Below are 56,569 nucleotides of genomic sequence, written 5' to 3'. Positions count from 1 at the left end.
CGCGATGGCCCTGGGCCTGTTTACGTTGGGGGTGGCACTGGAGAATCGCCCATGGGCATTGAAGGCCGAGCTGGCGCGCCTGGCGCTGAACCTGCCGTTGGTATGGCTGGCGCCGCTGGTCGGCTTGTGGCCTGCCAGCCCTCTCGCCTGGCTGGGCCTGGCGAGCTACAGCCTGCTCAGCGTGATTGGTCTCTACTGTTGCAGAGGCCGTTTTACTCGGTTGGCGTCTTAGGCGTTTCGACCGAGGCTTGCTCGACAGCCTGTCGCGCCTTGGCCTCGGCACACGCTTGGCGGGCGATGCGAGCATTCTTGAAGCGACGTCGCAGCCACAGGCCAAAACCCAGCACCAGCAAGGCGCCCAGTACCCATAGCTCGTACTTCTTGACGCTGCCGAGCATACCTTCCAGCACCGCACCGAAATGATAGGCCGCAGCCCCCAGTGCAGCGGCCCAGATCGCCGCACCAATACCGTTGAGGATCAGGTAGCGCATCGGCGGGTAACCGGACAGGCCGATCGCCACGGGCATCACCGTGCGCAACCCGTAGACGAAGCGAAAGCTCAGTACCCAGATATCCGGGTGCTTGCGGATATGCTCCAGTGCCTTGTCGCCCATCAACTGCCAGCGCGGCTTGCGTGCCAGCAGCTTGCGGCCGTGCTTGCGCCCCATGTAGTACCAAAGCTGGTCGCCGGCATAGCTGCCAAAAAAGGCAACGACCACCACCAGGTTGATATCCATGTAGCCACGAAACGCCAGGAAGCCTGCGAGTACGAGGATGGTCTCGCCTTCGAAAAATGTGCCGAGAAAGAGGGCAAAGTAGCCGAAGTCATGCAGAAATTGTTGAAGCATGGTCTGGGGTGCTGGCGAAATGAACGCGCAGCCTACGCCTTCACGAAGATTCATGAAAGTATCGAGATGTGTCACGAAGTGAACAATTCCTACATAAATGACGAATGCGACTACAGGTCGCATCGATAAGCACAACTGTCATTCCTTCGTCATAATGGCCGCTTATAACTGCAACGCTCGCCCGTAAACGCGGGCTCAGGAGTCTGTCGTGAGCTTTACCCCTGCCAATCGCCTGTCCCCCGCCACTCGTCTGCGTCGCAATCGTCGTGATGATTTTTCTCGCCGCCTGGTACGTGAAAATGTACTGACGACGAACGATCTCATCCTGCCGGTCTTTGTGCTCGACGGTGAAAATCGTCGGGAAGCAGTCGCCTCGATGCCGGGTGTGGAGCGTTTGACCATTGATCAGTTGCTGATCGAGGCGGCCGGTTGGGTCGAACTGGGGATCCCGGCACTGGCGCTGTTTCCGGTGACCCCACCGCAGCTCAAGTCTCTGGACGCCGCCGAAGCCTGGAACCCGCAAGGGATCGCGCAGCGCGCCACCCGTGCCCTGCGCGAGCGCTTCCCGGAGCTTGGGGTGATCACTGACGTGGCGTTGGACCCGTTCACCACGCACGGCCAGGATGGCATTCTTGACGAAGAGGGTTATGTTCAGAACGACAGCACCGTCGATGCACTGGTCAAGCAGGCTTTGTCGCACGCAGCGGCGGGCGCCCAGGTGGTTGCGCCGTCGGACATGATGGACGGCCGTATCCAGGCGATTCGCGAAGCCCTTGAGCTGGCCGGTCACGTCAATGTACGAATCATGGCCTACTCGGCCAAATACGCCAGCGCCTATTACGGCCCCTTTCGCGATGCGGTGGGGTCGGCGCTGAACCTGGGCAAGGCCAACAAGGCTTCGTACCAGATGGACCCGGCCAATAGCCAGGAAGCGCTGCACGAAGTGGCGGCCGACCTGGCCGAAGGCGCCGATATGGTGATGGTCAAGCCCGGGATGCCGTACCTGGACATCCTTTATCGGGTCAAAGAGGAATTCAAAGTGCCGACCTTTGTCTATCAGGTCAGCGGTGAATACGCCATGCACATGGCGGCGATCCAGAATGGTTGGTTGAGTGAAGGGGTGATCCTCGAATCCCTGACTGCCTTTAAACGTGCCGGCGCTGATGGCATTCTGACCTACTTCGCCGCCCGCGCTGCCCAATTGCTTAGAGAGCAACAATAGCCCTCACAGGAACACTCGATGAATACCGAAGGACTCTCCGAAGTTGCCGTAAAAGACGCTCACCCGGTGGTTGAACAAGTTTCCCAGACCCCGCCGGAGCTGGAGCCTGCCCCGCCAGCGGTGGTTGCCGAAGCACCTGCGCCGGCACCGGTGGCCGTGGTCACCAACCTGGATGACAGCAGCCTGTACATCCATCGCGAGTTGTCACAACTGCAATTCAACATCCGCGTGCTGGAGCAGGCGCTGGATGAGTCCTACCCGTTGCTGGAGCGGCTGAAATTCCTGCTGATCTTCTCCAGCAACCTGGATGAGTTCTTCGAGATTCGCGTTGCCGGCCTCAAGAAGCAGATCACCTTCGCCCGTGAACAAGCCGGGGCCGACGGCCTGCAACCGCACCAGGCGTTGGCGCGCATCAGTGAGCTGGTACATGGTCATGTGGACCGCCAGTACGCAATCCTCAACGACATCCTGCTGCCGGAACTGGAAAAGCATCAGGTCCGCTTCATTCGTCGTCGTCACTGGACCGCCAAGATCAAGACCTGGGTGCGCCGTTACTTCCGGGACGAGATTTCGCCGATCATTACCCCCATCGGCCTGGACCCTACGCACCCGTTCCCACTGCTGGTGAACAAGAGCCTCAACTTCATCGTCGAGCTTGAAGGTATCGATGCCTTCGGTCGCGATTCGGGTCTGGCGATTATCCCGGCCCCGCGTCTGTTGCCACGCATCATCAAGGTACCGGAAGAGGTAGGGGGCGCTGGCGACAACTATGTATTCCTGTCGTCGATGATCCATGCTCACGCCGATGACCTGTTCCAGGGCATGAAGGTCAAGGGCTGCTACCAGTTCCGCCTGACCCGTAACGCCGACCTGGCACTGGATTCCGAAGACGTCGAAGACTTGGCTCGCGCCCTGCGTGGCGAGCTGTTCTCGCGGCGTTATGGCGATGCGGTGCGTCTGGAAGTGGCGGATACCTGCCCTAAACACCTGTCGGACTACCTGCTCAAGCAGTTCAACCTCGCCGAATCCGAGTTGTATCAGGTCAACGGCCCGGTGAACCTGACGCGCCTGTTCAGCATTACCGGCCTGGACAGCCATCCGGAGCTGCAATACAAGCCGTTCACGCCACAGATCCCGAAACTGCTGCAAAACAGCGAGAACATCTTCAGTGTTGTGAGCAAGCAGGACATTCTATTGCTGCACCCCTTCGAGTCGTTCACCCCAGTGGTCGACCTGCTGCGCCAGGCCGCCAAGGACCCGCATGTTCTGGCCGTGCGCCAGACCCTCTACCGCAGTGGCGCCAACTCGGAAATCGTCGATGCGTTGGTGGATGCTGCGCGTAACGGCAAGGAAGTCACCGCGGTGATCGAGTTGCGTGCGCGTTTCGACGAAGAGTCCAACCTGCAACTGGCCAGCCGTCTGCAAGCGGCCGGTGCGGTGGTGATCTACGGCGTGGTCGGCTTCAAGACCCACGCCAAGATGATGCTGATCCTGCGCCGTGAAGCCGGTGAGATCGTGCGCTACGCCCACTTGGGTACCGGCAACTATCACGCCGGCAACGCCAAGCTCTACACCGACTACAGCTTGCTGACGTCCGACGACGCGCTGTGCGAAGACGTCGGTAAGTTGTTCAGCCAGTTGATCGGCATGGGCAAGACCCTGCGCATGAAGAAACTGCTGCACGCGCCATTCACGCTCAAGAAGGGCATGCTCGACATGATTGCCCGCGAGACCCAGTTTGCCCTCGACGGCAAACCGGCGCACATCATCGCCAAGTTCAACTCGCTGACCGATCCGAAGATCATCCGCGCGCTGTACAAGGCCAGCCAGTCGGGCGTGCGCATTGATTTGGTGGTGCGTGGCATGTGCTGCCTGCGCCCGGGTATTGTCGGCGTGTCGCATAACATCCACGTGCGCTCGATCATCGGCCGCTTCCTGGAGCACACCCGTGTGTTCTACTTCCTCAACGGTGGTGAAGAGCAGATGTTCCTCTCCAGCGCCGACTGGATGGAACGCAACCTCGATAAGCGTGTGGAGACCTGCTTCCCGGTGGAAGGCAAGAAGCTGATCATGCGGGTCAAGAAGGAGCTGGAAAGCTACCTTACCGACAACACCCACAGCTGGAGCCTGCAGTCGGACGGGCGTTATGTACGCAACACCCCGACCGGCAACCAGAACCCGCGCAGCGCGCAGGCGACGTTGCTGGAGAAGTTGGGTAGCCCGATTCTTGCGGTGAACTAAAACCCAGCACCAGCAAGGTCTAAAAAATGTGGGAGGGGGCTTGCTCCCTCCCACATTTGTTTTGCAGTGTGCTTTAGCGCAGGTTCAGGCTGAACCCCACCCGCGTCAGCCATTCCGCTTCCTGGGCGAAGTCCGCCTGGGTCAGCTGGTTTTCATCCAGCCAGCCCTTGGGGAAGATCACTTCCAGGCTGTCATCAGCAGCGCGCAGTTTTACCTGGGGCATTTCCTGGGTGCCACGAATGTGGTGGAACAGGATTGCAAAGCGCAACAGCGCGCACAGGCGAATCAGCTTGATGCCGTCTTTGCCGAATTCGGCAAATTTGTCCTTGGGAATATTGCGGCGATGGCCGCGCACCAGCAGCGCGAGCATCTGTTGGTCTTCGCGGGAGAACCCAGCCAGGTCCGAGTGCTCGATCAGGTAGGCGCCGTGCTTGTGGTAATGGTAGTGGGCGATGTCCAGGCCCACTTCATGCACCTTGGCGGCCCAGCCCAGCAGCTCGCGCCAGACGCCGTCTTCCAGGTCCCAATCGGCGGCCACCTGGTCGAAAGCGTGCAAGGCTTTGCGCTCCACACGGGCGGCTTGTTCCAGATCGACGTGGTAGCGCTCCATCAGCGAGCTGAGGGTGCGCTCGCGCACGTCTTCATGGTGATGACGGCCCAGCAGGTCATAGAGCACGCCTTCGCGCAGGGCGCCGTCACAGTGGTCCATGCGTTGCAGTTCGAGGGCGTCGAAGATGGCTTCGAGAATCGCCAGGCCCGCAGGGAAAATGGCGCGTCGATCAGGTTTGATGCCGTCGAAGTCGATTTTCTCCGCATCCCCCAGCTTGAACAGCTTGCGCTTGAGCCACGCCAGACCTTCGGCATTCACCTCGCCAGTGCCATGGCCGCCAGCCTTCAAGGCCAGGCCGATGGCGCGGATGGTGCCGGACGAGCCGATGGCTTCATCCCAGGTCAGGCGGTGCAGGGCATGTTCAATGCTCATGATCTCCAGCCGCGCCGCCGTGTAAGCCTGGGCATAGCGCGCCGGCGTGATCTTGCCGTCCTTGAAGTAACGTTGAGTGAAACTCACGCATCCCATCTGCAGACTTTCACGCAGCAGTGGCTCGAAACGCTGGCCGATGATGAACTCGGTACTGCCGCCACCAATGTCCGCCACCAGGCGTTTGCCGGGCGTGTCGGCCAGTGTGTGGGAAACGCCGAGGTAGATCAGGCGCGCCTCTTCACGGCCAGAGATAACTTCCACCGGGTGCCCGAGGATTTCCTCGGCACGATGGATAAACTCATTGCGGTTTCGGGCTTCGCGCAACGCGTTGGTGCCGACGATGCGTACGGCGCCAGGCGGCATGCCATTGATCAATTGCGCAAATCGCTTGAGGCAGTCGAGCCCGCGCTGCATGGATTCTTCATTGAGCTTGCGCTCGTCGTCGATCCCGGCGGCCAGTTGCACTTTTTCGCCGAGCCGCTCAAGGATGCGGATCTCACCGTTCTGGGCCTTGGCCACGACCATGTGAAAGCTGTTGGAGCCCAGGTCGATGGCGGCGATCAAGGACAGATTCTTGGCTTGGGATTGCGGCATGGTTTGGGGATCTCGGTCGATAACCTTGCCATCGTGCCACGATCGACCGCTGGAGCCAACGCGTTGTGCTTCGGTAATTTTCCCGATGTGGTCTGTAGGAAAATTTTGGAAAGTTCAGGGCTGGTTCGCAAGTTTCCAGCAAACAAACTTTCCGACGATGTAAGACGTTTTAACCGGATGCAGTTGTAAGTGTTTAGATAATTTCTCCTGCAGTGAGTGGGACTATATGCTGTTCTATATCTTGCTCAAGACTACAAGGTCGATAGGTTAAAGTAATTTTTATGCTGGCTGGAGCCTACAATAAATACCGTGCTGTCTGATTTTTTATCCGGGCATCTACGCGCCAGACTGTCACTCGGCAATTCTGCCGGGGTGTTATTTATTTATAGTTTTTGTATCAGGGACAATAAGCTGTTGGGCGAAGGAGTCGCCAAAACCAAAATAAAGAGCGCCTGCTAACTTCAAGTGACAGGACGAACATGAAAAAAATTATTGGATTGACTTTCGGCATCGCATGTCTGGCTGCGACCCTGCAGGTTCAGGCAAACACGAGCGCCCAGTTAGTCGTCAGGGGGACGATCACGCCTGCGGCGTGCAACCTCAGCCTGGCGGGCAGTGGCATCATCGACTACGGCACTATTCGCTCCGGCGAATTGTCTCGCACGGCATTCAACCCCCGTGAAGAGAGGACCACGTCTCTGGTTATCAACTGCGGCACTACGCCTGCCAGGTTCGGGCTCACCTTTACCGATCTGCAAGCGGGGAGCAAGGTGGCAGGCATCTTGGGGGCGGGCTTTTCCGAAGCGCAGAATTTCGGTCTGGGGATGGCAGCGTCCCGGCGCACTGGTGGCTATTCGGTCACCCTCAGGGACCTCCGCTCTACCGGAACAACGTTGTTTCCGATCATGCGCACCGGGCTCGGTGCCTGGCAGAACAGCGACGGCAGGGTTGCCCAATCGCCCAGCCAGTACTCCTGGCGTAATAGCGTGACCGTCACCCCTGCCGCTATTAGCCAGCTGACCGCCACGGTGGCGGTGAAAGCAGTGATCAACAAGGCCCAGGACTTGGACCTGAGCCGCGACATCTCCATAGATGGGCGCGCCACGCTTGTATTGAGTTACATCTAAACAACCGAAAGCAGCCGATCAAGAAAGCCAACCCTTTCTTGTTGGCTGTTTTTCTTTGGGCGTTGGATGGCCAAACGTCAACTTCATAAGTTGTGGGGAATATTGAGTGCGTGTTTTTTTAATAAGTCTTACGTGGCTATGGAGTGTGTTTTTCAGTGTGGTTGCTACGGCGGACGGGATGTTGCCGGAAACAACTGTGGTCGTGCTTTACGAAGAAGTTGGCGAAGCCTCGATCAATATCAAGAACACCGATGCAGGGCCGGCGTTGCTTCATTCTGTTATTGAAAACGTGCCTGAAGATCTGGAGCCGCTACTGATTGTCACGCCTCCCATTACCCGTGTGGAAGCGGGGGATACGCAACTGGTGCGTTTCATCAGCACGTTGAAGCAGCCGCTCAAGACCCAACGGCTCAAGCGCGTATCTTTTGAGGGCATTCCCCAGGCGCGTGCCGCGGACGGTGCGACCATCGGTATCACTCTTCGGCAGAATCTGCCGTTGATCCTGCATCCCAAAGACTTGCCACGCCACCAAACGCCGTGGGAGCTGCTGAGGTGGGAACGGGTCGCAGAGCGACTCACCGTCCACAACGACAGCGCTTACGTCGTACGCCTGGCGACGCATGTGCAGCTGCTTCCACAAGGCGTTCAAGCCACACTGCCGCGCACCTATGTCTTGCCGGGTGAGGCATTGGCGTTGAAGGTTGACGGTGCTTTGAGCGATGTGGCGCAGGTTGAGATTCAACCCGCCACGGTCTATGGATTTTCGGTAGATAGCTACCGTGCACCGGTCAACACAGATGCGCGTTGATCGGTTCATGATCGTTTCTTCGGCGCGCGGTATTGCTGGCCCGTTCCGGCCCTGCAAATCCAGATTGTTCATTGGGCTCACGGCGCTATGGGGTTTGCCTGGCATGACGGCTGCGCTGGAGCTTGGTGAGGGATTTGACCTGGCTGCGCTGACGACCCACGGCATAGACCCCCAGGTCTCCGATTACTTTCGCAGTGCGGCGCGCTTTCGTGAAGGTATTCAAATGGTGGGATTGCGCGTCAATGGCAACCCCCTTGGGCTGGTTGATGCTCGGTTCGATTCGCAGGGAGGGCTGTGTTTCACTCCCGGGTTGCTGGAGAAGGCGGGGTTGGTAAAGCCTCGGGAGATCATTCGAGAAGGCGCCACACCCGACCAGGCGTGTCATGACTTCCTCGGTGCGTTCCCGGCGACCATGGTGCGCTTGCGCCCCGGTACTGACGAAGTGGCGCTGGTGGTGCCGACCCAGGCTTTGCGTGAACCCGAATGGGAGAGCGGGCGTTCTTCCCGGGGCGGCGCGGCCGCGTTGTTCAACTATGACGTACTGGGTTATGACAGCCACTCGCGTAGCGGCCCGACCCGGTTCGTGTCGGCCTATACCGAAGCGGGCTTCAACCTGGATGACTGGATTGTTCGCAGTCGCCAGTTCTATGTGTCCGACAACGGCCATACCCGTACCGAGCACCTGCATGCCTATGCCCAACGGGATATCGCCGCGTTGCAGTCGACCTTCCAGGTGGGCCAGCTCTCCAGTAATAACCCGCTGTTTGGCGGGATCCAGCTGTCCGGCTTGCAGTTCTCCCCTGATGGGCAGTCCAGGGCCCCGGCGGGCGGCAATAATGCGGTGGTCGAAGGCTTGGCCCAAAGCCAGTCGCGAGTTGAAGTGCGCCAGTCCGGGGTGTTGATCCACAGTACATTGGTGCCCGAAGGGCCGTTTCGGTTGACTGGGGTACCGCTGCTCAATGGCACCAGTGACCTTGATGTCAGTGTGATTGACGTGCGTGGCGCCAGGCGCAGTTTTGTCGTGCTGGCGGCTTCGTTCGCGGGTGCTGCCCCATCGGCGCCGGGCTATTACTTTTCGATTGGCCAGCTGCGCAAAACTGCAGGTGAAGAGGGGCCATCACCGGTGGTCGCCATGGGCAGTGGCACCTGGGGGCTGGGGCGCGATGCGTCTGCGGGTTTTGGGTTGTTGAGTACCGATGACTATTGGGCCGCAGGTGGCACTCTGAGCAGTGTATTTTTCCAGCGGGTCTCTGTGAGCGCACGACATAACCTGTCCCGAGACAGCCACAACGCGGTGTCCGGGTCACGCAGCAGCGTCTCCGTGAGTAGCCCACTGGTTGCCGATCTAGATGTCAACTTAAGTGCAACCACCCAGACGCGCGGTTATCGCGAGGTCACTGAGGCAGGTCGGTCGCTCAGGGGCGATGAGCTGAACTCGCACTTCAAGAACCAATACACCGCGGGCATGAGCTGGGCCGACCCCACACTGGGCATATTTTCGCTGAACTACACTCGCAGTGCTCAATTTGGCGGGCAGACGAGCGAGCACGTATTCGCCTCCTGGAATAAGTCGTTCGGTCGCGTCGATGTCGCATTTATCGCGGACTCGCAAGTGGGCGGTACGCGGGCCCGCCGAGACGCCCCACTGGATGGCAGCCGGCGTGACAGTGCCTTGGATCACGACTTGTCCTTGCGGTTGCAGGTCAGCGTGCCGCTGGGCGGGGATCGGCGTGTGAGCAGCTTCACGAGCCGCCGTGGGGACCACTTCATTGCGGGTACCGCGCTCAGCGAAAGGGTCAACGAGTATGTGAATTACGAAGTCGGCATCGAGCGTGACATGCGGGCCCGGGAGCAGTCAGTGCGCGGGCGGGTGGACCTGTTGCCGCGCTATACCCAAGTGGGCCTGGGCGTCAGCCGCGATTCCCTGGGCACCAGCTATACCGGGCAGTTGCGGGGCGGTGCAGTGGCGCATGAAGGCGGGGTGACCTTGTCGCCTTATAGCGTGCAAGACACGTTCGGCATCGTCTCGGTCGGCGATATCGGCTCCGCAAAAATCCAGACGCCGCAAGGCCCTGTCTGGACCGACTTCAAAGGCCAAGCGGTGATCGCGGGCTTGCCGGCCTACACCAACAGCCGAGTCGAAGTGCAGACTCAATCCTTGCCCAAACGAGTGGACCTGAAAAACGGCACCCAAGTGCTTACGGCGGGCCGAGGTTCGTTCAATACCGTGGATTTTGACGTAGTGAAAGTACGCCGAATGCTGGTGACTGCGAGCGATCAGCACGGCCGACCGTTACCTCAGGGCGCCTCGGTATTGGGCAAGGGCAACCGCTTTCTCACCAGCGTAGTAGGTGAGGGCATGATTTTCCTCAACGACGTTACGGAGTCGCAAAGCTTGCGGGTTTCATTGCCGGACTCTTCCACTTGCCTACTGCACATTGACTCTGAGGCCAAGCCTGACAATGACAAATTTTATGAAGCCGCGTCGGCGGTATGCCGAGGTGATTAAAAAGGCCCTGAGCCCGCCCTTGGCGCTGTTTTGCACACTGCTGGCGCCGCTTGATGCGATGGCTGAAAACTGCCACCTGTCGCTGGGCCAGCCGCGTATCGACTATGGCCAGATACGCAGGGATGGCCTGGTTGAAACCACTTCCGTGGTACTGGCAACCCGCTCGTTGAGTGTCAATGTACTCTGCGCCGAGCCTGCGGCCATGGCGTTGCGTTTTGTTGGCGCGGCAGCCGATGGGCAGGGATTTCGGTTCGGTCGCGAGGGGCATTTGCGGCTGAGTATCAAGCATGCCCAGGTAGATGGGCGTACCGTCGGGTGGTCGGCCGCCCACGTGCCAGGTGAGGCGGACGGAGGCCAGTTGTTGCCCGGCCAGGTTTTGGTGGCTCGAGCAGCAGGGATGCCGGTGGTAGGGCGGCGACTCACCGCCCAGGTCGATATCGATACCCAATTGCCCTTCGATGCCTTGTCGGTGCGCAGGGAGACGCACCTGGAGGCACGGGGCATTTTTGAACTGGTCAGCCCGGCTGTTCAACCGAGCCAATGAAGTTGGCGAGCTCTACGGTACCAGGGTTGGCAAACAACACCTTCGGGTCGCCGGTTTCATGCACTTTGCCTTGGTGCATGAACACCACTTTGTCGCCAACTTCCCGGGCAAAGCGCATTTCATGGGTGACCATGATCAGCGTCATGCCGTCCTGGGCCAGTTGACGCACCACGCTGAGCACCTCATTGACCAACTCCGGGTCCAGGGCCGAGGTAATCTCATCGCACAACAGCACCTTGGGTGACATGGCCAGCGCGCGGGCAATGGCGACCCGTTGCTGCTGACCACCGGACAGCCGATCGGGGAAGGCGTCGAACTTCTCGCCCAGCCCAACGCGTTCGAGCATTTGCCTGGCCAACTGTACCGCTTTGGCCTTGGGCACTTTTTGCACCACTTGCGGTGCCAGCATCACGTTTTCGCCGACGCTCAGGTGCGGGAACAGGTTGAACTGCTGGAACACCATGCCGACTTTCTGCCTCAGGCTGCGCAGGTCGGCGCGGGCGGCATCAAGGTATTCGCCATCGACTTCGATCACACCGTCATTGATCGACTCCAGGCCATTGAGGGTACGCAGCAAGGTGGACTTGCCCGAGCCGCTGCGGCCGATGATCGCCACAACCTGGCCTTCTTCCACCGTCAGGTCGATGCCCTTGAGGACGTGATGATCGCCGTAATACTTATGCAGGGCGGAAATTCTAAGCAGAGGCATGCAGTCTCCTTTCCAGGTAGCGCGCACTGAGGGACAAGGGGTAGCAGAGCAGGAAATAACCGAGGGCCACCAAGCCGTAGACCATAAACGGCTCGAAGGTGGCGTTGGCGAGCATGCCGCCGGTCTTGGTCAGTTCGGTGAAGCCGATGATCGAGGTCACGGCGGTGCCTTTGACCACCTGCACCGAGAAACCCACCGTTGGCGCGACGGCAATGCGCAGCGCTTGGGGCAGGATCACAAAACGCAGTTGCTCAAAAGGGTTCAGGGCCAGACTGGCCGAGGCTTCCCATTGGCCATGGGCGATGGAGTCCACGCAACCGCGCCAGATTTCGGCCAGGTAAGCGCTGGTGAACAGGGTCAATGCGATTGCAGCTGCCAGCCAGGGCGATATGTCCACGCCAAGCAGGGCAACGCCGAAAAACACCAGGAACAACTGCATCAGCAAGGGCGTGCCCTGGAACAGTTCGATATAGGTGCGGGCAATATTGCGTGGGAAAGCTTTGCGGCTGATGCGCATCGTCATCACCAGCAGGCCGATCAGGCCACCGCCCACAAATGCTACCAGTGACAGCAGCAGGGTCCACTGCAGGCCAGTGAGCAGGTTGCGCACGATGTCCCAGAGGGTGAACTCACTCATCGACTGTTCCTCATCACAAACCGCCGGCCGATCCAGTTGAGCAGTTGGCGAATCATCAGCGCCATGCACAGGTACACCAGGGTGGTCAGGGCATAGGTTTCAAAGGCACGGAAATTACGCGACTGGATAAAGTTGGCGGCAAAGCTCAATTCTTCGGTGGCGATCTGCGAACACACCGCCGAACCGAGCATCACAATGATGATCTGGCTGCTCAGGGCCGGCCACACCTTGCCCAGCGCCGGTAGCAGTACCACGTGACGGAACGCTTCGAAGCGCGTCATCGCCAGCGCGGCGGCGGCTTCCAATTGCCCGCGCGGGATGGCCTGGATCCCGGCGCGGATGATCTCGGTGGAGTACGCCCCCAGGTTGATCACCATTGCCAGCACAGCGGCTTGCCACTCGGTGATTTTCAACCCCAGGGACGGCAGGCCGAAGAAAATAAAGAACAACTGCACCAGAAACGGCGTGTTGCGGATCAATTCGACATACACACCAAAGATCCATGCAAACGGCTGGATCTTCCAGGCCCGCACCACTGCACCGACGGTGCCCAGTGCAACCCCAAGGAGGGCGCCGATGGCCGTCAGTTCAAGGGTAAACAACGCGCCGCGCAGCAGCAGGTCGGTATTGGCCAGCACCGGCACAAAGTCGAATTGATAGGCCATCGTTCAACTCCGCTTCAGAGGTCAGCAGGCAGCGGTTCTTTGAGCCACTGCAGCGCGTTTTTTTCCAGGCTGCCGTCCGCCTTGGCCGCAACCAGGATCTGGTTGACCTTCTCCAGCAGCGCCGGCTCGTTCTTGTTCACGCCTACGTACACCGGCGAATCCTTGAGCTTCACCTTCAGCGCGGGGACGCGTTTGGGGTTGCGTTCGCTGATTGCGACCATGACCACGTTGCCGCTGGCGATCAGGTCGACCTGGCCGGCCAGGTAAGCGGCGATGGTTGAATTGTTGTCCTCAAAGCGCTTGATCGTGGCTTCCTTGGGCGCCACGGCGGTCAGCTCGATATCCTCGATGGCGCCGCGGGTCACGCTGATAGTCTTGCCCTTGAGGTCGTCGGTGGTGCTGATTGCCGCCTCGGGTGGACCGAACACCGCGAGGTAGAAAGGCGCGTAAGCCTTGGAGAAATCAATGACCTTTTCGCGCTCGGGGTTTTTGCCCAGGCTGGAGATCACCAGGTCCACCTTGCCGGTGGTAAGGAACGGAATGCGGTTGGTGCTGTTGACCGGGGTCAGTTCCAGCTTGACCTTGAGCTGGTCGGCCAGCAGCTTGGCGGTGTCGATGTCCAGGCCACGTGGCTGCATGTTGGGGCCGACCGAACCAAACGGCGGGAAGTCCTGGGGCACGGCGACCTTGAGGGTGCCACGGGCGACGATATCGTCCAGACCATTAGCCTGGGCAGGTGCCTGGCTCAGCATCAGGCTGGCAAACAGGGCAGTGAGCAGGGCGCTGTAGCGCTTGGTCATGGCAACTCTCCGAAAAAGGCGAAGGAATTTTCTGAGTTTGCTCAGTGCACAGCCCATGCCAGCTCTCTCGGAATGGTCTGTAAGGCACGGATTCGTTGAAGTGTCATGGTCTTACTGGTCTGAACAGTTGCGAGATTTTTCGCACCCTTTTCGAGCGCCGTAAAAAACGCACGGGCCCCTTTGGGGCGTGGCTTGCCGACAGACTTCAATAGCTTTACAACTAGCTCTTCAGCTGACGGGAACCTTGAGTTTTTTATGAATTCCATTGCCCAAGCCGTACCGGAAGCGGCCTTGCAAGCCATCCGCAAACTGATCAAGGAGCAAGGCTTTGGGCCGGGCGAGGCATTGCCTTCGCAACGCGATTTGGCGATGCGGTTGGGCGTGAGCCGGGCGTCGTTGCGCGAGGCCTTATCGTCCTTGAGCGCATTGGGTGTGGTCAGTGTACAGCCGGGCAAGGGCGTGTTCGTGCTGGCGCCGGACCCGCCATCCGAGCTCGCCTGGCCGTTTGCGGCGCAGGCCACACCGCTGGACATCTTCCAGCTGCGTTACGCGCTTGAAGGGTTCGCTGCGGGTTTGGCGGCAGTCACATTGACCACGAACGAGCTCGACAGCCTGGAAGACAATGTCGAGGCGATGCGCAAGGTCCTCAAAGCGGGTGACTTCGAAGCCGCCGCCCGGCTGGACTTTGAATTTCACCAGCGCATCCTGTTGGCCAGCGGCAACCAGGCCATGGTGAGTATTCTCAGTGCCAGCGCCGAGGTGTTTCTGGAGAGCCAGAAACTACCGTTCATCCGGCCGGAGCGAGCCATGGAGACCTGGCAGGAGCATCGCAAAATCCTGCGCGCCTTGGCCCGGCGCAGCAGTGCGGCAGCGCAGAAAACCATGCAGGAACACGTTCGCAATGCGGCGTTGCGAACAGGCATCGTGTTTGTGACTGCCGTGACGCCATGAGTTGGCTATATCCCCACTCATGCAACGCCATAGCAAGACTCAATCAGAGGCGGCTTCCTGAACGAGGGAAGGGCAGCTATGATGGGCAACGTTTTTTTTGCTTACAATCCGGAGACATCCATGAGCAACGATCTTATCAAGCACGTCACCGACGCGACCTTTGAGGCCGAAGTACTCAAGGCTGCTGGCCCGGTGCTGGTTGACTACTGGGCTGAATGGTGCGGCCCTTGCAAAATGATCGCTCCGGTTCTGGACGACATTGCAACTACCTACGAAGGCAAACTGACCATTGCCAAACTGAACATCGACGAAAACCAGGAAACCCCGGCCAAGCACGGCGTGCGTGGTATTCCGACCCTGATGCTGTTCAAGAACGGCAACGTCGAGGCCACCAAGGTTGGCGCGCTGTCCAAGTCGCAACTGGCTGCATTCCTCGACGCGAACATCTAAGCGTCGTCAAAAAAGCCCCGAAAATCTCGGGGCTTTTTCGTAAAGCAGGGCTAGACGCTCCGAAACTCAGGTGGTACATTCGGCCCCGCACTGGTTTCTCCACTGCCCCCTGCAAGCCGTCGCCGACGCATTCCTTTTCGATTAGTACGCGATCCTGTCGCCTTCTCTGCGGCGCGGCCTCATTAAGCCAAAAGCTTAATTTCCCCCCTCCATAAATGATTACGTCATTCCTATATGAATCTGACTGAACTCAAGCAAAAGCCGATTACCGACCTGCTCCAACTGGCCGAAGAAATGGGCATAGAAAATATGGCCCGTTCGCGCAAGCAGGACGTGATTTTCTCCCTGCTCAAGAAGCACGCGAAAAGCGGCGAGGAAATCTCCGGTGATGGCGTGCTGGAGATTCTCCAGGACGGCTTCGGCTTCCTCCGCTCCGCAGACGCTTCCTATCTCGCCGGCCCAGACGATATCTATGTCTCGCCGAGCCAGATCCGTCGCTTCAACTTGCGCACCGGTGACACCATCGTTGGCAAGATCCGTCCTCCGAAGGAGGGCGAGCGGTATTTCGCCCTGCTCAAGGTCGACACGATCAACTTCGATCGCCCCGAGAACGCGAAAAACAAGATTCTCTTCGAGAACCTGACCCCGCTGTTCCCGACCGTGCGCATGAAGATGGAAGCCGGTAACGGTTCCACCGAAGACTTGACCGGTCGTGTGATCGACCTGTGCGCCCCGATCGGCAAAGGCCAGCGTGGCCTGATCGTCGCACCGCCGAAAGCCGGTAAAACGATCATGCTGCAGAACATTGCAGCGAACATCGCCCGTAACAATCCTGAAGTTCACCTGATCGTACTGTTGATCGATGAGCGTCCGGAAGAAGTGACCGAGATGCAGCGCACCGTGCGCGGCGAAGTGGTTGCCTCGACGTTCGATGAGCCGCCAACCCGCCACGTGCAGGTAGCCGAAATGGTGATCGAAAAGGCCAAGCGCCTGGTCGAACACAAGAAGGACGTGGTGATCCTGCTCGACTCCATCACCCGTCTGGCCCGTGCCTACAACACTGTGATCCCGAGCTCCGGCAAGGTATTGACCGGTGGTGTCGATGCCCACGCCCTGGAGAAACCGAAACGTTTCTTCGGCGCCGCGCGCAACATCGAAGAAGGCGGCTCGCTGACCATTATCGCCACCGCGCTGGTTGAAACCGGCTCGAAGATGGACGAAGTGATCTACGAAGAGTTCAAGGGTACCGGCAACATGGAGCTGCCCCTGGACCGTCGCATTGCTGAAAAGCGTGTGTTCCCGGCGATCAACATCAACCGCTCCGGCACTCGCCGCGAAGAGTTGCTGACCGCTGACGACGAGCTGCAGCGTATGTGGATCCTGCGCAAGCTGCTGCATCCGATGGACGAAGTGGCTGCCATCGAGTTTCTGATCGACAAGCTGAAAACCACCAAGACCAACGACGAGTTCTTCCTGTCGATGAAACGCAAGTAATACAGCGTTTCAGGTCCAAAAAAATGGCGCCCTTAATGGGGCGCCATTTTTTTTGCGTCGAGATTCTGCGATTTTTGTGGCATAAGTATCCGTTAAGTAACAAAAATTGACGCGTGACTTCGCTCATCCCTTTCGTCGCAGACTGACCACATTCTTATGACCACCCTTGCTTACCGCAGAGACATCGATGGCCTGCGTGCCATCGCTGTCCTTGCAGTCGTGTTGTTCCACTTTGGTGTCCCTGGCATTACTGGCGGTTTTGTTGGCGTTGACGTCTTCTTCGTCATCTCGGGCTTTCTAATCACGTCAATTATCTGGCGAGAGCGTCAAGCTGGACGCTTCAGTTTCATCGACTTCTGGGCTCGCCGTGCCCGACGTATCTTGCCCGCGCTGTTTGTGATGATCGCCGCGACACTGGCAGTGGGTTGGTTTCTGTTGGCGCCCAAGGACTATGAAGAGTTGGGGCGGTCTGCGCATTATCAGGTGACCTTTACCTCGAACCTGTTGTTCTCGCGCCAGCACGGCTATTTCGATGCCTCATCGGACATCAAGCCCTTGCTGCATACCTGGTCATTGGCGGTAGAAGAGCAGTTCTATATTTTCTTCCCATTGCTGCTGACCTTGCTTTCCAGCCGTTTGAAGCACTGGCGCCTGGCATTGTTCGCGGTGCTGCTGGCGTCGTTTGGCATGAGCGTCTGGGCGGTTCAGCATGAGCCACAGAAAGCTTTCTTCCTGTTGCATCTGCGGGCCTGGGAGCTACTGGCCGGTGCGATGCTGGCGGTGCAGCCCAAGCGTGAATGGCGCGCCTCGCCGGCCTTGGCGCAAGGAATCAGCCTGGCTTCCCTGGCATTGATCCTCATCGCTGTATTGGGTTACGACGCGAAAACGCCGTTCCCAGGCGCGACTGCGTTGTTGCCTGTGCTGGGTGTGGTCGGGTTGATCTGGGCCAACGGCCAGCAACAGACTTGGGTCGCTCGCCTGTTGGGCACGCGGATCATGGTGGGTATCGGGCTGATCTCTTATTCCTGGTACCTCTGGCACTGGCCGGTATTCGTGTACGCCAACTACGCCGCGGTGGATGGCTTGAGCGCGCTGGAACTGGCGGGGCTGATGCTGCTTTCGCTGGTGCTGGGCTATCTGTCCTGGCGCTTCGTGGAAACGCCGTTCCGGGAAAAACGTTTGCTGGCTTCGCGTAAGGCGATTCTGGCGTCAGCCATGGTCGGCATTCTGGGGCTGGGCTTCACTGGCCTTGCGATACGCGAAGCTGACGGCGTGCCTTCGCGCTTGTCCGAGCAGGCGTTGCGCTTTGCCCAAGCCAAGAAGTGGAGCCCGGACCTGCTGGCGTGCATGGCCGACAAAGATACGCCCGATGAACGCTTGTTCTGCCATTTCGGCCCCAAAGACCAATCGGTTTCAGCGTTGGTATGGGGTGACAGTCACGCTACCGCGCTGATACCGGCACTCAAAGAGGGCGCTGATCGTCACGATATCAGCCTGGTCGAAGCCAGTTTTGCCGGCTGTATTCCCCTCGATGGCCTGGAGAATATTGCCCGCTGCGCGCATTTCAACCGTCGCGTCGAGAAGGCCATGGCTGAGCAGACATTCAGCGATGTGGTGTTGGCCGCCCGCTGGAGCCTGTATGTGTATGGGCAAATGTCGGGTGACAAGGAGCATGCGCTCAAAGACCCCGGCACTGGCCAGTATGTGCGTGCCGTCGCCGAGCAACGCTTCGCCCAAGGCTTGCGTGAACGCATCCAGGGTTTGCGTGCTGCCGGCCATAAGGTCTGGCTGGTCAAGGAAGTGCCGCTGCAGGAAATCATCGTGCCTTACCGTCTCAGCCGGTTGGCGATGATGAACCGGCCCGTGAGTGGTGAAGGGCTGGCCGTGGCCGAGCATGTGAAGCGCCAGGCGTTCATCACGCAATTGTTTGACGAACTGGCGGCTGCCGACAGTGGTGTCGCGGTGCTGGACCCTGCGCCCCTGCTGTGCGGCGCCGATGGTTTGTGCCGGGTCGAACTCAATGGTCGCGCGCTGTATACCGACGATAACCATCTGTCAGACGTGGGGGCGCGACACATTGAAGCCTTCCTTGAGCCATTGTTCAGTTCGTTGCAATCACGCAGCTTGACGGCCAATTAAGCTGCCAGCCGCCCTCAGAGCAGGTAGGATGTACGCCTATTTTACGGGTGGCATGGTTAATGAAATTCAAGGATCTTCGGGATTTCGTGCAGCAACTTGAGCAGCGCGGAGAGTTGAAACGTATCCAGATGCCGATTTCTCCGGTACTGGAAATGACTGAGATTTGCGACCGCACCTTGCGCAACAAGGGCCCGGCGCTGCTGTTCGAAAACCCGACCGGCTTTGATATCCCGGTGCTGGGCAACCTGTTCGGTACGCCCGAGCGCGTAGCCTTCGGCATGGGTGCCGAGTCGGTCAGCGAGCTGCGCGAGATCGGCAAGTTGCTGGCGTTTCTCAAGGAGCCCGAGCCGCCCAAGGGCTTGAAGGACGCCTGGTCGAAGTTGCCGATCTTCCGCAAGATCATCGCCATGGCGCCCAAGGTGGTCAAGGATGCGGTGTGCCAGGAAGTGGTCATCGAAGGCGATGATGTCGATTTGGCCATGCTCCCGGTCCAGACGTGCTGGCCGGGCGATGTCGGCCCGCTGATCACGTGGGGCCTGACTGTCACCAAAGGCCCGAACAAGGATCGCCAGAACCTCGGCATCTACCGTCAGCAAGTCATTGGCCGCAACAAGGTGATCATGCGTTGGCTGAGCCACCGTGGCGGCGCACTCGACTTCAGAGAGTGGTGTGAAAAACACCCGGGCAAGCCGTTCCCGGTGTCCGTGGCCCTGGGGGCCGACCCGGCGACCATTCTCGGCGCCGTGACACCTGTGCCCGATAGCTTGTCCGAATACGCCTTCGCCGGCCTGTTGCGCGGTAATCGCACCGAATTGGTCAAGTGCCGCGGTAACGACTTGCAGGTGCCGGCTACCGCCGAAATTATCCTCGAGGGCGTGATTCACCCGGGTGAGATGGCCGATGAAGGCCCTTACGGCGACCACACCGGCTATTACAACGAAGTCGACAGCTTCCCGGTGTTCACCGTCGAGCGCATCACCCATCGGGTCAAACCGATCTACCACAGTACCTACACGGGGCGTCCACCCGATGAGCCGGCGATTCTCGGAGTGGCGCTCAACGAAGTGTTCGTACCGATCCTGCAGAAGCAATTTCCGGAAATCACCGACTTCTACCTGCCGCCCGAGGGCTGTTCGTACCGCATGGCCATCGTGACCATGAAGAAGTCGTATCCGGGCCATGCCAAGCGCGTCATGTTGGGTGTGTGGTCGTTTTTGCGACAGTTCATGTACACCAAGTTCGTTATCGTGACCGACGACGACATCAATGCGCGGGACTGGAACGACGTGATCTGGGCCATCACCACGCGCATGGACCCCAAGCGCGATACGGTGATGATCGATAACACGCCGATCGACTACCTCGACTTTGCCTCGCCGGTATCGGGCCTGGGTTCGAAAATGGGCCTGGATGCCACCCACAAGTGGCCGGGTGAGACCACTCGCGAGTGGGGCCGGGTGATCGTCAAGGATGAAGCCGTCACCGCGCGTGTCGATGCGATCTGGAAAGAATTGGGAATAGATTGATGCGTGTAACTCTGCAACCTTCCGGCGCTGTACTGGAGCTGGTCCCTGGCGAACGAATCCTCGAAGGTGCACGCCGCCTGGGGTACGAATGCCCCCAGGCCTGCCGCAATGGCGTGTGCCATGTGTGTGCGGCGTTGCTGGTGGAGGGCCGGGTAAGCCAAGCCGGTGAAGTGCGCGACCATGGCGAGTTCTATACCTGCATCGCCGAGCCGCTGGAAGACTGCATTGTGTTGTGGGATGGCGTACTCGCGCCAGGAGAGTTGCCGTTGCGCAAATTGTCATGCCAATTGATCGAGTGCGTGGAAGTCGGCGGCGATGTCTGGCGTGTGCGCCTGCGCGCCCCGGCCGGTAAGGCGGTGCGTTACCACGCCGGGCAATACTTGATGCTCGAACGGGAGAACGGCGAGAAGTCGGCGTTTTCCCTGGCTTCTGCACCCCATGCCGGGCGTGAGTTGGAGCTGCATGTGCTGGTGCGCGAGGACAGTGCGCGCAACCTTATCAAACAATTGCAGCGCAACCAGATGGCCCGTGTGGAACTGCCGTTCGGTGACACCCACCTGGCCGAGTTGCCGGACGGACCACTCGTGCTGATGGCCGCCGGTACCGGTATGGCGCAGATGCACAGTCTGATCGAGCACTGTCGCGCTTCGGGCTTCAAGCACCCGGTGCACCTGTACTGGGGCGTAAGGCGTCCGGAAGATTTCTACCAGATCGAGCACTGGGATCAGTGGCTGCAACTGCCCAATCTGTTCCTGCACAAAGTGGTCAGCGACCTCTGTGGCTGGGAAGGGCGCTGCGGTTTGCTGCACGAGGTGGTGTGCGAGGACATTGCCGATCTCAACAGCGTGCACGTCTACGCCAGTGGTTCGCCAGCAATGATCTACGGCACCCTGGATGCATTGGTCGACGCCGGTATGGATGCGCACCGGATGCGCGCTGACGTGTTTGCCTACGCCCCACGGCCCTGAAGTGTTGCGCTGAATAATGTGGGTGCTGGCTTGCCTGCGATAGCGGTGGGTCAGTGTCTCATTTGCCAACTGGCGCACCGCTATCGCAGGCAAGCCAGCTCCCACACGGGACAGTGTCGTGTCAGAAGCGTAAGCCAGTCGTCACCATCGCTGCATTGAACCCCAGCAACACCAGCTCCGCCGCGACCGGCCCGTAATGGGTTCCCACGGACGGAATGATCACTGGCGCTACGCCAAAACGATTCAACGGGATCTTGTCGCGATACTCGCCGCGATAGCCCTGGATCAACCCACCGGTCAACTTCGCATACACCGGGTAGTCGGCCATGTCATAGCGCTTGCCCGCATAGGCGTAGTACGAGCGTTGGCGGAACGAGTTGCGAAAGGTCACCCCGCCATACACCAGGCCCGACGCCTCATTGCGCTCCAGGCCGATCAGGTCCTGTTTGTTGTTGTGTTGCGGGTCGGGTGCAAAGTGCCGGGTGTAGACGCTTGTCTGGGCGTACCAGAAGCCTTTGTCGTCAGTCGCCGTTGGCGTTTCGCTAGCCAGTGCAGTGGTGGCCTGGGCAAGCAATAACAGGCCAGGCAATCGGAATTTTTTCATGGCGACCTCGGTAGTCGATTTGATGAACGGCTAAGTGGGTCGTTACAGGCGCGCCAGTTTGACGGCTTGGCACGCGCCCAGGCTGAACCGGGGCTGAAATTACCGGGATTAGACGCGTGGATCCTGACGAATGGGCGAGCGTGCTTATGCTTTTGCTTATTCTTTTAAGGTATTTATTCTGGATGATGAATATCTTTAAGCTATATCGCAACGGACTACCGACTTCACCGACCATAACCAGATACTGACCGCCACCGCCCGCCAGCCGGATCGATCGTACGAACTTCGCGCATTGCAGTTCTATTTTTGATTCAAAGGGGAGCGGTATGGGGAGCTACAGGAAACACGCGCTATACACGGCGATTTTGTCGGCCAATTTGCTGACCGTTGTGGGATTCAATCCAGTTCTGGCAGACGAAACTTCTGCGGTTGATGCACCTAAACTCGACACTGTGATCGTCACCGGCACCCGCGCCCAAGAGCGCACCGCCAGTGCATCGCTGTCGCCAATCGACGTAATCTCCGGTGAAACCCTGCGCAGTACTGGCTCCGATGAGCTGGGTGCCGTATTGGCGCGGCTGATACCGTCGATCAACTTCCCCCGGCCAAGCCTGGTGGACGGCGCCGAACTGGTGCGTCCGGCGCAGTTGCGCGGCTTGTCGCCGGACCAGGTGCTGGTGCTGGTCAACGGCAAGCGCCGCCATACCAGTGCCTTCGTCAACCTGGGCGGTGCGGTTGGGCGCGGTTCGGCCCCGGCAGACTTAAATGCCATTCCGCTGTCGGCGGTGGACCATATCGAGGTGCTGCGCGACGGCGCTTCTGCCCGTTACGGCTCCGATGCGATCGCCGGGGTGATCAACGTGATCCTCAAGCACGCCGACCATGGCGGCTCGGTGTCCAGCAAGTTTGGCGAGTACAAAAAGGGTGATGGCATCCAGCGTAATGTCAGTGGTAATACGGGCCTGGCATTGGGCGACAATGGCTTTATCAACCTGTCTGCCGAAGGCGCCGACAACGATTACACCAACCGCGCCGGTAACGACTACCGCCCCGGCAGTATTGGCTCCACCACCTACGGCCAGCGTGTGTTCCGCCAAGGTGAGCCGGCCACCAATGAAGGCAAATTCCAGTTCAACTCGGAATATTCCTTCAGTGATGCAGCCGAGTTCTACACCTTCGGTGGCTACAGCAAGCGCCGCGGTGAGACGGCGGCCTTCTACCGTGCGAGCAACGCATCCAACAACATCAAGGCGCTAAACCCCAACGGCTACCTGCCACTGATCAAAGGCAACCTGGAAGACACCTCGCTGGTGGTGGGCCTGCGCGGCCTGCTGGCCTACGACTGGCATTACGACTTGTCGGCCAACTACGGCAAGAATCAGTACGAACTGGGCACCGAAACCATCAACACCTCCCTGGGCCTGGCAACGCCGCGCAAGTTCAACAACGGCACCCTGAGCAACGATCAAAAGCAAGTCAGCCTGGACCTGTCCCGTGAGTTCGATGTGGGCTTTCTGCCGTATCCGGTCTCCGTGGCGTTCGGCGGTGAATACCTGCATCAGGGCTATGAAATCGAGGCGGGCGAGCCAGCGTCCTATTACCAGACCGGCAGTTCCGGCCTGGGAGGCTTCCGTGATGCCGACGCCGGCACCAGCACACGCCATAACTGGGCACAGTACCTGGACCTGGAAACCAACTTCACCGAAAAACTCAGCGCCTCGGCCGCCGTGCGCCATGAGGATTACAGTGACTTTGGCTCCAACGTCAGCGGCTCGCTGTCGGCCCGCTACGACTTCACCCCCCAGGTGGCCTTGCGCGGCAGCATCTCCAACGGTTTCCGTGCGCCGTCCCTGGCCCAGCAGAATTTTGCCTACACCTCATCGCAGTTGATCGGCAGCACCATCCAGGAAGCCGGCACCTTCCCGGCCAACAGTCAGGTGGCGCGCCTGCTCGGTGCCGAAGACCTCAAGGCGGAAAAGTCGCGCAACTACAGCCTCGGCCTGGTGCTGGAGCCGGCCTATGACCTGACCGTCACGCTCGATGTGTACCGCATCGACATCCGCGACCGCATCAGCCTGTCGTCTAACCTCAATCTCAACCCGGCCACGGTGGCTTACCTGCAAGCCAATGGCGTCGGCAATATCAACTACACCACGGCCCGTTACTTCACCAACGCCACGGACACCAGCACCGATGGCGTCGATCTGGTAGCCAACTATCGCTACCAGCTCGATAACGGCATTCGCTGGAACAGCACCCTGGGCTATAACTACAACCACACCAAGGTCACCGATGTGAAAGCCAACCCGGCGGTACTCGATAGCCTGGGGGCCAACCTGGTGCGAGTGGACCGTCGCGAACGTATCGGCTTGCTGGGCGACACCACACCCCAGCACAAACTGAGCCTGGGCAACGACTTCACCTTCGGCCAGTGGGCGCTGCACAGCAACCTGGTGCGCTATGGCGAGTTCACCAGCTATCAGGCGGACAAGGTCAACGACCAGACCTTCAAGGCCGCCTGGGTGCTGGACCTGTCAGCAGACTACAAGCTCAAGAACTGGACCTTCACCCTGGGTGGCGACAACGTTACCGACAAATACCCAGAGAAGGTTAATGCTTACGCCAGCAGCGGCGGCAATCTCGCCTACAGCACTTTTTCGCCGTACGGTTACAGCGGCGCGTTCTATTACGGTAAAGTCGCTTACAACTGGTAACACACAGGAGGCGCACCGCTTTTCGCCATGACCGCCATTGAAACCGATCTTCTGCAATTGGCTTACCCTCCGCGGCTCGATCTGGGGCCGCAACTCACTCACGAACAATTGATGAGCTCGATGCAAGCCACCATGGCTCGGCACAAGGGTGGGCCGGTGTGGCTGTTTGCGTATGGTTCGCTGATCTGGCGCCCTGAATGTTCGTCGACCGAACGGGTGCGGGCACGGGTTCACGGTTATCACCGTGGCCTGTATTTGTGGTCACACGAGCATCGCGGTACGCCGGAGCTGCCGGGGTTGGTGTTTGGGTTGGATCGCGGTGGTTCCTGCAGCGGGTTTGCCTACCGCTTGCCGGAGGACCAGTTGGAGGCCTCGCTGTACGCCCTATGGCAGCGTGAGATGCCTTACCCCTCGTACCGGCCGCACTGGCTCAGTTGCCGATTGGAAGATGGCAGCACCGTGCAGGCGTTGGGGTTTGTTCTGGAGCGGCACTTGCCCAGCTATGCCGGCAACTTGCCCGATATTGTGCTTAATCATGTGCTGCAAAGCGCTTGCGGGCGTTACGGCACGACTCGCGATTATGTCGAGCAGACCGTGAACGCCCTGCGTAGCCACGCCATGCCAGATAAAAACCTGGAGGCGCGGCTCAAGCGTTGTGCCAAAGATTGCTCTGGCGATTAACGCGCCGAGCTGACGCTGTTGGTGTGCCACAGCGTGGGGATCAGGAACGCGATCGCCAGTACACAGGCACCAATCAGCAGCACGAAACCACCGTCCCAGCCGAAATGGTCAACCGTGTAGCCCATGGCCGCACTGGCTGCTACCGAACCGCCCAGGTAACCGAACAAGCCGGTGAAACCCGCGGCAGTGCCGGCGGCTTTCTTCGGTGCCAGCTCCAGCGCCTGCAGGCCGATCAGCATGACCGGGCCGTAGATCAGGAAGCCGATTGAGAACAGCGCAATCATGTCGATCATCGGGTTGCCCGGCGGGTTGAGCCAGTAAACCAGGGTCGCCACGGTGACCAGCGTCATGAACACGATGCCGGTCAGGCCGCGATTGCCACGGAAGATTTTGTCCGACATCCAGCCGCACAGCAGCGTGCCCGGGATGCCAGCCCACTCGTAGAAGAAATACGCCCAGGACGACTTGTCGACCGTGAAGTGTTTGGCTTCTTTCAAATAGGTCGGCGCCCAGTCCAGAACGCCGTAGCGCAGCAGATAGACAAACACGTTGGCGAAGGCGATGTACCAGAGCATTTTGTTGCGCAGCACGTACTTGACGAAGATTTCCTTGGCGCTGAATTCGTCTTCGTGGCTGGCGTCGTAGCCTTCCGGGTAATCGTTCTTGTACTTCTCGATAGGCGGCAAACCCACCGATTGCGGGGTGTCGCGCATGGTGATGAAGGCAAACGCCGCGACCGCCAGGGCCACGGTGGCCGGCACGTAGAAGGCAGCATGCCAGTCGTTGAACCACGCCATGCCCAGCAGGAACAGCGGGCCGATCAAGCCACCGCCGACGTTATGCGCCACGTTCCACACGGACACCACGCCGCCGCGTTCTTTCTGCGACCACCAGTGCACCATTGTCCGCCCACTCGGCGGCCACCCCATGCCCTGGGCCCAGCCGTTGATGAACAGCAAAATGAACATCATGGTCACGCTGGACGTTGCCCAAGGTGCGAAACCGAAAATGAACATCACCCCCGCTGAAACCAGCAGGCCGAACGGCAGGAAGTAACGTGGGTTGGAGCGGTCGGACACCAGCCCCATGAGGAACTTGGATAAACCGTAGGCAATCGCAATCGCCGACATCGCCAGGCCCAGTTCACCACGGGTGTAACCCTCGTCGATCAAGTAGGGCATGGCCAGGGAGAAGTTTTTGCGCAGCAGATAGTAGCCAGCGTAACCGAAGAAAATACCCGCGAAGATCTGCCAGCGCAGCCGTCGGTAGGTACTGTCTATTTTTTCTTCAGGCAGAGGCGCCTGGTGTGCGGCAGGTCGAAAGAAAGCAAACATTCAAGAGCTCCAAATTTCTTGTTTTGACTGCGGATGCGAATGTTACAGTTTCGTTACCGAAAATAGCATCGCCTCTTATCTGCAAACACAGGAAACGAGAGCAATTGCATGTTCTTTTACGAACATGTCGTAAATAGATAAGTTGTGGTCGTAATCCGTTCTCTTGAACACCGAGGATCAAAATGTGGGAGGGGGCTTGCTCCCGATAGCGGTGGTTCAGTCACTCATGTACTCACTGACCGACTCCTATCGGGAGCAAGCCCCCTCCCACAAGGACCGCATTTCAGATCAATCAGCGCGTCTGGACGACGACCTTACCCACTGCCTTGCGCTGCCCCAGGTCATTAATCGCCTGGGCAGCCTGCTCCAGCGGATACACCTGCGACACCAACGGCTTCAACTTGCCCTCGGCATACCAAGTGAACAACTGCTGAAAATTCGCCGCGTTATCCTGCGGCTGGCGCTGGGCAAACGAGCCCCAGAACACGCCGACTACCGCCGCGCCCTTGAGCAATGCCAGGTTCACCGGCAATTCGGGAATGCGCCCGCTGGCAAACCCCACCACCAGCAGGCGGCCGTTCCAGGCGATGACGCGGATGGCTTGGTCAAACAGATCGCCGCCCACCGGGTCGTAGATCACATCGGCGCCATTGCCGTCGGTCAGGCGTTTGATCTCGTCCTTGAGGCTGGCTTCGCTGTAGTTGATCAGCTCATCGGCGCCGGCCGCCTTGGCCACCGCGAGTTTGTCGGCGCTGCTGGCGGCGGCGATCACGCGTGCGCCCATGGCCTTGCCGATTTCCACCGCGGCCAGGCCCACACCGCCGGAGGCGCCTAGCACCAGCAGGGTCTCACCGGGTTGCAGGTTGGCGCGCTGTTTAAGCGCGTGCATCGAGGTGCCGTAGGTCATGCTGAAGGCGGCGGCGATGTTGAAGTCCATGCTCGGCGGAATCGGCAGCACGTTATAGCCAGGCACCGCGACCTGCTCGGCAAAGCTGCCCCAACCGGTCAACGCCATTACGCGGTCACCGACCTTCAAGTGGCTGACTTTCTCACCCACCTCGCTGACCACGCCTGCCGCTTCGCCGCCGGGTGAGAATGGAAAGGGCGGCTTGAACTGGTACTTGCCCTCGATGATCAGGGTATCCGGGAAGTTCACCCCGGCCGCGTGCACGTCCAGCAGGATTTCGTTCTTCTTGATCGCAGGGCTGGCGATATCTTCCAGCACCAGGGTTTCGGCGGGGCCGAAGGCTTTGCACAGCAAAGCTTTCATCGGACTATTCCTTTTGGCATCGTGGCCGATAAGTGTAGGAGGGTGCGCCCGTGGGTCAACGAGCATACCCGCGCCTGATAAGCCCCCATAAGCTTGTGCTCAGCCTTGCTAGCGTTATGCTACCGGGCAAACGAATTCGAGGAATGAACTGTGAAAGCGTGGATCCTGTTGATGCTGGCCCTGACGTTGCCGATGGCCGTCCAGGCCGAAGAAGCCAAGGAAGGCGAGGCGCCGAAAGTCAGCTATATCAGCCTGACGCCGCCATTCGTAGGCAACTATGGCCTGGATGGCACGGCGAAGCTCAAGGTTTACAAGGCCGATATCGCCCTTCGCGTGACCGGCACCGAAGCAGCTGCGGCGGTCAAAGCCAACGATCCGTTGATCCGCAACCAGCTGGTGGGGCTGTTTACCCAGCAGACCAGCGAGGCCATGAGTACGGTCGAAGGCAAGGAAAAGCTGCGTCAGGAAGCCCTGAAACAAACCCAGCAAGTGATGAATGACGAGACCGGCAAGCCGATGGTGGAAGATTTGCTCTTCAACAATCTGATCATCCAGTAAAACCGGCGCTTAGCGCTATTCGCGAGGTCCTGCCAGGCGCCTCAGGAAGCCAGGCTCTTGCGAAACCGCGCCAACGCCACCGCAAAAAATACCAAGCCAATTCCCGTCAGGGCCAGCAAGTCTGGCCACACCACGCTCAACCCCGCGTCCCTGAATAGAATCGCTGCACTCAAGCTTACAAAATGCGTCGATGGCGAGCCCTGCATCACCCACTGCAACCATTCGGGCATGCTATCCAGCGGCGTACTGCCGCCAGAGAGCAACAGCATGGGAATGATCACCGGGATCGCCAGCAGGCCGAACTGCGGCGTCGAGCGGGCGAGAGTGGCGAGGAAGATCCCCAACGCAGTACTCGCAAATAAATACAGCGCCGTCACCAACAGGAACAGGCTCAACGACCCGGCCAATGGCACGCCGAGCAAGCCTTTGACCACCAGTTCCAGGGACAGCCATGTACACAACACCACCACCAGCATGTTGCTCCAGATTTTTGCCAGCATGATCTCCAGCGCGGTCAGGGGCAGCACCAGCAGGTGGTCGAGGGTGCCGTGCTCGCGTTCGCGCAGCAGGGCGGTGCCGGTCAGCACGATGGCGAGGATGGTGATGTTGTTGACGATCTGGATCACCGCCAGGAACCAGCCACCTTCCAGGTTGGTATTGAACAACGCCCGAGTGGTCAGCAGGGCCGGAGCTTTGCCGGCAGCGTCGGGCTGGCCGCTGTAGGTCAGCAGTTCGCGTTGGAAAATCCGCCCGATGTAACCCGCGCCCATGAATGCCTGGCTCATCGCCGTGGCATCGATGTTCACCTGCACTCCCGGCTGGCGCCCCGCCAACAGGTCGGCCTGGAAATTCGCCGGTACATTGACGACGAAGGTGTATTGGCCGCTGTCCATGACCCTGTCCAGCTGGTCGTAGGCCAGTGGCGCCGGCGCCTGGAATTCCGGTGGTTGCAGGGCCTCGGCCATTTGCCGCGAGAGCGCGCTGTGATCTTCATCGACAAAGGCCACGCTGGCGTTGTGCACGCCAATCACTGAACCGGCAGCGGGCATGTAGATCGCCACGGTGAAGGCGTAGGCCAGAAACAGCAGCAACACGCTGTCGTGGCGCAGGCTGGTGAGTTCCTTGAGCCCCAGGCGCAGGATATGGGCGAGCTTGTGCATCAGGCCTCCTGCTTCTTGAGCATCACCAGGCTCAGCCCGGTAAAACCGACGAAAAATCCGAACAAGGCCAGGCATTGTGGCCACAACTGGCGCAGGTCCAGGGCCTTGGTGAAGGTGCCCACCGCAATATCCAGAAAGTGCCCGGCCGGAAACAGCATGCCCATCAGCGCTGCCGCACCTTCCAGGGACGAGCGCGGCACGATCAGCCCGGAAAACTGGATGGTCGGCAGGCTGGTGATGATCATGGTGCCGAGGATCGCCGCGATCTGGGTGCGGGTGAACGCCGAGATCAGCAGGCCCATGCTCGTGGTCGCCAGCACGTACAACAGGCCACCGAAAGCCAGGGTCAGGCCGCTGCCTTTGAACGGTACACCGAACAACCAGCGGTTCATCGCCACCAACAGTGCCAGGTTGACCAGGCTGACGACCAGATAGGGCGCCTGTTTACCCAACAGGAACTCCAGGCGCGTCAGTGGTGTGGCATAGAAGTTGGTGATCGACCCCAGCTCCTTCTCGCGCACAATGCCGAGGGCGGTGAGCATGGCCGGAATGAACGCCAGGATCAGCGCCATCACGCCAGGGCCAATGGCATTCACGCTGACCACGTCCTGGTTGTAGCGAAAGCGTGTTTCAAGCTTGACGGCGGCCCGGTTGTTCAAGGGTAAGCTACTGAGTTCAGCCAGTTGCGCAAGGTTGCCCTGGTGCACGGCCTCCACGTAGTTGCGGCTGGTTTCAGCGCGAAACGGCATGCCGCCGTCGAGCCAGGCCGCGACGGTGGGCTGGCGGCCGGCGTAGAGGTCACGGCCAAAGCCGGGTGGGATCTCCAGGGCCAGCTTGATTTCCGAACGTTGCAGGCGCCGGTGCAATTCGTTGGCGTCGCGAATGGGTGCTTGCTCGGCGAAATAGCGCGAACTGCGAAATGCCTCTAGATAGGCGCGGCTTTGCGGGGTCTGGTCCTGGTCGTAGACGGCGAAGGCGAGGTTTTCCACGTCCAGGGAAATCCCGTAGCCGAAGATCACCATCATGAACATCGCCCCGAGCAGGGCGAAGGCCATGCGTACCTTGTCGCGCAGCAGCTCCTTGCCTTCGCGGCTGGCCACGGCTAACCACCGCGCCAGGCTGAAGCCGTGTTTGCTCGCGGGCGGCGCGTGGGCATCGTTGACCGTTGCACGGGGCGCGCTGGATTCGGGTTCGCCCTGGGCCTGCTCCAGGCAGGTGACGAAAGCCGCCTCCAGGGTATCGCCGTGGAACTGCTGTTGCAGCGCCTCGGGCGTGTCGCAGGCCAACACCTTGCCGGCATGCATCAAGGAGATGCGGTCGCAGCGCTGGGCTTCGTTCATAAAGTGGGTGGACAGGAAGATGGTCACGCCTTGTTGGCGCGACAATTCGATCAGCAACCGCCAGAAATCATCCCGTGCCGCCGGGTCGACACCCGAGGTGGGCTCATCGAGGATCAGCACTTCCGGGCGATGCAGCACCGCAACCGCCAAGGACAAACGCTGGCGCAGGCCAAGGGGTAACTCGCCGGAGGGCTGTTCGGCCACTTCACCCAGGTCGAAACGTTGGATCAGTTCATCAATGCGCGGACCGCTGTCGGCCTTGGGTAAGTCGAACAGTTGCGCATGCAGCACCAGGTTCTGGCGCACGCTCAGTTCGCCATACAGCGAGAAGCTCTGCGACATGAAACCTACGCGCTTGCGGGTCGCCAGGTCCTTGGCGTCCACCGGCTTGCCCAGCAGGATTGCACTGCCCTCGGTGGCCGGCATCAGCCCGGTCAGCACTTTCATGGTGGTGGTCTTGCCGCAACCGTTGGAACCGAGGAAGCCGAAGATCTCGCCGCGGCCAATGGCAAAGCTGACGTTGTTCACCGCGGTGAAATCGCCAAAGCGCAGGGTCAGGTCGTGGGCTTGGATAGCGATATCGGCGTTGCCGCCTGTGCGCGGTGGAATTACCAGCGGCTGGCTGTCGTGAGCACTGTCGCCCTGGAAGTGGGTGAAGGCCTCATCCAGCTTGCCGCTGGGCGTTATCGCCGCCAGTTCGCGGCTCAGTCCATCGGCGATCAACCTGCCACGGTCGAGCATCAGGCAATGCTCGAATTGCTCGGCCTCTTCCATGTAGGCGGTGGCCACCAGCAGTGTCAGTTGCGGGCGCTCACTGCGTACGCTATCTACCAGCTCCCAGAAACGCCGGCGGGACAGCGGGTCGACGCCGGTGGTGGGCTCGTCGAGGATCAACAGGTCCGGATCATGGATCAGCGCGCAGCACAGGCCGAGCTTCTGTTTCATCCCGCCGGAGAGCTTGCCTGCCGGGCGCTCGGCAAAGCGTGCGAGGTCGGTGGCGAGCAGCAGGTTGTGCATGCGCTGGTCGCAATCGGTTTTCGACAGGCCGAACAAGGTGGCGAAGAAACGGATGTTCTCGCTGATGGACAGCTCGGGGTACAGATTGCCGCCCAGGCCCTGGGGCATAAAGGCAATGCGCGCGTACAGGCTATTGCGGTGGCGACGGTCTTGGATGGAACCGCCGAGCACCTGCAACTGGCCCTCCTGCAGCTTTTTAACCCCGGCGATCAGACCCAGCAGGCTCGACTTGCCGGCGCCGTCCGGACCTATCAACCCGCAGCGGGTACCGGCTGGCAAGCTGAAGGCAACGTCGAGCAGTGCCTGTTGCTTGCCGTAGCGGTGGTTGATCCCCGTGGCGTGCAGCGCCAGGCCGCTCATTGCAGGTTGGCCGGCCAGTCGACATCGGCCGTGCGTACATAGCCCGCGCCGGGCATGCCCGGTTTGGCTTGTGGCACGGCGCTGGGCTGAGTCAGGCGCAATTTGACGCGGAACACCAGTTTTTGCCGCTCATCGCGGGTTTCGACTTCCTTGGGAGTGAACTGGGATTTGGCCGCGACAAAACTGATTTTGGCCGGCAGCGCTTGCTGGGGCAGGGCGTCGAGCAGGATGCGTGCTTCACTGCCGACGGTCAGGCGGCCGGTGACGGAGGCGGGCAGGTAGAGATTCATGTACTGGTCATTGGGGTCAATCAGCAGCAACACGCGCCCACCCGCGCCGAGCACTTCGCCCGGCTCGGCCAGGCGCAATTGGATGATGCCGTCGATGGGCGCACGCAGGCTGCTGTCGTCGATTTCGCTGGTGAGTTGGGCCACCTGGGCCTGGGCTGCGCCGATGGCGGCCTTCACCGCGTTGACCTGGGCTTGGGCGGCGATCACTGCCGCGTTGCCGGTGTTCTGGCGCGCCTGCTGCTGGTCGATCAATTGGCTGCTGGCGAAGCCGCGCCGGTACAGCTCTTGGGTGCGCTTGAGTTCCTGGCTGGCCAGCAGTTGCTCGCTTTGGCGCAACTGCACGTTGGCTTCGGCGGCGGCGAAGTTTTCCCTGGCGCGTAACACCTCTGCTTCGGCCTGGGCGCGCTGGGCTTGCAGGGTGCGGGTGTCCATGCGTGCCAGCAACTGGCCCTTGAGCACTTTGTCGCCTTCATCCACGTGCACTTCGGCCAGGCGCCCGGGGATCTTGGCGGCGATTTGCACTTCGGTAGACTCCAGGCGCCCATTGCCCATGCTCAAGCCCTCGGGCAGGCGGTCCTGGGTCGAACGCCAGTAGCCAAAGGCCCCCGCCCCCAGCAAGAGGACGATCAGGGCGATGGCGAACAGACGGGACGTATGGTGGTTCGTAGACATGGCTGCATCCTGCGGCGTTAGCGTCCAGTGTGATGGGTTTGGCCCGTGAGGGTCTTGATATCGGTCAGTTAAAGCAGCTGAAGGATGGCCGTCCATTGTTCAGGCGTGACCGCCATGACCGAAAGCCGGCTACCTTTCTGCACCAGCGGCATTTCGGCAAGAGCGGTTTGCTGCTTTAGATAGCCCAGGCCCAGCACCTTGGGGAAGGTGTTGACGTGGCCCACGGTGATGGCACTCCACGGATTTTTCTCCGCACTGGCCTTGGCGTCGAAGTAGTGGCTGTCCGGTTCCAGCGCTGTAGGATCCGGGTAGGCGGCCTCGACGATTTTGCCGATGCCGGCAATCCCTGGCTCCGGACAGCTGGAGTGATAGAAGAAAAACTCATCGCCCACTGCCATGGCGCGCAGAAAGTTGCGCGCCTGATAGTTGCGAACCCCATCCCAGCGCGCTTCGCCGAGCTTTTCCAGGTCCTCGATGGACAATTCGTCAGGCTCGGATTTCATCAGCCAGTAGGCCATTTTTGGGCTCCTGAAAAAGGCATTGGGCAAGTTGTCGGGCAATTGCATGACAAACCGACAGTCGGTTGGCGTCAAGGTTTGCGTGTTGGTTCACGTTACCGCAGAATGCGCGCTTTTAGGCTTGGCGCAGCTGCAACGGACTACTTTGGAACGTTGTTGTCATCGTGTACGAGGTGCCTGAAGGGGGGCAATCGATGCAACGTAAACCGGATTTACTATGGATTTTGGTTATTTTGTTTGGTCTGGGCGTTGTGACCACCGGGTATGCCCAGAGCTTGTGGTCGAACAAGGCCGACGCACCGGTTGAACTCTCGCCAGTGCAGCAACAATTCAAGCGTTAATAAGGCTTCAAGGCGTCGCTGGTTCCAGCGACGTTTGTGCAACATACCAGTGCTTATCGGTGACAGTGCCCGCCAGCGGCACGTCCCAACTTGCCTGCGCCAAGCGGTCTACCTGCTGACATTCATGGGCCAACCCCAGCAAGGTCGGCTTGCGCCAGCTTTTGCGCCTGGCCAGGTAGGCCAGGCTGCGGTCGTAGAATCCGCCACCCATGCCCAGGCGTCCGCCTTCGCTATCGAACCCCACTAACGGCAACAGCACCAGGTCGAGCGCCCAGACTTTGCGCTGCTGGTGGACATTGACCCGCGGCTCAAGAATGCCAAAGCGGTTGGGCGACAACTTATCCCCAGGCCGCACGCGCTGGAACACCATCTTGGTGCGCGGCCAGGCACTCAGTACCGGCAGATAGGTGGCCTTGCCACGGCGCTGCGCCGCGCGCAGCAGCAGGCGCGGATCGATTTCGCCGTCCGTCGGCAGGTATAAGGAAATATGTTTGGCCCGGCGAAACAGCGGGTGCTGCGCCAGTTGCCGGTACAGGCCAAGGGCGGCCTGGCGCTGCTCGCTCGGCGTGAGGGCACGGCGGGCCTTGCGCAACATGCGTCGAAGTTGCGGACGGGACAGCGGCGCAGGTTCGGTCATGGCTTATCGGCTCATAAAACAATGCCAGTCCTGGGACTGGCATTGAGTTTGGGAATTCAGGCTCCCCGACAGAGCCGCTGTCGACTTAGCCCTTGAACCCGAAAGTTCAAGGTGGAAGAAGCAGTAGGCTTTAAGGCTTTCCGTCTAGCGGACATGCACACCAGCCCAACGTGCAACTTCCAGGGTAGTGCGAATCGGCTCAGGGACATCGCCGACTGGCAAACACGCCAGGGAGTGGGGCGAGTATACCTTAAACAGACTCGGCAATCAGCCCTTGGGTGCGTCGGAATCGGTGGAAAGCACCAGATCCACGCGCTCGAGCAGGTCACGCACTTGCTCGCGGGTCGAGCCGCTGGCCTGCACGTCAGGGCGTTCCTGCTTGTGCAGCAGATCGTGGGTGATATTCAGCGCGGCCATCACGGCGATGCGGTCGGCGCCGATCACTTTGCCGCTGCTGCGGATTTCACGCATCTTGCCGTCCAGGTAACGCGCAGCGCTCACCAGATTGCTGCGTTCTTCCTGGGGGCAGATGATCGAATATTCTTTGTCGAGGATCTGCACGGTAACGCTATTGCTTGAACTCATGAGTCTTGCTCCAGGGCCTTCAGGCGCGAAATCATCGATTCGACCTTACGCCGGGCGATTTCGTTTTTTTCAATGAGGTGAGCGCGTTCCTCGCGCCAGGTCTTTTCCTGAGCTAATAGGAGTCCGTTTTGACTCTTTAGTTGCTCGACCCGATCAATTAGCAGTTCGAGTCTGGCCATCAGCGCTTGCAGGTCGGTGTCTTCCATTGGGTTCCACTGGATTTGTCTGATGAATGGCAACTGCAGGATAAACGATCTGACGCCCTCGATAGTCTTGGTGCGTCTGCCGGTGCTAGGATACAGCGCTCCATTCTAGACATTGCGCCGTCTGGCGCCTAGCTCACCATGCCCATTCAGAATTCCCCGTACGACGCTTTTTCCAAACTGCTGAGCACCAGCGGTCACCCATGCTCGCCTGCCGAACTGCACGGCGTGCTGTTGGGCCGCAGCTGCACCGGCGTGGGCTTTGATGCCGACAACTGGTTGGCCGACGTGGCCGAGCTGCTCGAAACCGAACCCAACGAAAACGTGCGCAACGCGTTGATTGGCCTGCAAGAGATGGTCAAGGGCGAGCTGACCGGTGACGACGTCACCGTAGTTCTGCTGCTGCCGACCGACGACGCCCCACTCACCGAGCGTGCTGCTGCCCTGGGCCAGTGGTGCCAGGGTTTCCTCCACGGTTTCGGCGTGAACGCCGGTGGCCTGGAGCTGAGCACCGACGCCAAGGAAGTGCTGCAGGACCTGGCAGCCATCTCCCAGGTGCAAGATGCTCTGGAAGAGTCCGAAGACGGCGAAGGCGACTACATGGAAGTGATGGAATACCTGCGCGTCGCGCCGTTGCTGCTGTTCACCGAGACCAAAAAGTCTGCTGAACCTGCTGCACCCAAGCCTTCGCTGCATTAAAAAAGGAACCCCATCTGCCCATGATTCATATCCCCAAAGCGGAATACACCCGTCGCCGCAAGGCGCTCATGGCGCAGATGGAACCCAACAGCATCGCGATCCTGCCGGCAGCCGCCGTGGCCATCCGCAACCGCGATGTCGAGCACGTGTACCGCCAGGACAGCGACTTCCAGTACCTGAGCGGTTTCCCCGAGCCCGAAGCAGTGATCGTGCTGATGCCCGGTCGCCAGCATGGCGAATACGTGTTGTTCTGCCGTGAGCGCAACGCTGAGCGCGAGCTGTGGGACGGCCTGCGCGCCGGCACTGAAGGCGCGATCCGCGACTTTGGCGCCGACGACGCATTCCCTATCACTGATATCGACGACATCCTGCCCGGCCTGATCGAAGGCCGCGACCGGGTATATTCGGCCATGAGCAGCAACGCCGAATTCGACCGGCATGTGATGGAGTGGATCAACGTGATCCGCTCCAAGGCGCACCTGGGCGCCCAGCCACCGAACGAATTCGTTGCCCTGGATCATCTGCTCCACGATATGCGCCTGTATAAATCGGCGGCAGAGGTGAGGGTGATGCGCGAAGCAGCGCGCATTTCCTGCGCGGCCCATGTGCGGGCGATGCAGGCCAGCCGTGCGGGTTTGCATGAGTTCAGCCTGGAGGCCGAGTTGGATTACGAGTTCCGCAAGGGCGGCGCGAAAATGCCGGCCTATGGCTCTATCGTCGCCGCCGGACGCAACAGCTGCATCCTGCATTACCAGCAGAATGACGCGTTGCTCAAGGATGGCGACCTGGTGCTGATCGACGCCGGTTGTGAGATCGACTGCTACGCCAGCGACATCACCCGCACCTGGCCGGTCAACGGCAAGTTTTCGCCCGAACAAAAGGCGATCTACGAGATTGTGCTGGCCTCCCAGGAAGCCGCCTTCGCGCAGATCGCACCGAACAAGCATTGGAACCAGGCCCATGAGGCTACCGTGCAGGTCATCACCGCCGGCTTGGTGAAGTTGGGGTTGCTGCAAGGTGACGTTGACGAACTGATCGCCAGCGAAGCCTACCGCGCTTTCTACATGCACCGCGCCGGCCACTGGCTGGGCATGGATGTGCATGATGTGGGCGAGTACAAGGTCGGCGGTGAATGGCGAGTGCTGGAAGTCGGTATGGCCTTGACCGTGGAACCGGGCATCTATATTTCCCCGGACAACCAGAACGTGGCAAAGAAATGGCGTGGCATTGGCGTACGCATCGAGGATGACGTGATAGTGACCAAGCAAGGCTGTGAAATCCTGACCGGCGCGGTGCCCAAGACCGTTGCCGAGATCGAAGCACTGATGGCGGCTGCCCGATGAGCCGGGTCAACCTGGCGATTATTGGTGGTGGCCTGGTGGGTGCCAGCCTGGCCCTGGCGTTGCAGGCCGGGGCCAAGGCACGTGGCTGGAAGATCATGCTGATCGAACCCTTTGCCCCGGGCGACAGCTACCAGCCCAGTTACGATGCGCGTTCTTCGGCGCTGTCCTTTGGTGCCCGCCAGATTTATCAGCGTCTGGGCCTGTGGCAGGACATTGCCCGCCGCGCCGAACCGATCAAGCAGATCCACGTATCGGACCGCGGGCGTTTCTCTACCGCGCGCTTGTCCGCCATGGAAGAGGGCGTACCGGCTCTGGGCTATGTGGTGGAAAACGCCTGGCTGGGCCAATGCCTGTGGCAAGGCCTGGATAAAGACGTCGTCAGCTGGCGCTGCCCCGCGGAAGTCACGCGCATGGAGCCGCTGCCTGATGGCTATCGCCTGACCCTCAACGATGAAACCGTGCTGGAATGCGACCTCGCGGTGTTGGCCGACGGCGGCCGCTCCGGCCTGCGCGAGCAACTGGGCATTGGCGTGAAGACCCGGCCCTACAACCAGAGCGCACTGATCGCCAATATCACCCCGAGCGAAGCCCACAATGGCGAAGCGTTCGAGCGCTTTACCGATGAGGGGCCGATGGCCTTGTTGCCGCTGCCGGACAACCGCTGTGCGCTGGTCTGGACCCGCATCGGCATGGACGCCCAGCGCCTGGCCGACCTTGACGAGCGCAGCTTCCTGAGCGAGTTGCAGGGCGTATTCGGTTATCGCCTGGGCACCCTCAAGCAAGTGGGCGCCCGTCATCTGTACCCGCTGACCCTGGTGGAAGCTGAAGAGCAAGTGCGCTCGCATCTTGCGGTCCTCGGCAATGCCGCCCACAGCCTGCACCCGATTGCCGGGCAGGGGTTCAACCTGTCCCTGCGCGATGCCAATGCCTTGGCCGAAGCCTTGTTGGCCGGCCCGGCAGTGCCAGGTGACCTGGCGACGTTGCAAGGCTATCGGGATCGCCAGCGCCTGGACCAACAACTGACCGTAGGCTTTTCCGATCAGGTCACACGCTTGTTTGGCAGCGGCCAGCCGCTAATGGCGCTGGGCCGTAACCTGGGCTTGCTCGGCCTGGATCTGTTGCCGCCGGCCAAGCGCTGGTTCGCCCGCCAGGCCATGGGGCTGGGGGTGCGCTCCGATGTTTGAGCCGGCCCATCACTTTATTGGCGGCCTGTGCCGCACACGAGACAAGGCTTAAAGCATGGACATGCGCGCAGATGTGCTGATTGTCGGGGCCGGAATGGTCGGAAGCGCCCTGGCGCTGGCATTGCAGGGCAGCGGCTTGCAGGTGCTGCTGCTCGACGGCAGCCCGCTAAGCGTCAAACCGTTCGAGCCGGATGCGGCATTTGAACCGCGGGTGAGCGCGTTGTCCGCTGCCAGCCAGCGCATCCTCGAACGCCTGGGCGTGTGGGACGGCATCGTCGAGCGTCGCGCCAGCCCTTACGGCGAGATGCAGGTGTGGGACGGCAGCGGTACCGGGCAGATTCACTTTTCGGCGGCCAGCGTGCATGCCGAGGTGCTCGGGCATATCGTCGAAAACCGCGTAGTGCAGGATGCCTTGCTGGAGCGCTTGCACGACTGCGACCTCGGCCTATTGGCCAATGCGCGCCTGGAACAGATGCGCCGCTCCGGCGATGACTGGCTGTTGACCCTGGCTGACGGGCGCAAGTTGCGTGCGCCGCTGGTGGTGGCCGCCGATGGCGCCAACTCCGCAGTACGCCGCCTGACCGGCACCCCGACCCGCGAGTGGGATTACCTGCATAACGCGATCGTCACCAGCGTGCGCAGCAGCCAGCCGCACCAGCGCACGGCCTGGCAACGCTTTACCGATACCGGCCCGCTGGCGTTCCTGCCGCTGGTACGGGATGGGCAGGAAGATTGGTGTTCGATTGTCTGGTCGACCACGCCGGCTGAATCCGAGCGCCTGATGGCCCTGGATGATGAACGCTTCTGCCGGGAGCTGGAGCGCGCCTTCGAAGGGCGCCTGGGCACTGTGATCAGCGCCGACCCGCGAGTTTGCGTGCCGTTACGCCAGCGCCATGCCAAACGCTACGTGGCCGAAGGCCTGGCACTGATCGGTGATGCTGCCCACGTTATTCACCCGTTGGCGGGGCAGGGCGTGAACCTGGGCTTTCTTGATGCGGCGGTATTGGCCGAGGTGTTGTTGGCGGCCACCGAGCGCGGCGAGCGCCTGGCAGATGTTAAGGTCCTGAGTCGTTACGAGCGGCGGCGCATGCCTCACAACCTGGCGTTGATGGCGGCAATGGAAGGCTTTGAGCGCTTGTTCCAGGCGGATCAACTGCCGCTGCGCTGGCTGCGTAATGCCGGCCTGAAAATCGTCGACCAGATGCCCGAAGCCAAGGCAGTGTTTGTGCGCCAGGCGCTAGGTTTGACTGGCGATCTACCAGAACTCGCTAAACCCTGAATTGAAACACAGTCCCCTGTGGGAGGGGGCTTGCCCCCGATGAGGCCCTCAACCCTCGCGCATATTCGGGCTGTGCAACATCTGGTAACGCCTCCACCGAGCGTTACCAAATGTGAGTCCTTATCATTTGCCCTCAATTTGCAAATGAGAGACCGCACCCATGTTGGCACCCAAGCGCCTCCTGACTGCCCTGGCACTCACCCTGATCGGCAGCACCACCGTGCAGGCAGCCGACGAAGTCGTGGTCTACTCCTCGCGCATCGATGAGCTGATCAAGCCGGTATTCGATGCCTATACCAAGAAGACCGGGGTGCAGGTCAAGTTCATCACCGACAAGGAAGCGCCGCTGATGCAGCGCATCAAGGCCGAGGGCGAGAACGCCACCGCCGATCTGCTGCTCACCGTCGACGCCGGCAACCTCTGGCAGGCCGAGCAAATGGGCATCCTGCAACCGTTCACTTCCGCTGTGATCGACAAGAATATCCCGCTGCAATATCGCTCGTCGGCCCACGCCTGGACCGGCTTGAGCCTGCGTGCGCGCACTATCGCCTATTCCACCGAGCGGGTGAAACCGGGCGAACTGACCACCTACGAAGCCCTGGCAGACAAGCAATGGGAAGGCCGCCTGTGCCTGCGCACCGCGAAAAAAGTCTACAACCAGTCACTGACCGCCACGTTGATCGAAACCCATGGCGCGGCCAAGACCGAAGAGATCGTCAAGGGCTGGGTCAACAACCTGTCCACCGACGTGTTCTCCGATGACATCGCCGTGCTGGAAGCCATCAATGCCGGACAGTGCGACGTGGGTATCGTCAACACCTACTACTACGGCCGCCTGCACAAGCAGAAGCCGGATCTGGCGGTGAAACTGTTCTGGCCGAACCAGGGCGACCGTGGCGTGCATGTGAACCTGTCGGGCATCGGCCTGACCAAGCACGCGCCGCACCCGCAAGCAGCCAAGGCGCTGGTGGAGTGGATGACCACGCCTGAGGCGCAGAAAATCTTTGCCGACGTGAACCAGGAGTTCCCGGCCAACCCGGCGGTACCGCCATCGGCGGAAGTGGCGAGCTGGGGCAAGTTCGTGGCCGATACCTTACCGGTAGAAGTGGCGGGCAAGCGCCAGGCTGAAGCCATTCGCCTGATGGATCGCGCTGGCTGGAACTGAATGTGTAAATTGCCACAGATCTAAATGTGGGAGGGGGCTTGCCCCCGATAGCGGGGTATCAGTCTAATCATCATTGACTGGCACTCCGCTATCGGGAGCAAGCCCCCTCCCACATTGTTTTGTGTCTCCCCTTTAGATAACCCGTTCACAGAGAGTTTGCTCTTGGCCCACCCCGCCCAACGCCGCTGGTACCTGCCGGTCTTCACCGTCGCCGCCCTGGTGCTGCTGCCGCTGAGCGTGCTGCTGCTGTCCTGGCAAAGCATCGACCACCAGATCTGGTCCCACCTCTGGGACACCCAGATGCCGCGCTTGCTGGGCAACACCCTGACCCTGGTACTCGGCGTCGGTATTGGTGTGACGCTGCTGGGCGTCAGCCTGGCCTGGTTGACCAGCCTCTGCGAATTCCCCGGGCGACGTTGGCTCGATTGGGCGCTGATGCTGCCCTTTGCGATCCCGGCTTATGTGCTGGCCTTCGTGTTCGTCGGTCTGCTGGACTTTGCAGGGCCCGTGCAAACCCTGCTGCGCGAATGGTTCGGCAATGGGCTGCGCTTGCCGCGAGTGCGCTCCACCAGCGGCGTGATCATCGTGTTGGTGCTGGTGTTCTATCCCTACGTTTACCTGCTGGCACGTTCTGCGTTTCTGGCCCAGGGCAAGGGTTTGATGGAAGCGGCGCGGGTATTGGGGCAATCGCCATGGCAAGCATTCTGGCGCGTGGCGTTGCCGATGGCGCGACCAGCGATTGGTGCCGGTGTGGCCCTGGCGTTGATGGAGACCCTGGCAGATTTCGGCGCCGTCTCGGTGTTCAATTTCGATACCTTCACCACGGCTATCTACAAAACCTGGTATGGCTTTTTCAGCCTTTCCAGCGCCGCGCAACTGGCCAGCCTGTTGCTGCTGGTTGTGATGTTGGTGCTGTATGGCGAGCGGCGCGCGCGCGGGGCCAGCCGACCGAGCAATGAGCGGCCACGCGGCAAGGCGTTGTACCACCTGCACGGGTTCAAGGCCGTGGCGGCCAGCGCCTGGTGCGGCCTGGTATTTGCCTGTGCGTTTGTGATCCCGATGCTGCAACTGGTGGCCTGGTTCTGGCAGCGCGGGCGCTTCGACCTGGATGAGCGCTATACGGGCCTGATCGTCCACACCCTCTACCTGGGTGGTATTGCCGCGCTGATTACGGTCAGCGTGGCGATGATCCTGGCCTTTGCCAACCGCCTGGCGCCGACCCGGGCGATTCGCTCCGGTATCAGCCTGGCCAATGTCGGTTATGCCTTGCCGGGCTCGGTGCTGGCGGTGTCGATCATGCTGGCGTTCAGCTACCTGGACCGCGAACTGGTGGTGCCACTGTCCGGCTGGCTGGGCGGCGCGGGCAGGCCCTTGCTGTTGGGCAGCCTGTCGGCATTGGTGCTGGCTTACCTGGTACGGTTCCTGGCAGTGGCCTACGGGCCTTTGGAAAACAGCCTGGCGCGCATTCGTCCGTCATTGCCCGAAGCTGCACGCAGCCTTGGGGTGAGCGGTCCACGACTGTTTTGCAAAGTGTATCTGCCGTTGTTGTTGCCCGGCACCCTGAGCGCGGCGCTGCTGGTGTTCGTGGATGTACTCAAGGAAATGCCCGCGACATTGCTGATGCGCCCGTTTGGCTGGGACACGCTGGCGGTACGGATCTTCGAGATGACCAGTGAAGGTGAATGGGCGCGGGCTTCTTTGCCGGCGTTGACCCTGGTGCTGGTCGGGTTGTTGCCGGTCATCGGGCTGATCCGTCGCTCTGCTCGGCAAATCGGTTAGGTGCCAGTCCTACGGCATGAGGCTACAATGCGCGGCATTCGGTGCGCTCCGTCTTTCGGATCGACCTGCTGTATGTGGCTGCGGGCCTTGTAAATCAAGGTGTTCGGCACAAGTGGCAGCTCTGCGCACCTTCGCCAAGCCCGGAAGGAGAAACCCATGGGACAGCGTACGCCTTTGTATGACCTGCATCTCGCCCTCGGCGCGAAAATGGTCGATTTTGGCGGTTGGGATATGCCTTTGCATTACGGCTCGCAGGTTGAAGAACACCATCAGGTGCGGCGCGACTGTGGGGTGTTCGATGTATCTCATATGACCGTAATCGATGTCACCGGCCCTCAGGCCAAGGAATGGCTTCAGCACCTGCTGGCCAATGACGTCGATCGATTGCACGGCTGCGGCCGTGCGCTGTACAGCGCCATGCTCAACGAGCAAGGCGGAGTGGTGGACGATATGATCGTCTACCGAACCGAAACCGGGTACCGGCTGGTGGTCAATGCCGCCACCCGTGATCAGGATATGGCCTGGATGCAGGCGCAACTGGGCGCTTACCAGGTGCAGCTGCATGAGCGGTCCGAATTGGCCATGCTTGCCATCCAAGGGCCCCACGCCCGGCATAAGATCGCCGAACTGGTGACTCAGTCCCGTGGCATCCTGATCCACCAGCTCAAGCCGTTCGAAGGCCATGCCGACGGCGACTGGTTTATCGCCCGTACCGGCTACACCGGCGAAGACGGTCTGGAAATTGTCCTGCCCGCCGACCAGGCACCGGGTTTTTTCAATGATCTGGTGGGCGCGGGCATTTCACCTATCGGCCTCGGCGCCCGCGATACCTTGCGCCTGGAGGCCGGCATGAACCTGTACGGCCAGGATATCCATCAGCAGGTATCGCCCCTCGCGGCCAATATGGCCTGGAGCATTGCCTGGGAACCTGCCGGGCGCAATTTTATCGGTCGTGCTGCGCTGGAAGCGGAAAAGGCGGCCGGTGTGCAGTTCAAATTGGTCGGGCTGGTGCTGGAAGAGCGTGGAGTTTTACGCGCTCACCAAGTGGTTCGTATCGCCAATGTTGGCGAAGGAGAGATCACCAGTGGTAGTTTCTCGCCTACGCTAAGCAAATCCATTGCCCTGGCGCGCGTACCGGCGGCGACTGCCGACCGGGCCGAAGTGGAAATCCGCGGCAAGTGGTACCCGGTTCGAGTGGTCAAGCCGACCTTCGTACGCCATGGCAAAACCTTGATCTAACTATTTTCCGGCAGGCCAATGGCCGCTGACATTTCTTCTTGAGGACACAGACTATGAGCAATATCCCTGCCGACCTGCGTTTTGCCGAAAGTCACGAATGGGCCCGTCTGGAAGCTGATGGCACCGTGACTGTCGGCATCTCCGACCATGCACAGGAAGCTTTGGGTGATGTGGTGTTTGTTGAACTGACTGAAGTGGGCAAGGTGTTTGCCGCTCAAGATCAGGCGGGTGTGGTGGAGTCGGTCAAAGCAGCTTCGGATATCTACTCGCCGATTGCCGGCGAAGTGATTGCTGTCAACGAAGAGCTGAGTGGCAGCCCTGAGCTGCTGAACTCTGACCCTTATGGCGCCTGGATCTTCAAGCTCAAGCCAAGCGACAAGGCTGAACTGGACAAACTGCTGGATGCCGCCGGCTACAAAGCCGCCATCGGCGACTAAACGCAATAGCTGCAACAGCACACATCAATGTGGGAGCTGGCTTGCCTGCGATTGGATCACCCGTGTATCACCGATACACCGAGGTGCCTGCATCGCAGGCAAGCCAGCTCCCACAGTTGATTGGGGTGTGCCTGCTGGTTGTGTTCAGTCTTTCTTCAGTACCGCTTTAACCGCCGCTACAGCCCGCTCCACATCCGCCTCTGTCATTGCCGTGAACATCGGCAACGACACGATCAAACGCCCAACACGCTCCGCCACCGGGAACATGCCTTCCTTGAAACCCTGTGCCCGATACAGGCTCAGCAAGTGGATCGGCGGGTAGTGATAGCCAATGCCAACGCCGTGGGCCTGCATCTGCTCCATGAACGTTGCGCGAGCAGGCAAGCCGTCCTGGCGCTCCGGCAACACCAGTTGGAACAGGTGCCAGTTGCTGTTCTCGAAATCCGCCGGCGGCAGTTGCGCGCCATATTTCTCTTCGAAGTCACTGCCAAAGCACTGGAAGTAGTGGCGTGCCAGGTGCTGGCGGTGGGCCGTGATCTTCTCGATATGCGCAAACTGCCCCAGGCCAATGGCGGCGGCGATGTCGGTCATATTGAACTTGCCGCCCAGGACATCCACATCCAGGCCATCGAAACCGGTGCGGGTCACGCCCTGCAGGCGATACTTCTCTGCCAGGCGAGCCTCCTCGGCGTTGTTCAACACCAGGCAGCCACCCTCGGATGAGGTGATGTTCTTGTTCGCCTGAAAGCTGAACGACACGAAGTCGCCGGTTGCACCGATGCGTTCCCCGTCCCAGCTGGAGCCCAAGGCTTGCGCGGCGTCTTCGACGATACGCAGGTTGTACTTGTTGGCCAGCGCGTAAAGCATCGGCATGTCCAGGGGCAAGCCCGCCAGGTAGACCGGGATGATCGCTTTGGTACGTGGGGTGATTGCCGCCTCAACCTGGGCCAGGTCAATGTTGCGGGTAATCGGGTCGATATCGGCGAACACTGGAGTAGCGCCGACTTCGAGGATGACGTTGGCGGTGGCCACCCAGGAAATCGGTGTCGTGATGACTTCATCCCCAGGCCCGATACCGGCGATGCGCAAGGCGATCTCCATGGTGCAGGTGCCCGAGTTGAAGGTGCGCACCGGCCTCCCGCCAAAGTATTCCGACAACTGCGCCTCGAACGCCTGCACTTTTGGCCCGCTGGTGATCCAGCCGGAACGCAGGACATCGCCGACTGCCGAAATGGTGGCTTCATCAATGGTCGGTTTGGAAAACGGCAGGAAAGGCTGTTGGCTCATGACGAAGAAGGCATCCGTTCAAGATAGGCGATGAATGTTAAACGTGTCAGTAACGCATGGTTGCACGGCAAGACTGAATATAGCCTGTCGCTTATGAACGATTCGTCATAGGGCAGGCAAAAAAATGCCGCTTGAAAAAGCGGCATTTTTTATCGGTGCGGCTGTTACTCGGTTACAGCATTCTTCGCCAGGATGGCGTTAGCCAGTTCCATGTCCGTGGCCTGAAGGCCAGGGTTGTCGGCGCGGACCTTCTGCATGGCCGCTTCCAGGTACGGGCCGCGGATGCCGCCGTCGCTGGCGACGAAGCTGCCCGCGTCGTCCTGGGCGGCGACTACCAGCTTGTGGTCCTTGAATGTCAGGTAAGTCGAGCCAGTGGTGGCGCCCGACGAGATGACATTACGCCAAAAGCTATCGGCCATGGCTGAGCCGACAGGTAGGGAGAGCACAGCGAGGGTTGCGACAGCATATTTAAGACGCATGATGGGTGACTCCGGTGGGTTATCTGTACGTTTTGATTGTAGTTAAGTCGATCCAGTTCCATCACTGACTAAACAGTTTTAACCTCTAAAATCACCCCATCCTGGCCAACCACGCGTACTTGAGCGCCTGCTGGGGCATCGGCACCGGTGACCATCCACACGCCATCGCCGACTTTAATCTTGCCCCGGCCATCCACAATCGCCTGATGCACCATGAAGGTGCGCCCGATCAATTCGGAGCCGCGCTCGTTCAACCCCGGTTGATCGCTGACCTTGGCGCTGCTGCGTTGGCGCTTCCACCAATACACGGCCGTCAGGATCGACAGCATGGCGAACAGCAGCAGTTGCCACTCCAGCCCGAGTGGCGGGACCAGGAACTTGATCACCCCCACTGCGGCCGCGGCGATACCCATCCACAGCAGGTAACCGCCGGCGCCGAACACCTCAAGAATCAACAGCACGGTGCCCAGCGCCAACCAGTCCCAGAACGACAAATGCAGCAAAAAGTCCCACATGGTGTTGGCCTCAGCCTTTCTGGTTGCCAAAAGTTGCCTTGACGATTTCGCCGATACCGCCCACGGCGCCAATCACCTGGCTGGCTTCCAGCGGCATCAGGATGACCTTGCTGTTGTTGGCCGACGCCAGCTTGCCCAAGGCATCGATGTATTTTTGCGCGACGAAGTAGTTGACCGCCTGCACATTGCCCGACGCGATGGCTTCGGACACCACTTGTGTCGCTCGAGCTTCGGCTTCGGCCTGACGCTCACGTGCTTCGGACTCCAGGAACGCGGCCTGGCGGCTACCTTCGGCTTCAAGGATCTGCGCCTGCTTCTTGCCTTCGGCCGTCAGGATCGCCGACGCACGCAGGCCCTCGGCTTCGAGGATCTGTGCACGCTTGATTCGCTCGGCTTTCATCTGGCCGGACATGGCGGCCATCAGGTCGGCGGGTGGGCTGATATCTTTGATCTCGATACGGGTGATCTTGATGCCCCACGGCGCAGTGGCTTCGTCCACGGTGCGCAGCAGCTTCTCGTTGATGCCATCACGCTGGCTGAGCATGGCATCAAGCTCCATGGAGCCCAGGACGGTACGGATATTGGTTTGCAGCAGATTGCGGATTGCGTGTTCGAGGTTGTTGACCTCGTAGGCCGCCTGGGCGGTGTTGACCACCTGGAAGAAGCACACGGCATCGATCTGCACGGTGGCGTTGTCGGCAGTGATGACTTCCTGGGGCGGAATGTCCAGCACGCTTTCCATCACGTTGATCTTGCGACCGATGCGGTCCATGACCGGGATGATGATGTTCAGGCCGGGCTTGAGGGTGTTGGTGTAGCGGCCGAAACGTTCGACCGTCCATTGGTAGCCCTGGGGCACCACTTTGAAACCCATGAACAGGATGGCGATGGCCAAGCCCACAAAAAGAAGCAGTACGGTTCCGATCTGCATAGCGATTCCTTATCTGAAGATGTCAGTGAACGACGTTGGGCCGATTGTAGCGGTCTGGTCACCGATAAGGACGGTTTCACGGCCCAACAAATAAAGGATTTGTTTCTGAATCCCCAGGCGTGACCCGTAATATTTCCGTCATCGTGGTCACGCCGGCGTTCACTTTATCGATGCCGGCCATGCGCAAGCTGTTCATGCCCTGCGCGAGCGCCTCACGGCGTAGCGCCTGTATGTCCGTACCGGGAGTCACCAGCGCCTTGAGCGCTGGGTCCAACGGCATGATTTCATACAGCCCGGCTCGGCCTCGATAACCGCTGTCACGGCATTCCACACAACCGACGGCCTCGTAGCAGCCTATGTTCTCCACACCCGTCACACGCTTGCAGTGGGTGCACAAAACCCTCACCAGACGCTGCGCCATGACGCCTATGAGTGTGGCCTTGATCAAATAGTGAGCAATGCCAAGCTCCTGCAGTCGGCTGATGGCGCTGGGCGCATCGTTGGTATGCAGGGTCGAGAACACCAGGTGCCCGGTCAGTGCGGCCTGTATGGCCATCTCGGCGGTTTCCCGGTCACGGATTTCACCGATCATGATGATGTCCGGGTCCTGGCGCAGCAGGGCGCGGACGCCGCTGGCAAAGGTGAGGTCGATATTGTGTTGGACCTGCATTTGATTGAACGCCGGCTCGACCATTTCAATCGGGTCTTCTACCGTGCACAGGTTGACCTCTCGGGTCGCCAGTTGCTTGAGGGTGGTGTAGAGGGTGCTGGTCTTGCCCGAGCCGGTCGGGCCTGTGACCAGGATGATGCCATTGGCTTGCCGAGTCATGGCGTGCCAGCGCTGCTGATCGGCGCTCGACAAGCCCAGCTGGTCGAAGTCCTTGAGCAGCACCTGAGGGTCAAAAATCCGCATCACCAGCTTTTCGCCAAACGCGGTCGGCAGGGTCGAAAGGCGCAATTCCACTTCCGCGCCTGCCGGGTTCCTGGTCTTGACGCGACCATCCTGGGGTTTGCGTTTCTCGGCCACATTCATTCGCCCAAGACTTTTCAAGCGGCTGACCACTGCGGTGGTGACCTGAGGCGGAAATTGATAGACGTCATGCAACAGCCCGTCGATGCGAAAACGCACCCGGCCCTGATCGCGACAGGGTTCGATATGAATATCGCTGGCCCGTTGGGCAAAGGCGTATTGCAACAGCCAGTCGACGATATTGACGATATGCGCGTCATTGGCATCGGGCTCCTTGTCGCTGGCGCCGAGGCTGAGCAGTTCGACGTTGCCGGGTATCGCCATTTTCTGATCGGCGCCGCTGACTGACTTGGCCAAGCGGTAAAACTCGTGGAGGCAGCGCTGGATATCGCGGGGGTTGGCCACCACGCGTTTGATGGTGCGTTTGAGCACTTGAGCGAGCCCGGCTTCCCAGGCGCTGATGTACGGCTGGGCGCTGGCGATCGTGACGCTTTGGGCATCCACGGCGACCGCAAGAATGCCGTGGCGCTGGGCGAAGGCATGGGACATCAACGGCACCACGCTCGCCACGTCGATCTTCAACGGGTCGATGCGCAGGTAAGGCTGACCTGCATGTTGTGCCAGCCATTGGGTCAGGGTCTCAAGACAAGGGCCTTGGGCTGCGATGCATTCCAGGGGATGTTGAGTGCAAGATGCTGCCTGAATGCTATGGGCCGCCTGTGCGGTAATCAGCCCTTGCTCGATCAATGCCGGCAATAATTGTTGCAGTTCCAAGGGGTGGTCGAGGGAGGCAGCGGTCATGCAGGTTTCCTGGGCGGTTTGGGGTGTAATCCCAGACTAGTCAGCCGCTGGAAATCCTCGTTCCCAGGTGTATTGCAGGTTTTTACCGCGCCGTCGCCGCCAGTGCCTGAGGCCGCTCGGCATCAGCCGGCCACAACTCCAGGTCGCAGACACTGATCAGGTTTCGAATCTTTTCACCGATGACTTGGGCACGGTGCCAGCTAAGGCCGTCGATCACGATATCGATATTCAGCAGGTCGGCGTCCCGGCTCATATTGACGTGGGCTGGCGTCAGGAACTGCAGCGCAAAGTAGTTCAGCACCCGGCACAGCACGTCGGGCTCAGCCTCGGCGACGATCCGATAGTGCGCCTGACAGTGGGCGCTGTTGACGGCCCACGCATCGACGCGGGTGACAGGGTGGGCGGTTTCGACGGCGTGCATACTGACTCTCCAAAATCGACTGGAGGAATTTTCACATTCGCCTAGGGAGATTTCTTATCTAAGATGAGCCCTATTGGCGCATTATCGAATCAATCAATTCAAAAAATACACTTTCATAGGTATTTCTATGCACAGCGAGTTGGACGTCTACGATCGCCGCATTCTGGCCCTGCTGCAAGAGGACGCCTCGCTCTCCAGCGCACAGATCGCCGAGCAGGTCGGCCTGTCGCAGTCTCCGTGCTGGCGACGCATTCAGCGGCTCAAGGAAGAGGGCGTGATCCGGGGCCAGGTCACCCTCTTGGACCGCAAGAAAATCGGGCTCAACACGCAGATTTTCGCCGAGATCAAACTCAACGCTCACGGCCGCTCCAACTTCACTGAGTTCACCGAAGCGATTCGCGGATTTGCGGAGGTGTTGGAGTGTTATGTGCTGATGGGGTCGGTGGATTTTCTGCTGCGCATCGTCACTTCGGACATCGAGGCGTATGAGCGGTTTTTCTTCGAGAAGTTATCGATGGTGCCGGGGATCCAGGAGGTCAACTCCATCGTGGCGTTGTCGGAGATCAAGTCCACTACCAGCCTGCCAGTATTGCGCTGACAGGGCGGGCCTCATCGGGAGCAAGCCCCCTCCCACACAATGTGGGAGGGGGCTTGCTCCCGATGCGATTTTACAGGCGCAGGAGGGTCTTCCAGGCCCGGTTCTGATACACCGCAATCGCCTGGTGCATACGCGCATCCAGCGATTCATCGGTGATCGGCTGGTTAGCCAACTGCGCCAGCTTGTTCAGCTCGCCGTACAAACGGTCCAGTTCAGCAATGTCTACCACATGGCGCGCATGGTGCAGCCAGGCCTGGATGCGTTCGATGCGCGGCAGTTGCTCGGCGAGGTCTTCGGGCTGTTGCTGGTAGCGCGGCAGTTGCAGGGCGACGGCGTCGTCGGCCAGCAGGCGTGGCAGCCAGTTGGTGATTTGCGCAGCACCCTGGCGGTTGCCGCGCACGTTGCGCTCGGCGGTCCAGGTACGGGCCAGCAGCCAGCGCGAGGTATTCAGTGAGAACAGGCCCCAGCGTACATCTTGCAATTCTTCGATGAACTGCTCCGGTGCGGCTTTGCGAATGTCTTCATCGTCGTCACCGGCCTGGACCAGCGGGCGCCAGTCTTCCAGCAGTGCATCCAGGGCGCTGCGCAGTTCGCTGGTGGATTGGCGCGGCGCGGCCTGGCCGAGGCTGCCGATCAGCGCGCGCAACTCACCCAGGTTCTCGACCCAGTCCTGCAGCAAGCGCCAGTGGCCGTTGAAACGGTATTGCTCGGCCAGGCGCTGGCTGCTGCCCAACAGGTGCCACATGATTGCGGCGAAAGCATCATCCAAAGGCATTTCGGCGTGGATCTGCGGTGCCGGCAGGCTCAATGAGTAGCTGCTCGCGTCATACAGGCGGTAGCCGCGCTCGGCTTTGCTGATGTCACAGGGCATCAGCGCCAGGGTCGCAGCCAGTTCGGCGGCCAGCTCCAGCAGGGCGGCGGGTTCGCCTTCGCGCAATTCCAGTTCCAGCTCGCAGATTTCTTCCTTCTGCTTGCCAACCACCACATGGCCCAGGTCCAGGGCGGCTTCGATCACCACCTTGGCCTTGCCACGGCCCCAGGCGATTTCGGCGCGTTCACGCACGAAGTCGGTGGTGAAGATCGGCTTGAGGGTCTTTTTGTCCAACTCGGCCAGTTGCTCGGGCCAGCACTCGCCGTCGAGTTTCTTCACATCGAGCTTGGCTTTGGGCAGGTCCCAGTTGTACTCGTTGCGCTCCGACAAGCCGGCAACGCTTTGGCCACGGGTCTTGAGGGTCTGAATGATGTCGTCACCGTCCTTGCGCAGGCGCAGGGCGACCTTGGCCTGCGCCAGGTCGCGCTCGGGGGTGTCGAAGTACTGATTCATCAACTCACGGCGTTCCCAGCCACTTTTGTTGCGTTTTTTCAGTAGCGGGTGCTCACGTAGCGCGGCGAGTGTTTCGCGGCTGACGCGGAGCTTGATTTCGGTTTCTTTCTGCATGGCCGGAAAATCCAGGATCGGGAGCGCAGCCGGGGAAAAGTGTGGCTGCCAAGGTCGTGCAGTGTACAGGACTGAGCCCGGCAACGTGCCGCGACGGTTTATTGTGTTGGGCAGATGCCTCTATAGTGAGGTTCATCCGGGAAGTTGGGAGACCGCGCATGCCGTTACCGTCCATGAAAGAGCAGTTCGCCGCCTTGATCGCCGCGCCGTCGGTGAGTTGCACCCAAGCGTCTCTCGACCAGACCAACCGCCCGGTGATCGATCTGCTCGCCGCGTGGCTGGGCGACCTGGGTTTCGCTATCGACATCCAGCAAGTCAGCCCTGGCAAGTTCAACCTGCTCGCCAGTTTCGGCAGCGGCCCCGGTGGCTTGGTGTTGGCGGGCCATAGCGATACGGTTCCTTATGATGCGGCACTGTGGAAGACCGATCCGCTCAAGCTGACGGAAGTCGATGGTCGTTGGGTGGGGCTGGGCAGTTGCGACATGAAAGGATTTTTTGCCCTGGCCATTGAAGCGGTGTTGCCGTTGCTCGACCAGCCGTTCAAGCAGCCGCTGCTGATCCTCGCCACCTGTGACGAGGAAAGCTCCATGTCCGGCGCGCGTGCGCTGGCCGAGGCGGGGAGGCCGCTGGGACGGGCGGCGGTGATCGGTGAGCCAACTGGGCTCAAGCCGATCCGCCTGCACAAAGGCGTGATGATGGAGCGCATCGACATCCTCGGCCGCAGCGGCCACTCGTCGGACCCAAGCCTGGGCCACAGCGCCCTCGAAGCCATGCACGACGCCATCGGCGAACTGCGCGGCCTGCGCCTGGCCTGGCAGCGCGAATACCGCAACGCGCAATTCAGCGTGCCGCAGCCGACCATGAATTTCGGCTGTATCCACGGCGGCGACAACCCTAATCGCATCTGCGGCCAGTGCTCCCTGGAGTTCGACCTGCGACCCTTGCCGGGCATGGACCCTGAAGTGCTGCGTGCGGCGATCCGGCAGAAGCTCGAACCCTTGGCCGAGCGTCATAAGGTCAAGATCGACTACGCGCCGCTATTCCCCGAAGTGCCGCCTTTCGAGCAGCCCGAAGACACCGAGTTGGTGCGGGTGGCGGAACGGTTGACCGGTCATCGTGCCGAAGCAGTAGCGTTCGGCACCGAAGCGCCTTATCTTCAGCGCCTTGGTTGTGAAACCCTGGTGCTTGGCCCCGGCGACATCGCCTGCGCCCACCAGCCGGGCGAGTACCTCGAAATGTCACGCTTGACGCCTACAGTGCGTCTATTGCGGGAATTGATCGAACATTACTGCCTGAAACCTGCATAAATTAACCTTTGCCCATTCGTACATAAGGAGAGCGAGCGTGTCGCCAAGCCTGTTCCGACGATAACCATCAGCCCGCTGTGCGTTTTTGCGACTCATCCTTTTTCGGCTGCTTTTTATTACAGGCCCAGGTGTTATGCCCGAATACGTTAATTGGCTTCGTCACGCTTCGCCCTATATCAATGCCCACCGCGACTGCACCTTTGTGGTCATGCTGCCTGGCGACGGTGTGGAACATCCCAACTTCGGCAATATCGTCCACGACCTGGTGCTGCTCCACAGCCTGGGCGTGCGGCTGGTGCTGGTGCACGGTTCGCGTCCGCAGATTGAAACCCGCCTTGAAGCACGCGGCCTGACCCCGGCTTACCACGAAGGCTTGCGCATCACCGATGCGGCGACGCTGGAGTGCGTGATCGACGCTGTCGGCCATCTGCGTATCGCCATCGAAGCGCGCCTGTCCATGGACATGGCCTCGTCGCCCATGCAGGGCTCGCGCCTGCGCGTGGCCAGCGGCAACCTGGTGACGGCGCGCCCGATTGGCGTGCTTGAGGGCGTTGACTATCACCACACCGGCGAAGTACGCCGGGTCGACCGCAAAGGCATCAACCGCCTGCTGGACGAGCGCTCTATCGTGCTGTTGTCGCCGTTGGGCTACTCGCCTACCGGTGAAATCTTCAACCTGGCCTGCGAAGATGTCGCCACCCGTGCCGCCATCGACCTGGGTGCCGACAAATTGCTGCTGTTCGGCGCCGATCCCGGCCTGATCGATGAGAACGGCCGTCTGGTACGTGAATTGCGCCCGCAGCAAGTGCCTGCGCACCTGCAACGCCTGGGCAGCAACTATCAAGCCGAGCTGCTCGACGCCGCTGCCGAAGCCTGTCGGGGTGGAGTAGGGCGCAGCCATATCGTCAGCTACGCCGAAGACGGTGCCTTGCTCACCGAGCTGTTTACCCGTGACGGCGGCGGTACGCTGGTGGCCCAGGAGCAATTCGAACTGGTGCGCGAAGCGGCGATCGAAGACGTCGGCGGTTTGCTGGACCTGATCAGTCCGCTGGAAGAGCAGGGCATTCTGGTGCGTCGTTCGCGGGAAGTGCTGGAGCGGGAAATCGAACAGTTCAGCGTGGTCGAGCGCGAAGGCATGATCATCGCGTGCGCAGCGCTGTATCAGATTGCGGATTCGGATGCGGGCGAGCTGGCGTGCCTGGCGGTGAACCCGGAGTACCGCCATGGCGCACGCGGCGATGTGTTGCTCGAACGCATCCAGACCCGTGCACGTGCGCAGGGGTTGAAGACCTTGTTCGTGCTCACCACGCGCACGGCCCACTGGTTCCGTGAGCGCGGTTTTGTGCCGAGCAGCGTGGACCGCCTGCCGTCGGCGCGTGCGTCGCTGTACAACTATCAGCGCAACTCCAAGATCTTTGAAAAGGCCCTGTAAAAGAGTACGGCTCTGTGTGGGAGCTGGCTTGCCTGCGATAGCAGCGCCTCGGTTTATCTGAACGACCGAGTTGCTGGCATCGCAGGCAAGCCAGCTCCCACCGAAGACTGTATTTATTGTGTGATGAATTTGTCGGTCACATAGGCCGAATAGTCCGGCAACACCGTCTCCACCTTGCCTTGCTCTTTCAAGAACTTCGCCGTCTCCCCAATCGCCTTCGCCGTGCCGCCCTTGAGCAGCGCTTCGGTCTGTTGTGCCTGCGCATCGGGAAACGTCGTGCCCGCCAGCAACTCTGGAATATCGTCGGCATTGGAGCCTGTCAATTTGGCGATCTTCTGCACCGGTTCCGAATCCACCGTCCAACTGTCTTTATTCGCGGCATAGTCGGCGAATGAATCGAGGGTGACCTTGGCAAACCTGGCCACTACCTCAGGATGTTTTTCGGCGAAATCCTTGCGTGCTACCCACACTTCAAACGTCGGTGCGCCCCATTGGCCCACCTGCGCCGCATCGGTCAGGGTTTTGCCGGTCTTGCGGATTTCGCCAAGGGCCGGTGACCACACGAATGCGCCGTCGATATCGCCGCGCTTCCAGGCGGCGGCGATTTCGGCCGGTTGCAGGTTCACCACTTTGACTTGCTTAGTGTCCAGCCCCCAATGCTTCAGGGCGCCGAGCAGGCTGTAATGGGAGGTTGAGACGAAGGGTGTGGCGATGGTTTTGCCGATCAGGTCTTCGGGTTTGTCGATGCCACTGCCATTACGCACTACCAGGGCTTCAGAAGCGTTGATCTGTGCCGATACGATAAACGCGACGATGGGTAGATTGCGCGAAGCGGCTGCGGCGAGGGGGCTGGAACCGAGGTTGCCGATTTGTACATCACCCGAGGCAATGGCCGTGACCACCTCCGGGCCACTGTTGAACCGGCGCCAGGCGATTTTCTCACCAATGGTTTTTTCGTAGAGGCCGTCAGCCTGGGGGACTTTGCTGGGATCGATGCCGGTCTGGTAGCCGACCGTCAAATCGGCCGCGCTGACACCAAAAGAAAGTAATACCGATACAAAAACTGTAACAAATTGACGGGAGGATGTGCGTTTGGCCATGATGGCGTCGCCTTTTTGATCGTGAGTGACGTATGCAACCATACGGTCACACTAATCGATCTAAAAAAGCACTGGTAAATACCCTTTAGGAATTAGCTTATGGAGCGGTTCGTGTCACTCGACCCACCCGCTTCACGCATCCGCTTATTCCCGAATCGTATGAAAAAGAATGAAACAATTCTTTTTGGGTGTATGAAAAACTCATTACCCTGCAGGGACCAAATCAACTGCGATTAGACGAAGGTAGTAGACACACAAGGTTACGATTGACTTGCTAGTCACTATCTGGCGCTAATCGCGCATCTGTGGATCCAGGGCGTCAGACCCGGGGCCAAAGAAATACAAAAATTAGAAACGAGAGGAGCGGTACATGAAGAAGTCCACCTTGGCTGTGGCTGTAGCTTTGGGCGCAATCGCCCAGCAAGCAGGCGCCGCCGGTTTCATCGAAGACAGCAAGGCCACACTGGGCCTGCGTAACTTCTACATCAACACCGATAACCGCGAAGGTGCTGGTGCGAACAAGAACGAAGAGTGGGGCCAAGGCTTCGATCTGCGTTTCATCTCCGGTTACACCCAAGGCACCGTCGGCTTCGGTCTTGACGCTATCGGCCTGCTGGGTGTTCGCCTGGATTCCGGCGGCGGCACCAACGGCGCGACCGCCAGCTCG

The 56,569-nt window shown here is 60.2% G+C and carries 53 protein-coding genes and 1 other RNA gene (2 of these 54 only partly in view); 29 read left to right on the top strand and 25 right to left on the bottom strand.

The window, feature by feature from the left end; translation table 11 throughout:
* On the top strand, positions 1-232 hold the final stretch of the coding sequence (locus E4P00_RS03900; RefSeq protein WP_032878799.1) for a sterol desaturase family protein. The gene continues 1,004 nt to the left of window position 1, outside the view; only the last 232 of its 1,236 coding nucleotides appear in the window; its start codon lies beyond the left edge, outside the window; the stop codon is at positions 230-232.
* Here the strand turns inward: E4P00_RS03900 and E4P00_RS03895 are convergent.
* Positions 213-848: a DedA family protein gene (locus E4P00_RS03895; RefSeq protein ID WP_032881179.1), complete on the bottom strand. Its 636-nt coding sequence runs from the start codon at positions 846-848 to the stop codon at positions 213-215. The two genes, E4P00_RS03900 and E4P00_RS03895, sit on opposite strands and share 20 nt — an antisense overlap.
* Positions 849-1,056: 208 nt before the next feature.
* On the opposite strand from E4P00_RS03895, the gene hemB reads away from it, so the two are divergent.
* Both hemB and ppk1 read left to right on the top strand, forming a co-directional pair.
* Entirely contained in the window at positions 1,057-2,070 is a 1,014-nt protein-coding gene (gene hemB / locus E4P00_RS03890) for a porphobilinogen synthase (protein WP_248130664.1), read from the top strand.
* Between the two features lie 18 nt (positions 2,071-2,088).
* Positions 2,089-4,311: a polyphosphate kinase 1 gene (ppk1, locus tag E4P00_RS03885; RefSeq protein WP_005792418.1), complete on the top strand. Its 2,223-nt coding sequence runs from the start codon at positions 2,089-2,091 to the stop codon at positions 4,309-4,311.
* 73 nt (positions 4,312-4,384) lie between these two features.
* On the opposite strand, the gene ppx is transcribed toward ppk1, so the two are convergent.
* Positions 4,385-5,887: an exopolyphosphatase gene (gene ppx, locus E4P00_RS03880; RefSeq protein WP_005792416.1), complete on the bottom strand. Its 1,503-nt coding sequence runs from the start codon at positions 5,885-5,887 to the stop codon at positions 4,385-4,387.
* Positions 5,888-6,366: 479 nt separating this feature from the next.
* On the opposite strand from ppx, the gene E4P00_RS03875 reads away from it, so the two are divergent.
* From E4P00_RS03875 to E4P00_RS03860, 4 genes are all read left to right on the top strand, one after another.
* Entirely contained in the window at positions 6,367-7,014 is a 648-nt protein-coding gene (locus E4P00_RS03875; RefSeq protein WP_078822608.1) for a DUF1120 domain-containing protein, read from the top strand.
* Positions 7,015-7,135: 121 nt separating this feature from the next.
* Positions 7,136-7,822: a fimbria/pilus chaperone family protein gene (locus tag E4P00_RS03870; RefSeq protein ID WP_348984603.1), complete on the top strand. Its 687-nt coding sequence runs from the start codon at positions 7,136-7,138 to the stop codon at positions 7,820-7,822.
* 103 nt (positions 7,823-7,925) lie between these two features.
* Positions 7,926-10,331 carry a fimbria/pilus outer membrane usher protein gene (locus E4P00_RS03865; RefSeq protein ID WP_248130662.1) on the top strand — a complete coding sequence of 802 codons (2,406 nt, stop codon included), beginning with the start codon at positions 7,926-7,928 and terminating at the stop codon, positions 10,329-10,331.
* Positions 10,297-10,875: a hypothetical protein gene (locus tag E4P00_RS03860; RefSeq protein ID WP_228309110.1), complete on the top strand. Its 579-nt coding sequence runs from the start codon at positions 10,297-10,299 to the stop codon at positions 10,873-10,875. Before E4P00_RS03865 ends, E4P00_RS03860 begins: the two co-directional genes overlap by 35 nt.
* Here the strand turns inward: E4P00_RS03860 and E4P00_RS03855 are convergent.
* The 4 genes from E4P00_RS03855 to E4P00_RS03840 are packed head-to-tail and all read right to left on the bottom strand — an operon-like array spanning position 10,847 to position 13,686.
* Positions 10,847-11,584 (bottom strand): amino acid ABC transporter ATP-binding protein, encoded by a 738-nt coding sequence (locus E4P00_RS03855; RefSeq protein ID WP_032878805.1) that lies wholly within the window; start codon positions 11,582-11,584, stop codon positions 10,847-10,849. The genes E4P00_RS03860 and E4P00_RS03855 overlap by 29 nt on opposite strands.
* Complete coding sequence (locus E4P00_RS03850; protein ID WP_032878807.1) at positions 11,571-12,221, bottom strand: amino acid ABC transporter permease; 651 nt, start codon at positions 12,219-12,221, stop codon at positions 11,571-11,573. The genes E4P00_RS03855 and E4P00_RS03850 overlap by 14 nt, the downstream gene beginning before the upstream one ends.
* Entirely contained in the window at positions 12,218-12,886 is a 669-nt protein-coding gene (locus tag E4P00_RS03845) for an amino acid ABC transporter permease (RefSeq protein WP_005792409.1), read from the bottom strand. Before E4P00_RS03845 ends, E4P00_RS03850 begins: the two co-directional genes overlap by 4 nt.
* A gap of 14 nt (positions 12,887-12,900) precedes the next feature.
* Positions 12,901-13,686 (bottom strand): transporter substrate-binding domain-containing protein, encoded by a 786-nt coding sequence (locus E4P00_RS03840; RefSeq protein ID WP_032878810.1) that lies wholly within the window; start codon positions 13,684-13,686, stop codon positions 12,901-12,903.
* A gap of 255 nt (positions 13,687-13,941) precedes the next feature.
* Here E4P00_RS03840 and E4P00_RS03835 point away from each other — a divergent pair, with 255 nt between their 5' ends.
* The 6 genes from E4P00_RS03835 (at position 13,942) to E4P00_RS03810 (ending at position 21,214) form a co-directional block, all read left to right on the top strand.
* Complete coding sequence (locus E4P00_RS03835) at positions 13,942-14,637, top strand: FCD domain-containing protein (protein ID WP_032878811.1); 696 nt, start codon at positions 13,942-13,944, stop codon at positions 14,635-14,637.
* A gap of 120 nt (positions 14,638-14,757) precedes the next feature.
* Positions 14,758-15,087, top strand: a complete 330-nt coding sequence (gene trxA, locus E4P00_RS03830; protein WP_032881181.1) for a thioredoxin TrxA — start codon at positions 14,758-14,760, stop codon at positions 15,085-15,087.
* Positions 15,088-15,321: 234 nt separating this feature from the next.
* Entirely contained in the window at positions 15,322-16,581 is a 1,260-nt protein-coding gene (gene rho / locus E4P00_RS03825) for a transcription termination factor Rho (protein WP_003176825.1), read from the top strand.
* A gap of 156 nt (positions 16,582-16,737) precedes the next feature.
* Positions 16,738-18,720: an acyltransferase family protein gene (locus E4P00_RS03820; protein ID WP_032878812.1), complete on the top strand. Its 1,983-nt coding sequence runs from the start codon at positions 16,738-16,740 to the stop codon at positions 18,718-18,720.
* Positions 18,721-18,779: 59 nt separating this feature from the next.
* Positions 18,780-20,246, top strand: a complete 1,467-nt coding sequence (gene ubiD, locus E4P00_RS03815; RefSeq protein WP_003195329.1) for a 4-hydroxy-3-polyprenylbenzoate decarboxylase — start codon at positions 18,780-18,782, stop codon at positions 20,244-20,246.
* Complete coding sequence (locus E4P00_RS03810) at positions 20,246-21,214, top strand: CDP-6-deoxy-delta-3,4-glucoseen reductase (RefSeq protein ID WP_078822604.1); 969 nt, start codon at positions 20,246-20,248, stop codon at positions 21,212-21,214. The genes ubiD and E4P00_RS03810 overlap by 1 nt, the downstream gene beginning before the upstream one ends.
* Before the next feature lie 121 nt (positions 21,215-21,335).
* Here E4P00_RS03810 and E4P00_RS03805 read toward each other — a convergent pair whose 3' ends face one another.
* Positions 21,336-21,818: a hypothetical protein gene (locus E4P00_RS03805; RefSeq protein WP_005792403.1), complete on the bottom strand. Its 483-nt coding sequence runs from the start codon at positions 21,816-21,818 to the stop codon at positions 21,336-21,338.
* A gap of 326 nt (positions 21,819-22,144) precedes the next feature.
* Between E4P00_RS03805 and E4P00_RS03800 the strand changes: the two genes are divergently transcribed.
* Both E4P00_RS03800 and E4P00_RS03795 read left to right on the top strand, forming a co-directional pair.
* The gene (locus tag E4P00_RS03800) at positions 22,145-24,532 is read left to right on the top strand and encodes a TonB-dependent receptor (RefSeq protein ID WP_248130661.1); all 2,388 of its coding nucleotides are present in this window, start codon (positions 22,145-22,147) and stop codon (positions 24,530-24,532) included.
* 27 nt (positions 24,533-24,559) lie between these two features.
* Entirely contained in the window at positions 24,560-25,213 is a 654-nt protein-coding gene (locus tag E4P00_RS03795; RefSeq protein ID WP_015886454.1) for a gamma-glutamylcyclotransferase, read from the top strand.
* Here the strand turns inward: E4P00_RS03795 and glpT are convergent.
* The gene (glpT, locus tag E4P00_RS03790; RefSeq protein WP_248130660.1) at positions 25,210-26,547 is read right to left on the bottom strand and encodes a glycerol-3-phosphate transporter; all 1,338 of its coding nucleotides are present in this window, start codon (positions 26,545-26,547) and stop codon (positions 25,210-25,212) included. The two genes, E4P00_RS03795 and glpT, sit on opposite strands and share 4 nt — an antisense overlap.
* Before the next feature lie 292 nt (positions 26,548-26,839).
* A complete protein-coding gene (locus tag E4P00_RS03785; protein WP_248130659.1) occupies positions 26,840-27,817 on the bottom strand; it encodes an NADPH:quinone oxidoreductase family protein in 978 nt (325 codons plus the stop codon).
* 150 nt (positions 27,818-27,967) lie between these two features.
* Between E4P00_RS03785 and E4P00_RS03780 the strand changes: the two genes are divergently transcribed.
* Entirely contained in the window at positions 27,968-28,375 is a 408-nt protein-coding gene (locus tag E4P00_RS03780; RefSeq protein ID WP_216090459.1) for a flagellar basal body-associated protein FliL, read from the top strand.
* A 41-nt stretch (positions 28,376-28,416) separates the two neighbouring features.
* Here the strand turns inward: E4P00_RS03780 and E4P00_RS03775 are convergent, their stop codons facing one another.
* The 4 genes from E4P00_RS03775 to E4P00_RS03760 form a co-directional block, all read right to left on the bottom strand.
* Complete coding sequence (locus E4P00_RS03775) at positions 28,417-29,535, bottom strand: ABC transporter permease (RefSeq protein ID WP_248130658.1); 1,119 nt, start codon at positions 29,533-29,535, stop codon at positions 28,417-28,419.
* Complete coding sequence (gene rbbA / locus E4P00_RS03770; protein WP_216090457.1) at positions 29,535-32,252, bottom strand: ribosome-associated ATPase/putative transporter RbbA; 2,718 nt, start codon at positions 32,250-32,252, stop codon at positions 29,535-29,537. Before rbbA ends, E4P00_RS03775 begins: the two co-directional genes overlap by 1 nt.
* Positions 32,249-33,214: an efflux RND transporter periplasmic adaptor subunit gene (locus E4P00_RS03765; RefSeq protein WP_248130657.1), complete on the bottom strand. Its 966-nt coding sequence runs from the start codon at positions 33,212-33,214 to the stop codon at positions 32,249-32,251. Before E4P00_RS03765 ends, rbbA begins: the two co-directional genes overlap by 4 nt.
* A gap of 68 nt (positions 33,215-33,282) precedes the next feature.
* Positions 33,283-33,732, bottom strand: coding sequence for an EVE domain-containing protein (locus tag E4P00_RS03760; protein ID WP_032878824.1), 450 nt, complete (start codon positions 33,730-33,732; stop codon positions 33,283-33,285).
* Positions 33,733-33,926: 194 nt separating this feature from the next.
* On the opposite strand from E4P00_RS03760, the gene E4P00_RS03755 reads away from it, so the two are divergent.
* Positions 33,927-34,073, top strand: a complete 147-nt coding sequence (locus tag E4P00_RS03755; RefSeq protein WP_005792392.1) for a hypothetical protein — start codon at positions 33,927-33,929, stop codon at positions 34,071-34,073.
* A gap of 7 nt (positions 34,074-34,080) precedes the next feature.
* Here the strand turns inward: E4P00_RS03755 and E4P00_RS03750 are convergent, their stop codons facing one another.
* The 4 genes from E4P00_RS03750 to E4P00_RS03735 all read right to left on the bottom strand — a co-directional run bounded on the left by E4P00_RS03750 (position 34,081) and on the right by E4P00_RS03735 (position 35,501).
* Positions 34,081-34,710, bottom strand: coding sequence for a 5-formyltetrahydrofolate cyclo-ligase (locus E4P00_RS03750; RefSeq protein WP_032878825.1), 630 nt, complete (start codon positions 34,708-34,710; stop codon positions 34,081-34,083).
* A 58-nt stretch (positions 34,711-34,768) separates the two neighbouring features.
* A non-coding RNA gene (gene ssrS / locus E4P00_RS03745) (6S RNA) lies at positions 34,769-34,947 on the bottom strand.
* Positions 34,948-34,977: 30 nt separating this feature from the next.
* Positions 34,978-35,295: a cell division protein ZapA gene (locus tag E4P00_RS03740; RefSeq protein ID WP_005792389.1), complete on the bottom strand. Its 318-nt coding sequence runs from the start codon at positions 35,293-35,295 to the stop codon at positions 34,978-34,980.
* Entirely contained in the window at positions 35,292-35,501 is a 210-nt protein-coding gene (locus E4P00_RS03735) for a TIGR02449 family protein (protein ID WP_003177365.1), read from the bottom strand. Before E4P00_RS03735 ends, E4P00_RS03740 begins: the two co-directional genes overlap by 4 nt.
* Positions 35,502-35,639: 138 nt before the next feature.
* Between E4P00_RS03735 and E4P00_RS03730 the strand changes: the two genes are divergently transcribed.
* From E4P00_RS03730 to gcvH, 8 genes are all read left to right on the top strand, one after another.
* Positions 35,640-36,197: a YecA family protein gene (locus E4P00_RS03730; protein ID WP_216090456.1), complete on the top strand. Its 558-nt coding sequence runs from the start codon at positions 35,640-35,642 to the stop codon at positions 36,195-36,197.
* Positions 36,198-36,217: 20 nt separating this feature from the next.
* Positions 36,218-37,540, top strand: a complete 1,323-nt coding sequence (gene pepP, locus E4P00_RS03725) for a Xaa-Pro aminopeptidase (RefSeq protein WP_248130656.1) — start codon at positions 36,218-36,220, stop codon at positions 37,538-37,540.
* Positions 37,537-38,724 (top strand): 2-octaprenyl-6-methoxyphenyl hydroxylase, encoded by a 1,188-nt coding sequence (gene ubiH, locus E4P00_RS03720; RefSeq protein WP_248130655.1) that lies wholly within the window; start codon positions 37,537-37,539, stop codon positions 38,722-38,724. Before pepP ends, ubiH begins: the two co-directional genes overlap by 4 nt.
* A gap of 61 nt (positions 38,725-38,785) precedes the next feature.
* Positions 38,786-40,003 carry a 2-octaprenyl-3-methyl-6-methoxy-1,4-benzoquinol hydroxylase gene (locus E4P00_RS03715; RefSeq protein WP_164699558.1) on the top strand — a complete coding sequence of 406 codons (1,218 nt, stop codon included), beginning with the start codon at positions 38,786-38,788 and terminating at the stop codon, positions 40,001-40,003.
* Positions 40,004-40,163: 160 nt separating this feature from the next.
* The gene (locus tag E4P00_RS03710) at positions 40,164-41,168 is read left to right on the top strand and encodes an extracellular solute-binding protein (RefSeq protein WP_078822595.1); all 1,005 of its coding nucleotides are present in this window, start codon (positions 40,164-40,166) and stop codon (positions 41,166-41,168) included.
* A 162-nt stretch (positions 41,169-41,330) separates the two neighbouring features.
* Positions 41,331-42,947, top strand: a complete 1,617-nt coding sequence (locus E4P00_RS03705) for an iron ABC transporter permease (protein WP_078822594.1) — start codon at positions 41,331-41,333, stop codon at positions 42,945-42,947.
* Positions 42,948-43,103: 156 nt separating this feature from the next.
* A complete protein-coding gene (gcvT, locus tag E4P00_RS03700) occupies positions 43,104-44,186 on the top strand; it encodes a glycine cleavage system aminomethyltransferase GcvT (RefSeq protein WP_032878838.1) in 1,083 nt (360 codons plus the stop codon).
* A gap of 53 nt (positions 44,187-44,239) precedes the next feature.
* Entirely contained in the window at positions 44,240-44,623 is a 384-nt protein-coding gene (gcvH, locus tag E4P00_RS03695) for a glycine cleavage system protein GcvH (RefSeq protein WP_032878840.1), read from the top strand.
* Between the two features lie 144 nt (positions 44,624-44,767).
* Here the strand turns inward: gcvH and E4P00_RS03690 are convergent, their stop codons facing one another.
* The 6 genes from E4P00_RS03690 to E4P00_RS03665 all read right to left on the bottom strand — a co-directional run bounded on the left by E4P00_RS03690 (position 44,768) and on the right by E4P00_RS03665 (position 50,027).
* Positions 44,768-45,910, bottom strand: a complete 1,143-nt coding sequence (locus E4P00_RS03690; protein WP_032878841.1) for a DegT/DnrJ/EryC1/StrS aminotransferase family protein — start codon at positions 45,908-45,910, stop codon at positions 44,768-44,770.
* A 164-nt stretch (positions 45,911-46,074) separates the two neighbouring features.
* Positions 46,075-46,389, bottom strand: coding sequence for a DUF2388 domain-containing protein (locus E4P00_RS03685; protein WP_003176799.1), 315 nt, complete (start codon positions 46,387-46,389; stop codon positions 46,075-46,077).
* Positions 46,390-46,457: 68 nt separating this feature from the next.
* Positions 46,458-46,904, bottom strand: coding sequence for an NfeD family protein (locus E4P00_RS03680; RefSeq protein WP_248130654.1), 447 nt, complete (start codon positions 46,902-46,904; stop codon positions 46,458-46,460).
* 10 nt (positions 46,905-46,914) lie between these two features.
* Positions 46,915-47,835: an SPFH domain-containing protein gene (locus E4P00_RS03675; RefSeq protein ID WP_003195285.1), complete on the bottom strand. Its 921-nt coding sequence runs from the start codon at positions 47,833-47,835 to the stop codon at positions 46,915-46,917.
* Positions 47,836-47,911: 76 nt separating this feature from the next.
* Entirely contained in the window at positions 47,912-49,606 is a 1,695-nt protein-coding gene (locus tag E4P00_RS03670) for a GspE/PulE family protein (protein WP_216090454.1), read from the bottom strand.
* Positions 49,607-49,688: 82 nt separating this feature from the next.
* Positions 49,689-50,027: a hypothetical protein gene (locus tag E4P00_RS03665; RefSeq protein WP_032878844.1), complete on the bottom strand. Its 339-nt coding sequence runs from the start codon at positions 50,025-50,027 to the stop codon at positions 49,689-49,691.
* A gap of 127 nt (positions 50,028-50,154) precedes the next feature.
* Here E4P00_RS03665 and E4P00_RS03660 point away from each other — a divergent pair, with 127 nt between their 5' ends.
* Positions 50,155-50,625, top strand: a complete 471-nt coding sequence (locus E4P00_RS03660; RefSeq protein WP_005792372.1) for an Lrp/AsnC family transcriptional regulator — start codon at positions 50,155-50,157, stop codon at positions 50,623-50,625.
* Positions 50,626-50,695: 70 nt separating this feature from the next.
* Here E4P00_RS03660 and E4P00_RS03655 read toward each other — a convergent pair whose 3' ends face one another.
* Positions 50,696-52,063 carry a CYTH domain-containing protein gene (locus E4P00_RS03655; protein WP_005792371.1) on the bottom strand — a complete coding sequence of 456 codons (1,368 nt, stop codon included), beginning with the start codon at positions 52,061-52,063 and terminating at the stop codon, positions 50,696-50,698.
* A gap of 158 nt (positions 52,064-52,221) precedes the next feature.
* On the opposite strand from E4P00_RS03655, the gene argE reads away from it, so the two are divergent.
* Both argE and argA read left to right on the top strand, forming a co-directional pair.
* Entirely contained in the window at positions 52,222-53,370 is a 1,149-nt protein-coding gene (argE, locus tag E4P00_RS03650) for an acetylornithine deacetylase (RefSeq protein WP_005792369.1), read from the top strand.
* A 133-nt stretch (positions 53,371-53,503) separates the two neighbouring features.
* Positions 53,504-54,802: an amino-acid N-acetyltransferase gene (gene argA, locus E4P00_RS03645; protein WP_005792368.1), complete on the top strand. Its 1,299-nt coding sequence runs from the start codon at positions 53,504-53,506 to the stop codon at positions 54,800-54,802.
* A 113-nt stretch (positions 54,803-54,915) separates the two neighbouring features.
* Here the strand turns inward: argA and tauA are convergent, their stop codons facing one another.
* Positions 54,916-55,902: a taurine ABC transporter substrate-binding protein gene (tauA, locus tag E4P00_RS03640; protein ID WP_248130653.1), complete on the bottom strand. Its 987-nt coding sequence runs from the start codon at positions 55,900-55,902 to the stop codon at positions 54,916-54,918.
* A gap of 370 nt (positions 55,903-56,272) precedes the next feature.
* Here tauA and E4P00_RS03635 point away from each other — a divergent pair, with 370 nt between their 5' ends.
* On the top strand, positions 56,273-56,569 hold the 5' end (the start) of the coding sequence (locus tag E4P00_RS03635; protein ID WP_032878849.1) for an OprD family porin. 1,044 nt of this gene lie beyond the right edge of the window; the window shows 297 of its 1,341 coding nt (coding positions 1-297); its start codon is at positions 56,273-56,275; its stop codon lies off the right edge, out of view.

This window comes from Pseudomonas sp. B329 (genome assembly GCF_023127835.1).
GTDB lineage: Bacteria > Pseudomonadota > Gammaproteobacteria > Pseudomonadales > Pseudomonadaceae > Aquipseudomonas > Aquipseudomonas synxantha_A.
Note: the sequence above shows the minus strand (reverse complement) of the source record. Positions and strands in the feature narration are given on the sequence as shown.

Excerpts from the sequence above, each read along its gene's own strand:
- E4P00_RS03795 (WP_015886454.1), top strand. The coding sequence starts at position 24,560 with ATGACCGCCATTGAAACCGATCTTCTGCAATTGGCTTACCCTCCGCGG.
- E4P00_RS03860 (WP_228309110.1), top strand. The coding sequence starts at position 10,297 with ATGAAGCCGCGTCGGCGGTATGCCGAGGTGATTAAAAAGGCCCTGAGC.
- E4P00_RS03855 (WP_032878805.1), bottom strand. The coding sequence starts at position 11,584 with ATGCCTCTGCTTAGAATTTCCGCCCTGCATAAGTATTACGGCGATCAT.
- E4P00_RS03760 (WP_032878824.1), bottom strand. The coding sequence starts at position 33,732 with ATGGCCTACTGGCTGATGAAATCCGAGCCTGACGAATTGTCCATCGAG.
- E4P00_RS03820 (WP_032878812.1), top strand. The coding sequence starts at position 16,738 with ATGACCACCCTTGCTTACCGCAGAGACATCGATGGCCTGCGTGCCATC.
- ppx (WP_005792416.1), bottom strand. The coding sequence starts at position 5,887 with ATGCCGCAATCCCAAGCCAAGAATCTGTCCTTGATCGCCGCCATCGAC.
- E4P00_RS03710 (WP_078822595.1), top strand. The coding sequence starts at position 40,164 with ATGTTGGCACCCAAGCGCCTCCTGACTGCCCTGGCACTCACCCTGATC.
- E4P00_RS03755 (WP_005792392.1), top strand. The coding sequence starts at position 33,927 with ATGCAACGTAAACCGGATTTACTATGGATTTTGGTTATTTTGTTTGGT.
- E4P00_RS03785 (WP_248130659.1), bottom strand. The coding sequence starts at position 27,817 with ATGAAAGCTTTGCTGTGCAAAGCCTTCGGCCCCGCCGAAACCCTGGTG.
- pepP (WP_248130656.1), top strand. The coding sequence starts at position 36,218 with ATGATTCATATCCCCAAAGCGGAATACACCCGTCGCCGCAAGGCGCTC.
- E4P00_RS03800 (WP_248130661.1), top strand. The coding sequence starts at position 22,145 with ATGGGGAGCTACAGGAAACACGCGCTATACACGGCGATTTTGTCGGCC.
- E4P00_RS03810 (WP_078822604.1), top strand. The coding sequence starts at position 20,246 with ATGCGTGTAACTCTGCAACCTTCCGGCGCTGTACTGGAGCTGGTCCCT.
- glpT (WP_248130660.1), bottom strand. The coding sequence starts at position 26,547 with ATGTTTGCTTTCTTTCGACCTGCCGCACACCAGGCGCCTCTGCCTGAA.
- E4P00_RS03740 (WP_005792389.1), bottom strand. The coding sequence starts at position 35,295 with ATGAGTTCAAGCAATAGCGTTACCGTGCAGATCCTCGACAAAGAATAT.
- E4P00_RS03805 (WP_005792403.1), bottom strand. The coding sequence starts at position 21,818 with ATGAAAAAATTCCGATTGCCTGGCCTGTTATTGCTTGCCCAGGCCACC.
- E4P00_RS03850 (WP_032878807.1), bottom strand. The coding sequence starts at position 12,221 with ATGAGTGAGTTCACCCTCTGGGACATCGTGCGCAACCTGCTCACTGGC.
- E4P00_RS03895 (WP_032881179.1), bottom strand. The coding sequence starts at position 848 with ATGCTTCAACAATTTCTGCATGACTTCGGCTACTTTGCCCTCTTTCTC.
- argE (WP_005792369.1), top strand. The coding sequence starts at position 52,222 with ATGCCGTTACCGTCCATGAAAGAGCAGTTCGCCGCCTTGATCGCCGCG.
- E4P00_RS03690 (WP_032878841.1), bottom strand. The coding sequence starts at position 45,910 with ATGAGCCAACAGCCTTTCCTGCCGTTTTCCAAACCGACCATTGATGAA.
- E4P00_RS03875 (WP_078822608.1), top strand. The coding sequence starts at position 6,367 with ATGAAAAAAATTATTGGATTGACTTTCGGCATCGCATGTCTGGCTGCG.
- trxA (WP_032881181.1), top strand. The coding sequence starts at position 14,758 with ATGAGCAACGATCTTATCAAGCACGTCACCGACGCGACCTTTGAGGCC.
- ubiH (WP_248130655.1), top strand. The coding sequence starts at position 37,537 with ATGAGCCGGGTCAACCTGGCGATTATTGGTGGTGGCCTGGTGGGTGCC.
- E4P00_RS03765 (WP_248130657.1), bottom strand. The coding sequence starts at position 33,214 with ATGTCTACGAACCACCATACGTCCCGTCTGTTCGCCATCGCCCTGATC.
- E4P00_RS03680 (WP_248130654.1), bottom strand. The coding sequence starts at position 46,904 with ATGTGGGACTTTTTGCTGCATTTGTCGTTCTGGGACTGGTTGGCGCTG.
- E4P00_RS03840 (WP_032878810.1), bottom strand. The coding sequence starts at position 13,686 with ATGACCAAGCGCTACAGCGCCCTGCTCACTGCCCTGTTTGCCAGCCTG.
- ubiD (WP_003195329.1), top strand. The coding sequence starts at position 18,780 with ATGAAATTCAAGGATCTTCGGGATTTCGTGCAGCAACTTGAGCAGCGC.
- rho (WP_003176825.1), top strand. The coding sequence starts at position 15,322 with ATGAATCTGACTGAACTCAAGCAAAAGCCGATTACCGACCTGCTCCAA.
- E4P00_RS03775 (WP_248130658.1), bottom strand. The coding sequence starts at position 29,535 with ATGCACAAGCTCGCCCATATCCTGCGCCTGGGGCTCAAGGAACTCACC.
- E4P00_RS03835 (WP_032878811.1), top strand. The coding sequence starts at position 13,942 with ATGAATTCCATTGCCCAAGCCGTACCGGAAGCGGCCTTGCAAGCCATC.
- rbbA (WP_216090457.1), bottom strand. The coding sequence starts at position 32,252 with ATGAGCGGCCTGGCGCTGCACGCCACGGGGATCAACCACCGCTACGGC.
- E4P00_RS03660 (WP_005792372.1), top strand. The coding sequence starts at position 50,155 with ATGCACAGCGAGTTGGACGTCTACGATCGCCGCATTCTGGCCCTGCTG.
- argA (WP_005792368.1), top strand. The coding sequence starts at position 53,504 with ATGCCCGAATACGTTAATTGGCTTCGTCACGCTTCGCCCTATATCAAT.
- E4P00_RS03845 (WP_005792409.1), bottom strand. The coding sequence starts at position 12,886 with ATGGCCTATCAATTCGACTTTGTGCCGGTGCTGGCCAATACCGACCTG.
- E4P00_RS03735 (WP_003177365.1), bottom strand. The coding sequence starts at position 35,501 with ATGGAAGACACCGACCTGCAAGCGCTGATGGCCAGACTCGAACTGCTA.
- E4P00_RS03730 (WP_216090456.1), top strand. The coding sequence starts at position 35,640 with ATGCCCATTCAGAATTCCCCGTACGACGCTTTTTCCAAACTGCTGAGC.
- E4P00_RS03670 (WP_216090454.1), bottom strand. The coding sequence starts at position 49,606 with ATGACCGCTGCCTCCCTCGACCACCCCTTGGAACTGCAACAATTATTG.
- E4P00_RS03750 (WP_032878825.1), bottom strand. The coding sequence starts at position 34,710 with ATGACCGAACCTGCGCCGCTGTCCCGTCCGCAACTTCGACGCATGTTG.
- E4P00_RS03685 (WP_003176799.1), bottom strand. The coding sequence starts at position 46,389 with ATGCGTCTTAAATATGCTGTCGCAACCCTCGCTGTGCTCTCCCTACCT.
- tauA (WP_248130653.1), bottom strand. The coding sequence starts at position 55,902 with ATGGCCAAACGCACATCCTCCCGTCAATTTGTTACAGTTTTTGTATCG.
- ppk1 (WP_005792418.1), top strand. The coding sequence starts at position 2,089 with ATGAATACCGAAGGACTCTCCGAAGTTGCCGTAAAAGACGCTCACCCG.
- E4P00_RS03675 (WP_003195285.1), bottom strand. The coding sequence starts at position 47,835 with ATGCAGATCGGAACCGTACTGCTTCTTTTTGTGGGCTTGGCCATCGCC.
- E4P00_RS03715 (WP_164699558.1), top strand. The coding sequence starts at position 38,786 with ATGCGCGCAGATGTGCTGATTGTCGGGGCCGGAATGGTCGGAAGCGCC.
- gcvT (WP_032878838.1), top strand. The coding sequence starts at position 43,104 with ATGGGACAGCGTACGCCTTTGTATGACCTGCATCTCGCCCTCGGCGCG.
- gcvH (WP_032878840.1), top strand. The coding sequence starts at position 44,240 with ATGAGCAATATCCCTGCCGACCTGCGTTTTGCCGAAAGTCACGAATGG.
- E4P00_RS03655 (WP_005792371.1), bottom strand. The coding sequence starts at position 52,063 with ATGCAGAAAGAAACCGAAATCAAGCTCCGCGTCAGCCGCGAAACACTC.
- E4P00_RS03865 (WP_248130662.1), top strand. The coding sequence starts at position 7,926 with ATGACGGCTGCGCTGGAGCTTGGTGAGGGATTTGACCTGGCTGCGCTG.
- E4P00_RS03665 (WP_032878844.1), bottom strand. The coding sequence starts at position 50,027 with ATGCACGCCGTCGAAACCGCCCACCCTGTCACCCGCGTCGATGCGTGG.